This window comes from Solidesulfovibrio alcoholivorans DSM 5433 (assembly GCF_000702665.1).
GTDB classification, from domain to species: Bacteria; Desulfobacterota; Desulfovibrionia; order Desulfovibrionales; family Desulfovibrionaceae; genus Solidesulfovibrio; species Solidesulfovibrio alcoholivorans.
This window is the reverse complement of record NZ_JNJA01000003.1, coordinates 446,819-501,645: the sequence shown is the minus strand read 5'-3', so window position 1 is coordinate 501,645 and position 54,827 is coordinate 446,819. Positions and strand designations below refer to the sequence as shown.

Here is a 54,827-nt window from a genome sequence, read left to right as displayed (position 1 = left end):
CGCCTCGGGCTTCCTGGCCCGGCTGCTGGCCGCCACGGCCCGGCCCTTTACGGGGCTGCGGCTTCGGGTATAAACTCTTAGCTGGGCCGTGGCACTGGGGATTGCCGAGGGCTGCGGGTATCCAGCGAGCTCACGTGACTTGTCTTTATTGTTTAACGGTTCGGATAACGTGATCATTTTTCTAGTATGAAGCATTTCCTGACACACCAGCAGAGACTGTTCTCACTACGAAAGAGAGAATTAAGATAAGTCGGCAGAGTTCTCTCTTCATACGAGACACAATACCGCCTACACATCTTGGCGAGAAAAACATTTCACATTTGCGGAGGCTATTTTGGCACATAAAATCCGTATAGCAATAACAACATACAATAGATTTAACTACTTATCAAAATTGATTTCTTCACTAGACCGACTTGAAAGCGATGTTGAAATATTTGTATTTGACAATGGTTCAACGGACAACACGCTTTGTTACATGGCTTCGATTTGCGCATCCAACAGAAGGATATTCTATCATCGAAACTCGATAGGTCACAGTTTTGACCATAACTTTGAATCCGTAGTAACAACTTTTTCTGAAATGCCAAATGATTACACTATTCTCCTCGCCGACGACGATCGTATTGACACTAATGTCATAAGAAATATCAAAGCAATCATCAATCAGCACGAGCCTGATTTTATCCAATTCAACTTTGCTACGTATAATTATATTGACGAAGTATTCAAAGTAATAACAAGATGCGGTCCTGAAAATGACAAAATAGTTTTTTACTCCTCTCCTGTTGAATACTTTAAAGATAGCTTCAAATCGATTCCTTGGTATTGTGGGCTTGTTGTTAAAAACAATATACTTGACATAAACAACACAAAAAAATTTAGAGGAACATATCATTCTTATATCGGAGGCCCCCTCGAATGGCTCGCAAATAAGTATTGCGAAACCGCATCATGTTCTATCATAAAAGTTTCATTAAAAGATGAAATGTTCTTTCTCAATCATGTAGACAGCATTAGAACCTGGACAAGCGAAGAAGGAAAGGTGTTTTCTTCAATTATTAATTTCTTTGAACACATACACCCGCTTTACAGAACAGCGTTTAAAGAAATGTTTATTGAGAACTATTACAATAAGGGATATTATTCTATGCCAAAAAGACGCATTTACCTCGACGAGGCATCAAGAAACAGAAAACTTTATTTTTTTGACCAAAGCGATACAAGCATCTAGTCTCCATTGAAGAGTATTTTTTTATTTATTATTGCCCTTACACGCTTTTATGAAGTCACTGCGTTATTACCAAACCGTTATCTATTTTGTGTCACTCTCTTGTGTCCACAAGAGAGATAGGCTATGCGCTCATGCTTGTCTTGCCGCGCATCTGTATCGATACCGGCACACTCCTTAATCTATTTATCCACAGAGCATTGGCAGCCGTACTTGCCAACAGTCATATCGTATTGCACTTCTTCAACAATACAATGGTGTCTGGTTTTTTTTCGAGACATACTATATCGAAGGCTCATCATTCCTTCATCAACGCGATCCGTTCCCGGCTGCTGGCCGCCACGACCCGGCCCTTTACGGGGCTGCGGCTTCGGGTATAATGATTCGGATCGGCCTGTGCCGGACCAAGACCGACAGCTCTGGAGCATTCTCGATGGCATACAAGGACTTGCAGGATTTTTTGAAGCTGCTGGAGAAGAAAGGGGAACTGAAACGCATTGCCGCTCCCCTTGCCCCCTACCTGGAGATCGCCGAAGTCACGGACCGGGTCTCCAAGGCCGTGGGGCCGGCGCTTCTCTTCGAAAAGCCCAAGGACGCACGCTTTCCCGTGCTCACCAACATGTACGGCTCCTACCCGCGCATGCACCTCGCGCTCGAGTGCGACGACCTCGACGCGCTCGGCCGGCGCATTGACGCCGTGCTCGAGATGGAAAAGCCGGAAGGCCTCATCGACAAGCTCAAACTGCTGCCCAAGCTCGCCAAGATGGCCGGCATCTTTCCCAAGACCGTATCGACCGGCCGCTGTCAGGACGTGGTGCTGACCGGCGACGCCGTGGACCTCTCCATCCTGCCCGTGTTGACCACCTGGCCCGGCGACGCCGGGCCTTTCATCACCCTGCCCGTAGTCATCACCAAGGACCCGGTCACGGGCAAGCGCAATGTGGGCATGTACCGCATGCAGGTCTACGACAAGAACACCACCGGCATGCACTGGCACCGCCACAAGGGCGGCGCACACCACCATGCGCTGTCGAAAAAATCCGGCGAACGCCTGCCCGTGGCCGTGGCCCTGGGGCCGGACCCGGCCTGCACCTATGCCGCAACCGCCCCCCTGCCCGACGACATCGACGAATTCCTTTTCGCCGGCTTCCTGCGCCAGGCTCCGGTCGAGCTCGTGCGCTGCAAGACCGTGGACCTCGAGGTGCCGGCGTCCAGCCAGTTCGTGCTCGAAGGCTACGTGGAGCCCGGCGAACTGCGCTGGGAAGGCCCCTTCGGCGACCACACGGGCTACTATTCCCTGGCCGACGACTACCCGGTCTTTCACGTGACCGCGCTGACCCACCGCAGCGACGCCATCTATCCGGCCACCCTGGTCGGGCCGCCGCCCATGGAGGACAGCTACATCGGCAAGGCCACCGAGCGCCTGTTCCTGCCGCTGATCAAGAAGCAGCTGCCCGAAGTCGTGGACATGAGCCTGCCGCTCGAAGGCGTCTTCCACAACTTCTGCTTCGTCTCCATCGACAAACGCTATCCCGGACACACGCGCAAGATCATGTACGCCATCTGGGGCCTCGGGCAGATGATGTTCACCAAGTTCATCGTGGTCGTGGACGCGAACGTCAACGTGCACAACACGGCCGAGGTGCTGTGGCGGCTCGGCAACAACGTCGATCCCCGCCGCGACGTGGTCATCGTGGACGGCCCCCTCGACGTGCTCGACCATGCCGCGCCCCTGCCCTGCTACGGCGGCAAGATGGGCATCGACGCCACGAAAAAGGGTCCCGAGGACGGCCACATGCGCGACTGGCCCGACTCCCTGACCATGTCCGCGGACGTCAAGGCCCGCATCGACGCCCTGTGGGGCGAGCTGGGACTGTAAACCATGTCCGCCGAACCCGTGCGCTGTCCCTGGTGCGGGAGCGATCCGCTGTACGTGCACTACCACGACGCGGAATGGGGCGTGCCGCTGCACGACGACCGGGCGCTTTTCGAGCTGCTCCTCCTCGAAGGCGCGCAGGCGGGGCTGTCCTGGTACACCATCCTCAAGCGCCGCGAGGGCTACCGCGCGGCCTACGACGGCTTCGTTCCCGAGGTCGTTGCCGGGTACGGCCCGGACAAGCTGGCCGCCCTGGCCGCGGACGCGCGCATCGTGCGAAACCGCGCCAAGATCGCGGCTTCGGTGGCCAATGCCAAGGCGTTTCTGGCCGTGCGGGAAGCCTTCGGCTCCTTCGACGCCTATCTCTGGCGCTTCGTGGACGGGACCCCCATTGTCGGCAATTTCGCCGCCCTGGGCGAGGTGCCGCCGACCACGCCCCTGGCCGAGACGCTCAGCCGCGACCTGAAATCCCGCGGCTTCGGCTTCGTCGGCCCGACCATCGCCTACGCCTTCATGCAGGCGGCGGGGCTCGTCAACGACCACTTGCAGGGCTGCTTCCGCTTCCGGGAGCTCGCCGGGGCGCGGTAGTGTTCCGCGAACCCCTGGCGCGCGGGCCGATCTACACCATCGGCCACGGCAGTCTCGAGCGCGTGGCGTTCCTGAGCCTGCTCGCCTGCCAGGGCGTCAACATGCTGGTGGACGTACGCAGCCACCCTGTTTCGCGTTACCAGCCGCACTTTTCCAAGGACGCCCTGGCAGGGGCCTTGCGTTCCTGGGGCGTGGGCTACCTTTTCCTCGGCCGGGACCTGGGCGGCCTGACACCGGGACGCGGCATCGAGGACGCGGTTTCCTTCGCCCGGGGCGTGGACCGGATCATGGACGCCTGGCGGCAGGCCCGGCGGCTGGCGCTTTTTTGCGCCGAGGAAGACCCGCGCAACTGCCATCGGGCCAACCGCATCGCCCCGGCGCTGCTCGCCCGGGGCGCGAAAGTGGTCCATATCCGGGGCGACGGCCGACTGGAGCCCCATACCGCGGCCTGGACCGACTTCGTCCAGGCCTGCCTTACCGGCGACAAGGAGCCGCGCTGACGCGGCACGGGCACGACTGCAACGAAAAAGACCGTCGGCCATGCGCTCCTGGGCGCGTGGCGTGCGGAAGGGAGGACGGGAGGCATGGGCCAACCCGAGGAAGCTGACGCGACGTGGGTGGAAGTCTCGAGTTTTTGCCGGCCCTGCCGGCCCGAGCCGGCATTCGAGGAACTCGTGGCCGAGGATGTGGAACGCTGGCGCGGCATCGCCGTCGAGGCGGGCCTTGTCCCGGAAGACAACATCCGGGTGCGGCGCGGGGACGAGGAAGTGGCCGTGGAAGTGAGCCCCGCCCTCGACGCCTACTTCACGCCCGTGCAGACCCTGTGGAAGGCCGAGTGATCACGCCCCGCCCTCGATTTCCCTGACCCGGCCGATCTGCCCGTCGGCCAGGCGCACCTTGATGCCGCGCGAATGGCGCGGCGCCTTGGTCAGGATGTCCTTGACCACGCCATGGGTGAGCGCGCCCGTGCGCTGGTCCTTTTTGAGCACGATGGCCACACGCAGCCCAGGGCGGATGTCGGCGCGCACCGTACCGTCAGGCATGGCTGTGCTCCGGCGTGAAGCGCAGGAATTTGCGCGGCTTCTCGTAGCCTTCGGCCATGGGCGAAAGCGCCTCCATGCGCCAGCGCGGGGCGAAGAAATCGCGCACGTAGTCAAGCAGCAGAAAATCGCCGCCGTCCACGTACCGCGGCGCGTACCTCTCCCGCATCCGCCGCGGCGTCGTGCCGAGCTCCTTCCTGATCCAGTAGATCTTCTGCACCGAAAGAATCAACTCACGGTTCGAGAGGCGTTCCAGAAACGCCAACGCCGAGGCGACGCGATTTTCGGCGACGAACGTCTTGCCGATAAATTCCACGAGCATGGCGATATCGAAGCGCCGCGCCAGCAGAGGGGATGCGGCGTCATCGAGATCGTGGCGTTCGAAGGAGACGTGCGGCAGGCCGAAATGGCGCTTGAGCAGTTCGCAGCCCTCGAGCACCCGGGGTTCGCAGTCCACGCCGAGCACGTGCGCCGCGCCGCGCCGGCTGGCCTGGAAGGCGAAAAAGCCGAAATTGCAGCCGAGATCGACAACGGTGCGCCCGGTGAACGCGATGCGGGAAAAGGCCTCGAGGGTGTCGGCGTCGATGGGCTCCTTGCCGGGCATGAGCACGTGAAGATCCGTGTCGTACACGGTCCGGTAACGGTGTTCCGGCGCGATGGCGGCGGCCAGATCCAGAAACTGCTGCAACGGGGGCATTTGGACTCCGCGGGAATGGGATGGATAAGATTGCCCCAGAACGTCCGCAAGATCAATCCGGCAACTGCGATAACACCGTTGCAATGCTTACGGCACGTTTCGGTCCCAGTCCCGTCCGGGCAGCGATCTCCGCGGCTCCGGCCGCTTTCATTGCGGCCACCGAGCCGAAGGCTTCCCACAACAGCTTCGCCGTCTTTGGCCCCACGCCCGGGCTGGCCAGCACGTCGCTGGCCAGCCCGGCCTTGTTGCGGGCCCGGCGCTGGCGGCCGATGGAAAATTCGTGCACCGCGTCGCGCACGCGTTGCAGGAAAAGGAGCTCCGGCGACCCCGGGCGCAGCGCCAGGGGGTTCTTGCGGCCCGGCACATGCACCACGTCGTGCATCTCGTTCTGGGCGCGCGTGTCGCCCTTGGCAATGGCGGCCAGGGCGAAAGCCCCGCCCGCGCCGGCCGCGTCGAGGGCCCGGGCGACGGCTTCGAGCTGCCCCTTGCCACCATCGATAAGGAGCAGCTCCGGCCAGGGAGGGCCGGTGGCTGCGCGTTTGGCCGCAAAGGACGCCAGCGCCAGATAGTCGTCGGATGTGCCTTCGAGCTCGGGGAAGGCGTAGGCGCGGTAATCGCGCTTTTTCGGCGCGCCGTCCTCGAAGACGACAAGGCCCACGCGCACGCCGCGCCCACCCAGGTGGGAGACGTCCACGGCCTCGATGCGCGAAAGCAGCGGCAGGCCGAACTTGGCCGCAAGCGAAGGCAGCACGTCGCGCTCGGCAGCCTTGGCCGCCTCCTCGGCGGCCCGGCGGGCGTTGACCTCGGCCAGGGCGAGGAGCTTGCGTTCCTCGCGGCCGCGCGGCGCGCCAAAGCGCACGGCCGCGCCCCGGCGCTCCTCCAGGATCTCGGCCAGGGCCTGGGCGTCGCCCTGCCCTTCGCCGCCGCCGTCGTCGGGACTTTCGTCCGCGCCGGCCGCATCGCCGCCGGCCTCCGGAGCCAGGGCTTCGGGCACCACCACGCGGGGCGGGATGAAGCTCTCGGGCCGGTAGAACTGCGTCAGCGCGCTGCCTGCCGCCCAGACGGCCTCGCCGGCCTCCAGACCCGGGAAAAAGAAGGTCTTGCGGTCAAGCAACCGCCCCTGGCGCACGAACAGGATGCAAAGCCCCACACCCTGCGCCGTGGCGGCGAACCCGGCCACGTCCATGTCGACCAGGCGCGTGAGCACGGTCGCCTGGCCCTCGACGGTGCGGCGCATGGCCTTGAGCAGATCGCGCAGCCCGGCCGCCTTCTCGAAGGCGAGCGCCTCGGCCGCCTCGGCCATCTCCTTTTCCACGTTCTTGATGACCTCGGCCGAACGGCCCGTCAGGAACGCCTCCACCCGGCGCACGAGCGCCATGTATGCCTCGGCGTCCACGGCCTTGACGCACGGGGCCAGACACTGGCCGATGAAATGGTACAGGCACGGCCGCACGCGGTTGGCCATGGCCCGGTCGCCGCACTTGCGCAGGGGAAAGACGCGGCCGAGTTCCTTCCAGGTGGCCCTGGCGGCGGCGGCCGAGGTGAAGGGGCCGAAATAGGCCGCGCCGTCGCGCACCACACGCCGGGTGAAGGCGAGCCTGGGAAAGGGCGAGCGCTTGTCGAGCTTGAAAAGAATATAGTTCTTGTCGTCCTTGAGCACCACGTTGTAGCGCGGCCGGTACTTCTTGATCAGGCTCGACTCGAGGAGCAGCGCCTCCTTTTCCGAGGCGGTGAGCAGCACCTCCACGGCCTCCACCCGGGCGACCAGGGCGGCGGTCTTGACCGTATGGCCGGCGTCGCCGCGAAAATAGGAACCGAGGCGGGCGCGCAGGTTCTTCGCCTTGCCGACGTAGAGAATTTTCCCGCGCGGGCCTTTCATGAGATAAACGCCCGGGGAAGTTGGATAATTTTGTGTTTCGAAGACGAACATGGCCCCCCACGATAGCCCGGCGGCGACGCGGACTCAAGCCCAAGCATGACAACCTTTCGCCTTCGGGCTAAGGCTCCCTTGCTCTTGGAGAAAGACGCGTGTAGGAACAGGCGGACATGACAGCGACGCGACCCAGGCGGATTTCGGTCATCGGCGCGGGCTCCTGCGACGCGGCCACGGCCGCGCAGGCCCGACGGCTGGGTGCGCTGCTCGCCGCGCGTGGCTTCGAGGTCGTCTGCGGCGGCGGAGGCGGCGTCATGGAGGCCGTGTGCCTCGGCGCGCGGGAAGCCGGCGGCCGGACCATCGGCATCCTGCCCGGAAACGACCGGGAGGCGGCCAATCCCCACGTCGAAGTGGCCATCGCCACCGGCATGGGTATCGCGCGCAATGTTTTGGTGGTAGTAAACGGCGACGCGGCCGTCGCCGTGGCCGGCGGGGCCGGCACCCTGTCGGAAATCGGCCTGGCGCTCAAGCTCGGCCGGCCCGTGGTTGCCCTTGGCCACTACGGGACCCTGCCCGGGGTCGAAGCGGCCGCAAGCCCGGAAGAGGCGGCGCAGACCGTCGCCGCCCTGCTCGACGGCGCGTAACGGTTGGGAGTTTTATCCGCATGGTTGAAGTGTTGTGGGCGCCCTGGCGCATGGATTACATCCTCGGGCCCAAGCCCGACGCCTGCGTGTTCTGCCTGCCCGAGGACACCCATGACGACAGGGCGCGGCTGGTCCTGGCCCGGGGCCGGTACACGTTCGTCATCATGAACAAGTTTCCCTACAATTCCGGGCACCTGATGGTGACGCCCTTTCGCCACGCCAGCTGCCTCACCGAGCTCACGCCCGGGGAGGCGCTGGAAATGACCCGCGGCCTCACCTATTGCACCAAGGCGATGCAGGAAGCCATGCGGCCCCAGGGCATCAACATCGGGCTCAATCTCGGCGAGGCGGCCGGAGCCGGCATCGCCGCCCATCTGCACTTCCAGATGGTGCCGCGCTGGAACGGCGACTCCTCGTTCATGGCCGTATTCGGAGAAACGCGGGTCGTGCCGCAGCTTCTGCTCTCCACGTATGACCGGCTGTTACCGTTCTTCAAGGGTTACCACGCAACCGTTACGTCGTGACAAGGAGGCCTCCATGCGCGTGATCAAGGTGCTTTTCCTGCTCGTGTTCTTTTTCGTCTGCATGCTCTTTTTCGTGCAGAATACCGCCATTCTGGAAACGCCCCTGCTGCTCAAGCTCGGCGCGTTCGGCTACATGGTGCAAAGCCCGGCCGTGCCCTTCTACGTGGTGCTCCTGATCGCCTTCGTGGCGGGCGGGCTTTTCTGCACCCTGTACTTCCTGGCCGAGAAGGTCCGCCTGGCCACCAGCGTGCGCAGCCTGCAAAACAAGGTCAACGCCATGGAAAAGCAGCTCGCCGCCCAGAAGAAGTCCACGGTCGCCTCGCCCCTCGTGGCCCCGAGCTACGCCGCCGCGGCCCCGGCGACCCCGGCTCCCGCCGCCGCCCCGGCCACGGACAAAAAGGCCGACGCCTAGCCGTCGCCGCGCTTTTCCGCCGTGGGGGAAATCAAGATGACCCCCATGCTGGAGCAGTATCTGCGCTTCAAGGGAGAGCATCCCGGCGCGTTGCTGTTCTACCGCATGGGGGACTTCTATGAAATGTTCTTCGAGGACGCCGTCACGGCGGCCCGGGAACTCCAACTGACGCTCACCTCGCGCAATCCCGACGCCGAGGCGCCCATCCCCATGTGCGGCGTGCCCCACCACGCCATCGAGGGGTATCTGGCCGAACTGCTGGACAAGGGCTTCAAGGTCGCGGTGTGCGACCAGATCGAAGACCCCAAGCAGGCCAAGGGCCTCGTCAAGCGGGCCGTCACCCGCGTGCTCACCCCGGGTACGGCCGTCGAGGAAGGCAACCTGCGCGCCAAGGAGCACAACTTCCTGGCCGCGCTCTACTACGACGCCGACGAACGCGCTGGCGGCCTGGCCTGGGTCGATTTCTCCACCGGCGAATGGTCCGGGCTCTTTTCCCGCGATGCCGCCCGCCTCTGGCAGTGGATGGTCAAGATCGGCCCGCGCGAGCTGTTGCTGCCGGACGGCCTGGAGCCGCCCCGGGACATCCCGCACGAGGGCGTGCACATCAGCCGCTTTCCCGTAAAGCCCCACTTCGATTTCGCCGGCGGCCGGGACAAGGTGCTCAAGGCCCAGTCCGTGGCCGATCTCGACGCCCTGGACGTGGGCGACAAGCCGCAGCTCGTGCGGGCCATGGGCGCGCTTTTGACCTACCTGACCGCCACGCAGATGCGCGACCTCGGGCACCTGCGCCCGTTTAGGCCCGTCAACCTCGGCCGGCACATGCTCCTCGACGAGGTGACCGAGCGCAACCTGGAACTTTTCCGCCGCCTGGACGGACGCAAGGGCAAAGGCACGCTCTGGCACGTGCTCGACCGCACGGTCACGGCCATGGGCGGCCGGTTGCTCGAATCCACGCTGCGCCAACCCTGGCTCGACCTCGCGCCCATAAACGCGACCCAGGAGGCCGTGGCCTGGCTCGTGGAGGACGTGGACCGCCGCGAGGCCCTCGGCGCGGCGCTGGCCGACGTCCACGACCTGGAGCGGCTGACCACGCGCATTTTTTTAAACCGCGCCGCACCGCGCGACTTCACCGCCCTGCGCCAGTCGCTGCGCGTCCTGCCGGCCCTGCGCGAACGGGCCGACGCGGGCGAGGCCGCGCCCGGGGCCGCGCGGGAGCTTTTTTCCGGCTGGGACGACCTGGACGACATCCGCGAGCTGCTTGACCGGGCGCTGGTGGATGCGCCACCGGTCCTCGTCACCGAAGGCGGGCTGTTCCGGCCGGGCTACCATCCCGAACTCGACGAGCTCATGGAGCTCACCGAGCACGGCGAGGCCCGCATCCAGGAACTTTTCGCCAGCGAACGCGAGGCGTGCAGCCTGCCCAAGCTCAAACTCGGCTACAACCGGGTGTTCGGCTACTATTTCGAGCTCTCCAGGGCCGGCGGCTACCCGCCCGAGCATTTCGAGCGCCGCCAGACGCTGGCCAACTGCGAGCGCTACGTGACTCCGGCGCTCAAGGAGCTGGAAGAAAAACTCACCGCCGCCGGGGATAAGCGCAAGAGCCTCGAATACAACCTCTTCACCGAACTGCGCGGCCGCATCGCCGCCGTGCGCGACCGCATCATGGAGACCGCCGCCCGCGTGGCGCGCCTGGACGTCTGGCAAGGGCTGGCCACGGCCGCGGCCGCGGGCGACTGGACCCGGCCCGTGCTGCGCCAGGACATCTCCATCGCCATCAAGGCCGGCCGCCATCCCGTGGTCGAGGCCGTGCAGGGCGTGGGCAACTACGTGCCAAACGACGTGACGCTTGGCGACGCCGCCAAGCTGCTGCTCATCACCGGCCCCAACATGGCCGGCAAATCGACCGTGCTGCGCCAGACGGCGCTCATTGCCATCCTGGCGCAGATCGGCTCCTTCGTACCGGCGGCGCGGGCGGAAATCGGCCTCGTCGACCGCGTGTTCTGCCGCGTCGGCGCTTCGGACAACCTGGCCCAGGGGCAGTCCACGTTCATGGTCGAGATGATGGAGACCGCGCGCATCCTGCGCCAGGCCGGCCGGCGCAGCCTCATCATCCTCGACGAGATCGGCCGGGGCACGGCCACGTTCGACGGACTGGCCCTGGCCTGGGCCGTGGTCGAGGACCTGTGCGGCCGCGACGACGGCCTTGGCGTGCGCACGCTTTTCGCCACGCACTACCACGAGCTGACGGCCCTGGAAGGCCGGCTGCCGGGCCTTCGCAACGCCAACATCGCGGTCAAGGAATGGAAGGGCGACATCGTGTTCCTGCGCCGCCTGCTGCCCGGCCCCGCCGACCGCAGCTACGGCGTGGAAGTGGCCAAGCTCGCCGGCGTGCCGCGAAACGTGGTGAAACGCGCCCGGGAGATACTGACCGAACTCGAGCGCAGCCGCGAACCGGGCAAGGCGGCAAGCAGCGGACGCGAACTGGGCCAGCCCGCCCTGCCCGGCCTCCTCGGCGGCCTTGCAGCACCGGCGGAAACCGCGCCGCCGCACGCGGAAAGCCTGCTTCTTGACGAACTCTCCCGCCTCGAACTAGATCGAATGACGCCGCTCGAGGCCCTGACGAAACTGTGCGACTGGAAAAATCGCTTCGGCGGCCCCGCATCCCAAGGAGACTGACGCATGCATCATTTCGAGTACCGCGGCGGCGAACTCTACGCCGAGGACGTCCCCGTTTCCACCCTGGTCGCCGCCTACGGCACCCCGCTTTACATCTACAGCGCCGCCACCTTGCGCCGCCACTTCACGGCCTTCGACTCGGCCTTCGCCGCCCTGCCCCACCTCACCTGCTTTTCCGTCAAGGCCAATTCCAACCTGTCGGTACTCAAAACCCTGGCCGCACAGGGCGCGGGCGTGGACATCGTCTCGGGCGGGGAGCTTTACCGGGCGCTGGCCGCCGGCGTCGATCCGGCCAAGATCGTCTATTCGGGCGTGGGCAAACGCGCCGTCGAGATCGAGCAGGCGCTCTCCGCCGGCATCCTCATGTTCAACGTCGAGTCCATGGGCGAGCTGGAGCGCATCAGCGCCATCGCCGCGCGCCAGGGCAAAAACGCGAGCGTCAGCCTGCGCATCAACCCCGACGTCGATCCCAAGACCCATCCCTACATTTCCACGGGACTCAAGAAAAACAAGTTCGGCCTGGACATCGAAACGTCGCTTGCCGCCTACGCCCGGGCCAAGGAACTGCCGGGTGTGACGCCCGTCGGCATCGACTGTCACATCGGCTCCCAGCTCACCTCCATCGACCCGTTCCTGGAGGCCCTCAAGAAGATACTGGCTTTCCGCGAGAAGCTTTGCGCCATGGGCATCGAGACGCATTACCTCGACCTCGGCGGCGGACTCGGCATCCAGTACAACGAGGAGGAGCCGCCCCATCCGCGCGAATTCGGCCAGGCGCTGACCCAGGCCCTGGGCAAGCTGCCGCTCACGCTCATCCTCGAGCCCGGCCGCGTCATCGTCGGCAACGCCGGCATCCTGGTCACGGAGGTCGTCTACACCAAGAAGACCCCGAGCAAGGATTTCGTCATCGTGGACGCGGCCATGAACGACCTTATCCGGCCCTCGCTCTACGATTCCTACCATGCCCTCGGCGAAGTCCGCCCGGCCGGGCGCGAAACGCTCAACGTGGACGTGGTCGGCCCCATCTGCGAATCCGGCGATTTCCTGGCCCGGGACCGCGACCTGCCGGCCATGGCCCCCGGAGAACTCCTCGCCGTGTACTCGGCCGGGGCCTACGGCTTCACCATGTCCTCGAACTACAACTCACGGCCGCGCGCGGCCGAGGTGCTCGTGGACGGCGACAAGGTCACCCTGGCCCGCCGCCGCGAGACCTACGAGGATCTCGTCGCCCTGGAACGCTGAAGCCGCCTGCGCGTCCGCACGGCGAAAAAACATGAGACGCCCTCACGGCCGCGTCGCGTTGCAGGCAGTCCTGCGCGCCGCGGCCGTTTTTCCTTGCGCCGTCAAGCGCCTTCCGGCTTGACCGGAGCGGAGCGCATTATTACGTAAGGTATTCGCACAGCCCGCGGCGCGGCGGACTGTGCGGCGCTTTCCCTCAAGAATCCATCCCGGAGGTCGCCGGTCGTGAATGCCGCCCTGCCCGTGCTTCTGGCCATGCAGATCGTCTTTTGCGGCGACAGCATCACCAAGGGTTGGGAAATCTACAACCTGTTCGACCAGCCGCGCAAAGTGTTCATCAATGGCGTCGAATCCTGCACCAGCGCGGACATCTTAAAGCGCATCGAGCCCATCGCCCGCAAGAAGCCGCACAAGCTCTTCCTCATGATCGGCATCAACGAGATCAGCGCGCGAAAGCGCATCATCGACAACTACGACAAGATCATCAAGAAAATCCAGGAGCTTTCACCCTACACGCTCATCTACGTGCAAAGCATCCTGCCTACCCGCACGGATACCATCGACAACGCCGACGTCATCGCCACCAACGACCGCCTCAGGGAACTGGTGGCCCGCCAGAACCATTTCGTCCGCTACCTCGACCTCTACGCCTCCTTTCTCGCCGACGACGGCAAGCTCGGCCCCAATTTCACCGAGGACGGCATCCACCTGACCAAGAATGGCTATTCGCTCTGGAAAAAACTCATCGTCAGCCAGATGTGACGCGCCGCAGGAAACCGCCATGGGAATGGAAGCCCCGCCCCCCTACGCCATCGCCGGCAAGGAACTGCTCCTCGACACGCCCGAGGCGCGCGCAACGATCATGACGCTCTCGCCCGGCCAGCGCATCCCGCCCCACCGCCACACGCACGTGACCGACCACACGTTCTGCCTCGCCGGCACGGCCGTGGTCACGCTCCACGATCCCGAGGAAACCCTGCCCCTTGGGCCCGGGGACGCCTCGCGCGTGCCGCCCGGGCGCGTGCACGAAGTGGCCAATGCCGGCGAGACGCCCGCGCGGCTGCTCTTGCTCCAGGGGCCCGGGGCCTACGATTTCCTGCCGGCCTGAAAGGCACGTCGTCCGGACGCAGCCGTTTTTTCGCGCAGTCGTCATGACAACGGCGGGAAAGATGGTTATGAGAGTCGAATATTCCCCGTGCAACCCAAATGCCATCCTAAAAGGAGCGCATCATGAGCGAAAAATCCGATCTGTTCCACTGCGACGAAAAAATGCTGACCTACGACGCCGCCGTCGTTCTGGAAAAAATCGTGGACGGCCTGCGCCAGCGCAAGCTGGCCGCCACCACCGAGGACGGCCCGGTCTGCATCGACCTGCCGCTTCTGACCCAGTTGGAGATCAGCTTCAAGCAGAAGGTCAAACCCGGCAAGTCCAAGCGCAAGCTCTCCATCGAGCTGGCCTGGAAGGAAGAAGAAACGGCCGGCGAATAACCTGCCGCGCACGACCGCCAATGCAAACGCCCTCCCCGGGCTACCCGGGGAGGGCGTTTGCATTGGCGCCGGTGTGTGTTCAGCGCACGGGCGCGGGGCGCAGGATGCGCGGGGAAACCGCGCGCACCGAGGCCGTGCCTGTCAACAGCATGGCGGACGTCAGTTCGCTTTTGAGCTTTTGCAGCAGCGTCGCCACGCCCTCGGCCCCGCCGCCGAAGGCCCCGACCACCAGGGGACGGCCGATGAGCACAGCATCGGCGCCCAGGGCCAGATATTTGAGCACGTCGGCTCCGGTGCGCACCCCGCCGTCGGCCAGGATCACCCCCCGGCCCCGGACGGCGCTTGCGATCTCGGGCAGCACCTCGGCCGCGCCCGGAGCGTGGTCGAGTACCCGGCCGCCGTGGTTGGAGACCACGATGGCCGCCGCGCCGGCGTCGAAGGCGATGACGGCCTCGTCCGGGGTCATGACGCCCTTGACGATAAAGGGCAGTCTTGTCGCGCCCACGAGCTCGGCCAGTTCGGCAAACGATTTCGGGGAGACCGGCTGGCCCTTGAGCGCCATGACGAGCAGGCCCGCGCCGTCCACGTCCACGCCCACGGCCGCGGCCCCGGCGGCGTCGGCCTTGGCCAGCATTTCCTTGACCGCTTGCTGGGCGCGGGGCTTGACGATGGGGATGCCGCAGCCGCCCTGCGCCTTGATGGCCTCCACGCCGCTGCCGTACATGGCCGGGTCGGCCCCGTCGCCGCACATGCCCATGGTGCCGGCGGCGTCGGCCCCTTCGATGATCATGCGGATGAAGACGTCCTCGGACAGTTTGCCGCCCATGTTGTAGAGAACGCCCGTCATGGGCGCGGCGAGCACGGGCATGGAGAGCGTGCGCCCGAAAAGCGTCACGGACGTGTCCGCGGTCTTCACGTCGTGCAGGGTGCGCATGTTGAGCCGCCAGGCGTCCAGGGCGGCGAGGTTGGCCATGAAGGAAGAGCCCGTGCCCATGCCGCCCATGCCCGGGGCCTCGCCGGCGCAGACCCGGCCGTTGCACACCGGGCAGACCCGGCAAAATCCCTTGAGTTCCTCCCTGGCCTTCGTGCGTAGCGCCTTGATATCCATCGCGTGCCTCCCGTGGCGAAAAGTGAGAACGGTCCCGGGCCGCATCCCGGCAGTCCGGCCATCCGACGTCCTATCCCCGCCGCCCTCCCGGGGCAAGCCCGCCGGCAACGGCCGTCCGGCCGAAACACACTTTTTTTTCACGTGACTTGGCCGTTACCCCCATGGTAAGCGGCTGCTTCGAATGCGGCGTTTGCGTCGTCCTTCCAATGCCCAAACGAGGAGCCTATGCGGCCTATCATCGTCTGCGCGGCGCTTGGCTTATTTGCCGCGCTTTGCGCCTGTTCCGGAGGGGACAAAGATTCCTTCCGCAATGTCGATCACGATAAAAACGGCAAGATTTCCTACGAGGAACTGCTGTTCGTCTTTCCGGACGTGCGTCCGGAGATCTATGCCCAGATGGACACGGACGGCGACGGCAGCCTTTCCGAAACCGAGTACAAGGCCTTTCTCAAAGGCGAAGCCGCCGCGCCGGCCAAGGCAGCTCCCCCGGCGGCCGCGAGGCCGCCTGCGGGCCAGGCCCGGCCGGGTGACCCCGGCCAGCTCGCCGTGCCCTACCGCGGCGAGGAGGTCATCGAGATACCCGCGCCAGGGAGCGAAACCCCGGCCAAGGGCAAACCCGAAAAAGGCAAGAAAGACGCCAAGGAAGCCAAGGGCAAGGCCGAGACGCCCAAAAAGGGCGAAGCCACCCAGTACACGGTGCAGCGCGGCGACCACCTCTCGCGCATCGCCCACAAGTTCGGCATCAGCGTCGAAGACATCACCCGGGCCAATGGCAACATGAACCCGGACACCCTGCGCGACGGGCAGGTGCTCAACATCCCGGCGCGGCAGTAACCCGGCGTTAACCCGGTGCGACAACGCGGCATGCGGTTACGGAAAGGACGAGGCGTCATGCGATGGATTGCTTGCGCGGCTGCGGCCGTGCTGCTTGCGGGCGCGGCCATGCCGGCCCATGCCCTGACCCAGGAGGAGATCCTCAAGCGCCGGCTGGAAAAGATGCAGCAGGCCGAGCCCGCCATGCGCACCGAGGAACAGGAGCGGGACGAGCTCAACCGCCGCAACGCGGCCGATGTGGCCATGCCCGCGCCCAAGCCAGACACCGCGCCCCTGACCATGCCCGATCCGGTGCGGCATCCTCCCGCCACGCCCGAACCCAAGGGCGGCCTGTGGCAACAGCCTGCCCAAGGTCAGGCCAAACAGGCGGCCACGCCCACCGCGCCGCAGCCGGCTCCGGTTGCCGCGCCCGCGCCACAGCCACAGCTTCCGGCGTCCCGGAACGCCGACGCCGGCGCGGCGTCGGCTCCCCAGGGCATTCCGATCAATGTTCCGGCACCCGCAAAAGGCACGCCGATCAACGCCCCGACTGCCGCCGCCGCAACACCGATCAATGCCCCAAGCCCCGCGAAGGGCACGCCCATCAACGCGACGCCTGCCCCGGGCGGAACCCCGATCAACGCGCCGACAGCGTCGCAGAGCACGCCGATCAATGCGCCGGCCGTTGCGAAGAGCACACCGATCGACGCCCCGGCTCCTTCCGCTGCAACGCCGATCAATGCGCCGGCCGCCGCGCAGCGCGATCCGGCCACCGCCGCCGCCCTGTCCGCCCAGGCCGCCAAGGCGGCCAAAGCCGGCGACGAGAAAACCGCGCTGACCCTGCTTGGCGAAGCCCTGGCCGCCGATCCCAACGATTCCGACCTCTACAACAACCGGGGCAATATCTTAAGCAACATGGGCAAGCCCCGCGAAGCCCTGGCCGACTACGACAAGGCCATCGGCCTGCGCGCCGGCGATCCCGCCTCCTACACCAACCGCGGCCTGGCGTATGAACGTCTCGGTAACCAGGACAAGGCTTGCGCCGACTACAAAAAGGCGTGTGACCTGGGCGACTGCGACTTCTACAAGAGCTTCAAGGCCGAGGGACATTGCCGCAAGTAGGCCGGCAGAACTTTCCCTCCTTCGACGCGGACCGCGTCCAACCCGTCGCCATTGCAGACACGGCACGGCATTTGCTTGACGTTATTGCGAGCCCAGCAACGAAAGCACTGCCGCCATGCGACGGTCCGTTTGCGCGCGGCGTGACGGAAAGGAGGTCGCCTTGCCCCAGAGCGTGCTCATACTCTCCCCCCGGGCAAGCGCGCGGGCGTTTCTGACCCGGGCGCTCGGCGGCTCCTTTGCCGTGCTGCCGGCCGCGAACCGGGAAGAAGCGCTCTGCCTGATGCGGGAAAGGCCGGGATGCCGGGTGGCGCTCTGCGAAATGGGGGCGGACGCGGCCGGGGAACTGGCGACCGTGCAGGATCTGAAGACCTTGCGCCCCGGCCTCGCGGTCGTTGCTCTCCTCCGGCAGCCCTGCGGGGACACCTTGCCGCTCCCCGTGCGGCAGGGCCTGTGCAGCGCCGTGTGCACGCTGCCCATGCGCGCGTCCGCCTTGCAGGAGGAAATTCGCCACCTGCTGCGCGACGCGCCCGCGCCCCGGGCCAAACGTCACGTGGGCATCCTGACCCGCGAGGAAATCGATTTTCTGCTCGGCCGCGGCGACGCTTTCGCCGATGCCGCCTGCCAGCCCGCCCAGTGACCGCCAGCCGGGTCAGTCTCTCCCAGTCGGTGTATCGGTCGCCCCGCGCCAGAAGCGAACCACGTCCGCCGGAGTCTCCCGTTCGCGCAGCACCGTGAACCGCCCGCCCCGCGCCGCGATCACCCGGGGCATCTGCCGGCTGTTGTAGCGCGACCACATGGCCAGGGTGTAGGCACCCACGTCTTCCAGAACCACGAGGTCCCCGGGCGCAAGTTCCGGCAGCCGCGCCCGCCAGACCGGAAAATCCCCGGAGAAGCACAGCGGCCCGGCCAGATGCCAACGGTACGCGCGGCCGCCCTTGTCCCGTCCGTCCGGGGTCAGCGCCCGCGTACGGTGGGGCCAGTTTCGGGGATTGTAGCACTCGCGCACGAACATGTCCGCGCCGAGGTGCAGCACGGCCGTCCTGTGTCCGGGCTGGCGCTTGACGTATTCCACCCGGCTTGCGGCCACGGCGCTGGGCGCGTGGAGAAAACGCCCGAATTCCGTGACGAGGCGGAAGCGGCCGGAAAAGAGCTCCGGGCAGCGCGCCGCCAGGGCGGCGGCGTAGGCTTCGGGAGTCGGCGGCGCGTCCGTGTCGCGGTAGGCCACGGGCAGGCCGCCGCCGAAGTCGAAGCAGCGCACCCGCCGCGCTCCCAGCGTGCGGTCGATTTCCCCGGCCAGGTCGTAGACCGCGCCCACGCCCGCAACGAGCAGGTCCAGCGGGCAGCCCTGGGACCCTATGTGCACGTGCAGCCCGTCGAGCCAGGGGAAACGGGCAAAGGCCGCGAGAATGGCCTCGCGCTGCGCCAGGGGCACGCCGAATTTGGAATAGTCCCCTGCCACGCTCGTGGCCCGGATACGGCCGAGGCCGACCTGCGGATTGACGCGAAGCCCGGCCTGCGGCGCGATGCCGAGCGAAGCCGCCAGATCGCCCAGGCGGGCAAGTTCCTCGAAATTGTCGGCATTGACGCGGATGCCGCACGCAAGCGCCAAGCGCAGCTCCTCCACGGTCTTGGCCGGCGAATCGAACACGATGTGCGAGGACTTCACTCCCGCCTCCAGGGCGAGATGGATTTCCGGCAAGCTCGCGGCCTCGGCCCCGGCGCCGAGCCCGGCGAGAAAGGCCAGGACCGGTGGCAGCGGGTTGGCCTTGACCGCGGCCGCGGCCAGCGCGTGCGGCCCGAAAGCCGCGACCACCTCCGCGAGCCGGCGTTCCAGCAGGTCCAGGTCGTAGAGCACGAAGGCCGTGTCGTCTTCCCGGACCATGCCGGCAGCAAGCGCCTTGCGCACGAGTTCCATAGATCCGTCCTTCCTCGGGGCAGCGCCCAGTGTCATCCCCGGAACAACCAAAACCCCGACACCACGAGGGTGGCGAGCGTCACGGGCACGCCGACCCGGGCGTGTTCGCGAAAACCCAGGCGCACGCCGAGCGCCGCCGCCTGGTCGGCCACGATCAGGTTGGCGAGGCTGCCGGGGAGCAGCAGGTTGCCGGCCAGGGTGCTCGAAACGGCCAGAAGCGTCGCCTGCTGCGGGCTTTCGTGTCCGGGCAGCAGCAGCATCACGGCCGGCACGTTGGAGACGATGTTGGAAATGGCGGCCGTGGCCGCAAAAAGCCAGCCGGGGCGGGCGAGGTCGATGCCGGCGCGGCCCAGGCCGTCGTGGAGATCGGTCAGGAACCCTGCCGCAGCCACCTCGCGGTTGACCACGAAAAGCCCCAGAAAAAGAAGCAACAACTGCCAGTCCACAAGCGATAGCGTCTCGCGCGAGGTCATGCGCCGGCTGAGGAGCAGCGCTCCGGCGCAGCCAAGGGCCACGTTCTCGCGCGGCGCGCCGCCAAAGCAGAAAAAGGCCATGCACACGCCAAGAGCCGCCAGCCCCTTGGCCGACTGCCAGGCGTGAAACGGCGGCGCGGCAACGGAGAGCGTCAGGCGCGGGCCGGCGAAACGCCCCCGGTAGGCCACGACCACGCCCGCGAAGGCCAGCGCCAGGGACGCGGCCACACAGGGCCAGACTGCCGCGAGGTAGCCGAGGAAGGGAAGCCCGGCAACCTGGCCGATGAGCATGTTCTGCGGGTTGCCGATCAGGGTCGCGGCCGAGCCGATGTTGGCGGCGAGCGCCAGCCCGACGAGGTACGGCAGCGGGGAAAGGCCCCGGGCGAGGGTCGCCTCGACCAGGATCGGGGCCATGGCCAGGCAGACGATGTCGTTGGCGAGAACGGCCGAAAGCAGCGCGGCGGCGAGCATGACGCGGGCTAAGAGTCCCGCGGGTGAGGCCGTGGCGGCGATGATGCGGCGGCTGACGGCGGTGTAGAACCCGCCCAGGCGCAACTGCGCCGAAACGACCATGAGCCCGAAGAGCAAGGCCAGCGTGGGGGCGTCGGCCGCGCCCAAAGCCTCAGGCACGGTCAGAAGGCCCGAAGCGACGAGGACGATGGCCCCGAGCAGCGCCGCCCCGGCCCGGTCCAAGGCCAGTCCCGGCAGCCGCCCCAGGGCCATGGCCGCGTACACGAACACGAAGACTACCAGGACGATGGCGCGCACGCCCCGGGCCTATCAGTTTTGCCGGCAAAGGCCAAAACAAAAAGCGGCCCCCGCGGGGACCGCTTTTTGGAACAAGCGAAACGAAAACGCTATTTGCCGAGCAGGCTGGCGTTGCTCGGATGCTCGCCGAACCACTGCACCTTGCCGGAATCGATGTCGTAGAGCGCGCCGACGACCTTGACCTTGCCGGCGGCGGCCATCTTCTTGAGGAGCGGGCTCTTGGCATAGATGTCGCTGACGGCCTGCCAGACGTTGGCCTCGATGGACTTGTTGATGAGCTCGTCGAGGCTTGCGGAGGCGAAGCGGGACTTGACGGACTTGACCGCCGGCACGATGGGCGCGACCAGCTGGCCGATGTTTTCGGTCACGGGCTCGTTTTTGACCACGGCCGTCACCGCGCCGCATTTGGTGTGCCCGAGCACCACGATGAGCGGCACGCCCAGGTGTTCGGCCCCGTATTCCATGGTGCCGATCTCGTCCACGGCGGCCACGTTGCCGGCCACGCGCACGGCGAAGATGTCGCCCACGCCCTGGTCGAAGATGATCTCCAGGGGCACGCGGGAATCGGCACAGGACAGAATAGTGGCAAAGGGATGCTGCCCGTCGGTCGCGGTTTCATGGCGGCGGGCGGCGTCCTGGTGCGGCGCGACGCTGGCCTGGGCCACGTAGCGCATGTTGCCTTCCTTGAGCTTGGCCAGGGCCTCGTCCGCGGTCAGCCCCGGGCCGCCGGAAGAGGCCAGGGCCAGGGCGCAACATGCCAAAAGCAGCGCCAGCATGGTCGTTGCCGTGAAAAGCCTTTTCATCGCAGTTCCTCCCTCCAGCTGGTTATGAGCAATGAGCCTACAATAAAATGGAAGCGGCGGTCAAAGAAATCTTGGAAGGCCACGATTATCCACTCTGCGTACCGGGTATGCCCGCAAGGCTACAGCCCGCGACACAAGCCGATTCGCAGTCGGCAAGGGTTGGAAATGCGTCACGAAGCGTCGAGTTCGAGCCCCACCGGGCAGTGGTCCGACCCCATGACCGCGGTATCGATCCAGGCCCGGCGCACCTTGGACTTGAGTTCCTCGGACACGAAGAAATAGTCGATACGCCAGCCCACGTTGCGGTCGCGCGCCTTGAACCGGTAGTCCCACCACGTGTAATGCCCGCCTTCCTGCGTAAACAGGCGAAACGTGTCCACGTAGCCGGCGGCAACGAACTTGTCGAGCCAGGCCCGCTCCTCGGGCAGGAAACCGGAGGTCTTCTCGTTGGCCTTGGCGTTTTTGATATCCAGGGCGGTGTGGGCGGTGTTGAAGTCGCCGCAGACCACGATGGGCTTTTCGCGGCGCAGCGCCTCGGCGTGGGCGAGGAAGGCGTCGTAATAGCCGAGCTTGTAGGCCAGACGCTCGGGCCCACGACCGCCGTTGGGAAAATAGACGTTGAAGAAATAGAAGTCGTCGAATTCCATCTGGACGAGCCGCCCTTCGCCGCCGTAAGCGGGATCGGGCAGTTCCAGGGCGATGCTGCGCGGCTCCATGCGGTAGAAGCAGCCCACGCCGGAATAGCCTTTCTTCACCACGGAACTGGCCCACAGCGTCTTGTAGGACTCCGTATGGCCGAAATCGGCTTCGTGGCCGGGCTGGATCTTGGACTCCTGAACGCCGACCACGTCCGCGCCGCTGCCGGCAAGCCACTGCCAGAAGCCTTTCTGCACCACGGCCCGCAGGCCGTTGACGTTCCAACTCATCAAAATCATGGTATGCTTTCAGCCTCTTCTGTCGCCTGGCCGCATGTCTCCCCGCGCAGCATGCGCAGAAAGGCCGCGGCGCAGGTCGGGCAAAACTGCCGTCCGGCTTCTTCTTCGATGATGGAAAGCGCCGCATCAAGCGGCATGCCCCGCCGGTAGGGACGGTCCGTGGTCATGGCGTCGAAGGCGTCGGCAATGGCGATCATGCGCGCGCCAAGCGGGATGTCCTCGCCCATGATGGCCGTGGGATAGCCCCGGCCGTCCCAGCGTTCGTGATGGAGCAGGATCAGGGGCAGGATCGGGACCAGGGAGACGATGGGGCGCAGGATCTCCGCGCCGATGACGGCGTGCTCCTGGATCTTGGCGTATTCCTCGGGCGTGAGCCGGCCGGGTTTGAGCAGCACGGCGTCGCGCACGCCGATCTTGCCGATGTCGTGCAGGTTCGCGCCGATCTCGATCTCGCGCAGCGCCTTGTCGTCCAGGCCCATGGCCCGGCCCAGGCGCATGACCATGCGCGAGACACGGGCCGTATGGCCCTTGGTGTATTCGTCGCGCGCCTCCAGGGCGGTAATGAGCGCGGACATGCTGGCCAGGACGTGCTCGTGCTCCTTTTTGACGTGGCGGTAGCTTTCGGCAAGGAGCTGCTCCACCACGAGCTGCATCTTCTCCACGTCGAAGGGCTTGACGAAATAGCGCGACACGCCCAGGCGTTCGCCGCGCAGGATATCGCTTTGCCTCCCCCGCGCGCTCATGATCACGACCAGGGTGTGGCGCAGTTCCGGCTCGTCGCGCAATTTCTCGCACAGGGCGTAGCCGTCCATCTCCGGCATCTCGATGTCCGTGACCACCACGTCGGGCTTGTGCTCCCGGGCCAGCTCCAGGGCCTCGCGCCCGTTCTGGGCCGTGAGCACGAACAGGCCGCTTTTGATGAAGCTGTGGCGCAACAGCTCCCGGATGAGCTTGGCGTCGTCGACGACGAGAATCTTGTTGTGGCGCTTGCGCTCGACGAGGTCCAGGTGTTCGGAAACCTTGGACGCCAGCATCTCCGGGGTGAAGGACTTGAGCAGGTAGTCGTCCGCGCCGCAGGAAAACGCCGTCTCCATGTCGAGCGGATCGTCGCTGCTCGAGAGGATGACGACGGGCAGGTAGCGGCCCGGGTTTTCCTCCTTGAGCCGCCGGCACAAGTCCAGGCCCGAAAGCCCGGGCAGAAAAACGCTCGTGAGCACAAGCTCGAAATCCCTGCGGCCGCACAGGCCCAAGGCCTGCTCGGCATTGCGCGCCGCGACCACGCGGAAGCCCGACGGCGACAGGGCCGCGCGCACCACGTGCAGCAGGGTCCTGCCCGCGTCCACGAAAAGGATTTCCCGCGCCGCCGGACGGTTGGCGCGGGACTGCGCCAGTTCCTTGAGTTCCTGCAACACGGCGGCCAGGTTGCGGCGGTTGACGGGATGGATGTCCCGGCCATCCGGCACGGCGGCCATGCCCTGGCTGCCGCATTCCTCGAACGGCAGCAGGTAGAGGATGGGAATGGTCCGTCCCGCCTCCTGGGCCGCGGCGCGAACGCGCGCGACAAGCTGCGCGCATTCCAGGCCCATGTACGAGTCCTGGAGCAGTACGGCGTCCGGCACGGGTTCCCCGAGAGGAACGTCCACCTGCCCTTCCTCCGGGAACGCGAAAGCGTACTCCACCCCGGCCGTCAGGTAGACCTTGGACAGGAAAGCCCGGTAGAAGACGATGTCGATGATATTGACGACGAACATCAACACCTCCCGGACGCAGGCCCCGCGCCGCGCCCGGACTTACGCGAAGGACAACAGAGAGGCCAACAGCTTGCCGTCCGTGAAGGACACCCGCGCGTAGCCCCCGCCGGAAAGCGCGCCGGGATTGACCACCGTGGTCGCGCCGAGAACCTCCACGGCCCTGGCCTCGTGGATATGCCCGGTCAGGCACACGGCCGGCCGGACCCGCTCGATGAAGACACGTACCGCCTTGCTCCCCACATGCGCGCCGCCGCCGACCACGTCCGTCGCCGTCCCGTAGGGCGGCGTATGGCAGACCATGACCAGGTGCGGGCAATGGGCCACGGTGGCGTACGCGGCATCGAGCCAGGCCGCGATGCGCTCCTCGCCGGCCTCGCTCGGCGTGCCGAAGGGTGTGGGCGTGGAATAGCCGCAGCCGAAAAAGCCCACGCCCTGCGGTGTCACCCGGCCGCTGGCGTGGATGTTGATGCCCTCGCGCGTGAGGTAGGCGTCCACATCGATTTTATCCATATTGCCGATCTGCGCCAGGATGACGGCGTTTTGCCGCCGTACGGCGTCAACAACGGCCTTGGCCGCGCCCGCGCCGCCCCTTACGGTCAGATCGCCGGTGATGACGACGCCCGCCGCAGCAGCGAGGCCGGGCACGCGCGCCACAGCCGCCGCATCATCATGGATGTCGCCGATGGCGATCCAGTACGGCCCCTCGCTCATGCATCCTCCTTGGGTCGCGCCGCCGGGAAGAGGCTTCCCCATACGGTAATGCCCTGCTACCATGCGGCCATTGTGAATACAATGCAACCGGATGCCATCTCCGCTACGGACAAACCGACGCTCAGGCGGGCCATGCTCGCCCGGCGCGCCGCCGTGTCGCCACAGGACGCGGCCCGGGCCAGCGCCGCCGTGGCCGCGCGCGTCTGGGAACTGCCGGCGGCGGCAGGGGCCGGGGAAATCCTCGCCTACCTGCCCGTCAAAAACGAGATCGACGCCTCGCTCGTCGCCCGGGAGGCGCTGGCCCGGGGCATACGGCTCCTGTTGCCGCGCTGCCGCGCGGGCGCGCAGGGCATCCTGGACATCGGCTGTGTGACGTGCTTAAGCGACGTGGTCGCAGGGCGCTTCGGCATCCTGGAGCCCCGCGAGGACGCCTGCCGCAGCGCGGACGCGTTCGCCCCGGACCTCATTCTCGTGCCCGCCGTGGCCTTCGACGCGGCGGGAAACCGGCTGGGTTTCGGCGGCGGTTATTACGACAGGCTGCTTGCCCTGCCCATGGCCGCCGGCGCCTTCACAGCCGGCCTGGCCTACGCCTTCCAAGTGCTGCCGCGCCTGCCGGCCCAGGCATGGGACATTCCGGTCGATGCGGTCGTCACCGAACACCAAACCCTCTTCACTCACCCATGAACTACATTCCTTTCGCCTTTCCGGGGCTGCCGCGCGTCGGCTGCGCCTTCGGCTGCGGTCCGGACACCATGGCCCTGACCGGCGCGGCCGACCCTGCCGCCGTCATCGCCACGCGGCGCGCCCTGCGGGCCGACTTGGGCTTTTCGACCTGGCATTCGCTGAAGCAGGTGCACGGCGTGCATATGATCTTCGAACCGGAATTCGATACGCTCGAGCGCCCGAGCGTCGAGGCCGGCGACGGCATGGCCGAAAGCCGGCCCGGCCATGCGCTGGCCATCAAGACGGCCGACTGCCAGCCGATTCTCATCGCCCATGAATCCGGGGAATGCGTCGCGGCCCTGCACGTGGGCTGGCGCGGCAACGTGGCGGATTTCTGCGCGCGGGGGGTACGCTCGTTTTGCGTGCGCTACGGCTTCGGTCCGCGCGAGCTCCTGGCCGTGCGCGGCCCGAGCCTCGGACCGGGGGAAGCGGAATTCACCGCGTTCGAGACGGAGTTCGGCGAGGCGTTCCGACCGTATTTCGACTACCGGACCCGCCGCATGGACCTGTGGCGGCTCACGCGCGACCAGCTCGTCGCGGCCGGCCTTGACCGCGACCGCATCTTCAGCCTGGACCTATGCACCAAAAGCCTGCCGCTTTTTTTCTCCTACCGCCGCGACAGGACCACCGCCCGCCAGGCAAGCCTCATCTGGATCAAGGAAGCCTAGCCATGGCTGCTAGAACTGGAAGGTCCCGTCGGTGAGCACCTCCAGGCAGGCGTCCACCACGGCGGCGTCGTAGCGCACGCCGCGGCCGTCGCGCAGTTCGTCCAGCATCGCCTCCAAGGGAAAGGCCGCCCGGTAGGGACGGTGGGAGGTCATGGCCTCGGCCACGTCGGCCACGGCCAGGATGCGCGAGCCTTGCAGCTGCGCCTCGCCGGAAAGTCCGTGCGGGTAGCCCGAACCGTCCATGCGTTCGTGGTGCTCGAGCACCATGCGGGCCACGGGCCAGGGGAAGGGAATGTCCTTGAGGATATCGTAGCCGACGCGGCTGTGGTCGCGCACGATGCCGATCTCGAGGGGAGTGAGGCTCTGCGGCTTGGCCAGAATTTCCGAGGGCACGTGAATCTTGCCGATGTCGTGGATGAGCCCGGCCACGCGGATGCCCTCGCAGGTGTCGGCGTCGCACCCGAGCCGCGCGGCCAGGGCGGACGCCAAATGGGAAACCCGCTCCTGATGGCCGGCCGTGAAGGGATCGCGCGTCTCCGAGGTCACGGTCAGGGCATTGACCGTCTCCTTGAGGGTGCGCCGCAGGCCGACGACGGATTCGCGCAGGGCCTGTTCCACCTCGCGGCGCCGGCTGATGTCGCGAAAAACGACCACCGACCCAAGCCTCTGCCCCCTGTCGTCGAGGATGTCCGAAAAACGCTGCTCGACGGGGAGGGAGGCGCCGTCGGCGCGGCACAGCAGCAGGCTGTCGCCGTCGTCCGACTCCATATCTTCGTCGGCGCGCGTTTGGTAGACCTCCGCAAGCGTCCGGCCGAGCACCTCGTCCCCTGGCCGGGCGAGGAGCTTTTCGGCCATGGGGTTGACGAAGCGGACCAGGCCGTCGGGACCCGTGGTCACGACGCCCTCGCCGAGATGCGCGAGCGTCATGGCCATCCAGCGTTCGTTTTCGGCCAGCCGACGCTCCATGCGCGACCTGTACAGGGCGATTTCCAGGGCCGTGCCGAGTTCGCGATCCTCGAACGGCTTAATGACGTAGCCGTGCGGCACGGCCTCGCCGGCCCGGCGCAGGGTTTCCGGATCGGTGTGGGCGGAAAGGAAGACCACCGGCACGGAAAAGCGCTCGCGGATGCGCGCGGCCGCGGCGATGCCGTCCATGGGCCCGGCCAGCATGATGTCCATGAGCGCGAGGTCCGGTGCGACCACGCCGGCCAGACGCACGGCCTCCTCGCCCGTGTCCGCCACGGCCGCGAGTTCGTAGCCCAGCCGTTCGAGACGGCGGCGGAGGTCCATGACGACGATGGCCTCGTCTTCGACGACCAGCACCCGGGGACGGGGCGACGCCTCAGCCATGGGACCGCCCTCCCGCGCGCAGAATGTCCGCCAGGGCCGTGCCGATGTCCGGGAAGCGGAAAACGAAGCCGAGCTGCGCCAGTTTCGCGGGCACGGCGCGCACGCCGTTGAGGAAGAGTTCCTGGGCCATTTCGCCCAGGGCGAGGCGCAGGAGCAACGTCGGCGCGCGCAGGACCGCCGGCCGGCCAAGAGCCCGGCCGAGGGCGCGGGCGAGGCTGTCCTGGGTGATCGCGCCCGGCGCGGCCAGGTTGAAGGGGCCACTCGCCTGGGGATGCTCCATGAGCAAGCGGATGGCCGCCACCTCGTCGGCAAGGTGAATCCAGGGGAAATACTGCGTGCCCGGGCCGAGCGGCCCGCCGAGGAAAAAACGGTACGGCGCGAGCATGCGCGGCAGCGCGCCGCCGCCCGCGCCAAGGACCACGGCCGTGCGCGCCACGGCCCGGCGCAGGCCCAGGGCTTCGGCCCCGGCGGTGGACGCCTCCCAGTTCCGGGCGAGCTCGGCGAGAAAACCCGTGCCCGCGGGCGCGGCTTCGTCCACAAGGGCCTCGCCCCGGTCGCCGTAAAACCCCGTGGCCGAGCCCTGGACGAGCACCGGCGGCGGGTCGGCGGCGCGCCTCAGGGCGTCCATGACGGCCGCGCCGGCATCCAGGCGGCTTTGGCGCAGTCGCGCCTTGCGGGCCGCAGTCCAGTAGCCTGCGGCGATGTTCTCCCCGACCAGGTTGACCAGGACCGCCGCGCCGTCGAGATGGCGCAGCCAGCCGTCGCCGGTCGCGCCGTCGAAGGGGGCGTAGGTCACGCCGGGCGCGGGAGGATTCCCGGAGGGCCTGCGCGAGAGCACCACGACCTCATGGCCGTCGCCCGTCAGGGAACGGACCAGGGCGCGACCGATAAATCCCGTACCACCGGCGATGACCGCCTTCATGGCCGCCTCCTTGCCAAACTCCGTTGAAATATTGGAACTCTTATACGGAAAGTGGCGGCAAAGGCAACGGGCTGCGCGCTAGTAGGTAAAATCGAGCTGGTAGGAAACAGGCGTGGCCGCATCGAACGGCCAGAAAAAAAAGCTTTTTTTGAGCCAGGGTGAAACGTCCGGCCGCGTGAGGGCAAGTTCCAGGGTCAACGAATAGTTCTGCCCCCGCTCCAGACGGTCCCAGGAACCGAGGTCGATGAGGATCTCGCCCCAGGCCTTGCGGAAAAGCGCGTGCAGTTCCTTGTCGGCCACGGCCCCCTGGCCCGGGACGTCGATGGCGTATTCGCCGCCCTTGAGCCGCCGCAAGCGGCTTTCCCAGCGCGCGTGGGACACTTCGTGGTTCCAGACGTAATCGCGTTTGAGGGATAATCTGGCCTTGCACACGAGGGCCAGCTGCTCGCCGGCCAGAAGCGCCTGGCGGATGGGTTCGATGCCGGTGGGTTCGACCCCGAAGCGTACCCAGATCTTGCCCTCGAAATTATTAAGCACGAGGTTGTTGAGCAGCAGCTCCTGGGCACGACACGGCCTCGCCGCCAAAAGAAGCACAGTCGCGGCGAAAGCCAGCGCCCAAAGGCTGCGGCGCTTGAACGAAAGAGGGAAAAGCATGCCGCTCCTGTCGTTTGCAAAACCGATCATGCGGTATTGGGCCTAATCCAAGCCGCCCGCTTTGACAACCGCAAGGCCCCTCGGCTAACACCCGACACGGCGCTTCGCCGCCGGACGCACCGCTTATGAAACCCATCCGCCTCTACGTCATCGGCGCGGCCAAGACGCCGTTTTTCAAGGACGCCGCCGCGCATTACCTGGTGGCATTGCGCCGCCACCTGCCGGCCGAGGAGATCGTGGTTCGCGACGGCAAGGCCGCTGACGCCGCCCGGCGCAAGGACGAGGAAGGCAAGGCCCTGCTCGCCCGGCTCTCGCCGCGCGATACCGTCATCGTCCTCGACGAACATGGCCGGGGGCTCACGTCACGGGAACTCGCGGCCAAGGTGTCCGCGTGCATCGAAGACCCCGGGCGCGTCCCCTGTTTCGTCATCGGCGGCGCGTACGGCCTTTCCCAGGCGGTGCTCGATCGCGCGGACCTGACCCTGTCCCTTTGCCCCGGCACCCTGCCCCACGAACTGGCGCGGGTGGTACTCTACGAACAGCTTTACCGCGCAGCGGCCATTCTTGCCGGTGCGCCCTATCATCACTAAAATTGTTGCAAAAGGCGGTCCGTATGCCCCTGCCCCTGCTCGACGCCGCGTATCTCGCCAAGCTGCGCGCCTATTTCGAATCCGGCGACCTCGCCTTCGACTTCGAAAACGCCTCCGAGGAAGCCAAGGGGGACATCCTCGACTTCCTGGAATCCCTGATGGACCTGGCCGAGCTGGCCGATGCCACGGCCACGCGGCTCATCTTCAAGGATTCCTATATGGAAGCCGTCACGGGCGAAAAAAGCGACAAATAGCGCGTCTTCCCCCCGCAGGCGTAGGAGCCCGCGGCGCTCAAGCCAAAACCCGCAACGTCGCCCCCCGCGCAGGCCTCGCCCGTCATGGTCAGCACGGCCATGGGCGGCGGCGCGAGCTCGCCGCACAGGGCCAGGAACTGCCGCCAGGGGGCGAAGGCGCGGCTGAGGCACAAGACGAACGCGCCCCGCTCCCGGGCGAGGATGTCCGGCACGGTGCGCCGCACGTCGCCCTCGGCCACGTGCATGCCGGATAGCCCGAGCCGCGCCACGACCTCGGCGAGAAACACGCAGCGCTTTTGCCGCGCTTCCAGCAGGTAATACGGCCCCCGTTCGAAAAACGCCCGCAGCGGCACGCCGGGCAGTCCCGCCCCGGCCCCGAAGTCCAGGCAGACCATGGGCTCGCCGGCCGGCGGCAGCACGGACGCTCCCGGCCCGTCGGCCAGGAAATCGGCCAGATGCCAGGAATCGGCGACCAGCGTCTCCAGCACGCCTGGCCAATCCGCCGGCCCGACCAGATTGACCTTGGAGCGAAACCGCTCCACCAGCCCGAGATAGCCGGCCAAAAGCGCGGCCTGGGACGGGGCGAGCCGCCGCCCGAGAGCGAGTGCTTTTTCGGAAACCGCGTCGGCGTCAGGCGCGGGCGCATGTAAGGCCATGGCCATTTTCCTCCATCAAATTGACCGTTGCACATTTCGGCCCGTTGCTCTACCAATCGCGGCCGAAAAGACATGCAAAGCTAAGGAGAGGCGAACGTGAGCGCAACCCCCAAACACCAGGCCGTGCTCTTTCCGGGCCAGGGTTCCCAGGAACGCGGCATGGGCCGGGCCCTGGCCGAGGTTTCGACCGAGGCGGCCGAACTCTGGACCATGGCCGAAAAGGCCTCGGGGCTCCCGCTGCGGGAGATCTACTGGGAGGGCGACGAGGCGGCCATGGCCGACACCCGCGCCCTGCAACCGGCCATGACCGCCGCCACCCTGGGCCTGTGGTTCTTCCTGCGCCGAAAGCTCGCCGGCGTCGTCGGCTTCGCCGGCCACAGCCTCGGCGAATACGCCGCCCTGGCCGCTTCCGGCATGCTCGAGGCCGAAGCGACCCTTGCGCTGACAAGCCTGCGCGGCCGGCTCATGGCCGAGGCCGCCGGCGGCGAAGGGGCCATGGCCGCCGTGCTGAAGCTTTCCCTGGACGCCATCGAGGAAGTCGTGCGCGAGGCGGGCGAAGCCGCCGGCCGGCTGCTCGTGGTCGCCAACTACAATTCCCCGGGCCAGTTCGTGCTTTCCGGCGACAAGGCGGCCATCGAAGCCGCCGCCGTCCTGGCCAAGGAGCGCAAGGGCCGTGCCGTGCCCCTGGCCGTCAGCGGCGCGTTCCACAGCCCGCTCATGGCCGCGCCCGCGGCGGAACTGGAGAAGGCCCTGCGCAAGGCGGGCCTGCGCAGCCCTGCCGCGGCCCCGGTATTTTTCAACGTCACCGGCGCGGCCGAGCCCGACGCCGACAAGGCGCTGGCCTTCATGTGCCGCCAGATGACCTCCCAGGTGCGCTGGATCGACACCATGGCCAACCTGCACGCCGCGGGCGCGCGGACCTTCGTCGAACTCGGGCCCAAGGGCGTGCTGGCCAAGCTCGCCACGGCCAACCTCAAGGGCGTGTGCGACGACTGCACGGCCGTAAACATTGCCGATCCGGCCGGCGCGGCCGTCCTGGAGGCGTAAGCGGCATGCGCGCAACGACCCATTTGCGGGAGCTTCTGGAAAAGGCCCTGGCCGCGCGGGATCTCGCCTGGCCGGAAAAAACCACCATCGAACCGCCCCGCGACAAGGCCCACGGCGACCTGGCCACCAACGTCGCCCTGGTCGCGTCCAAACAGGCCAAGATGCCGCCGCGCCAGCTGGCCGAAGCCCTCCGCGAGGAACTGCTCGCCGCCGCCGGCGACATCGCCGCCGTGGACGTGGCCGGCCCCGGCTTTTTGAACGTCACCTTCGCGCCGGCCTTCTGGCAGCGCACCGTGCTCGAGGTCGCCGCCGCCGGGGACGACTACGGCAGGCTCTCCATCGGCGCGGGCACGCGCATCCAGGTGGAATTCGTCTCGGCCAACCCGACCGGTCCCCTGCACATCGGCCACGGTCGCGGCGCGGCCGTGGGCGACACCCTGGCCCGGGTGCTGCGCGCGGCCGGTTTCGACGTCGAAACCGAATACTATATCAACGACGCCGGCCGGCAGATGCGCATCCTCGGCATGTCCATCCTCTACCGCTACCGCGAGCTGCTCGGGGAGCCCGTGACCGAGCCCGAGGACTACTACCGGGGCGAATACGTCAAGGAACTGGCCCAGGAGCTCATCGACCGCGAGGGCATGGCACTCCTCGACCTGCCCGAGGGCAAGGCCACGGACGTGTGCCGGTTGCACGGCGAACAGCGCATCCTCGACGGCATCAAGAAGGATTTGCAGGATTTCCGGGTCCGCCACGACGTCTGGTTCCCGGAATCCACGCTCTTCGCCGCCGGCGCGGTGGACCGCACCTTCGCGGAGCTCAAGGCGAAAAACCTCGCCTACGACAAGGACGGAGCCCTGTGGTTCGCCACGACCAATTTCGGCGACGACAAGGACCGCGTGCTGGTCAAGTCCGGAGGCGAGCTCACCTATTTCGCTTCCGACATCGCCTACCACGACGACAAGTTCCGCCGGGGCTTCGACATCGTGGTGGACATCTTGGGCGCGGACCATCACGGCTACGTGCCGCGCATGAAGGCCTGCGTGGCCGCGCTCGGGCGCGATCCCGAAGCGAGCCTCAAGGTCATCCTGGTCCAGCTCGTCAATTTGCTTAAAGGGGGCGAACAGATCGCCATGTCCACCCGGGCCGGCAAGTTCGAGACGCTCGCCGACGTGGTCGCGGAAGTCGGGGCCGACGCGGCGCGGTTCATGTTCCTGTCGCGCAAGTCCGACAGCCACCTGGACTTCGACCTGGACGCGGTCAAGCAACAGTCCATGGACAACCCGGTCTACTACGTCCAGTACGCCCACGCCCGGGTCAAGTCGCTTTTCGCCAAGGCCGCCGAACGCGGCTTTTCCCCGGCTCCGGCCACGCCGGAACTGCTTGCGCGTTGCGACACCTCCGAGGACCTCGAGCTGCTCAAGCTCCTGGAGCAGTACCCGGACACCATCGCCGCGGCCGCGCGCTCCTTCTCGCCCCATCTGGTGAGCTTCTACCTGCGCGACCTCGCCGGCAAACTGCACCGCTATTATACCGCCAACCCGGTGCTCACGGCCGGGGACGACGCCCTGGTCGCGGCGCGGCTGCACCTGCTGAACGCCGTGGCCGCGGTGGTCAAAAACGGCTTGCGCCTGCTTGGCGTTTCCGCGCCGGATAAAATGTAGGCGGCTTGACATTCGCGCGCCTTTGGCACTTATGCTCGGGCCAAGGAACCGAGCCGCATGAAGCTTCTCAGCCGATTCAACGTATCCCAGGACAAGGGAGGACCGAAAAAGTTCTCCATTGAAATCAGCATGTCCGGCGTCATTTCCGTCGGCATCGTGGTCGTGCTCGGCATGTGCTGGGTTTTCATCCTCGGCATCCTGGTCGGTCGCGGCTACAAGCCGGAAACCGCCGTGCCGCAGATCGCCCAGATGATGCCGACCACCGAGCCCAAGCAGCCCGAGGGCTCGGCCCCGGCCGCGCCGCCCACCGTGCTCAAGCCCGAGGAACTCCAGTTCATGGAGGACCTGCACGACAACAAGGGCGGTGAGGTGGTGACCGATTCCACCCAGAAGTCCTCGGCCGACGGCAAAAAGCCTGCGGAAACGCGCGCCACGCCCATGGGCTCCGCCCAGGCCCCCATGGCGATCCCTGCCCGGCCCGCGCCCGTGCCCGCGGCGGCGAACGCCGTTGCGCCCGCGCCGGCGAAACAAGCTGCCCCGGCGCCCAAAGCGAAAGCCGCGGTCGAGCCCAAGACGCCGTTTGAAAAGAAGGAGACCGGCACGTTCGCGGCCACTTATCAGGTCGCCTCGTTCCCGTCCAAGGAGCAGGCCGACACGATGGTGAAGAACCTGTCGCGCAAGGGGTTCTCCGCCTCCATCCAGGAGGCCAGCGCCGGCAGCCGCAAGGTCTTCCGCGTCAAGGTGCAGTTCAAGGGCACCGAGGCGGAAATCGCCGACGGGCTGCGGCGGACAGGCGAAAAAGGCCCTATACTTCTCGGCAAAAAACCTTTATAAGGATCGCCCGCTTTCGCGGCAAAATCGATGCATAAAGAGGACCGCCAATGATCCCAGGCTCTTTCGTCCCCACCAAGGCGTTTTTCACCAAAGGTGTCGGCCGCCACAAAAATAAGCTCCAATCCTTCGAGCTGGCCCTGCGCGAAGCCGGCATCGAAAAGCTCAACCTCGTTTACGTGTCGAGCATCTTTCCGCCGCATTGCCAGCTGATCACCATCCCCGAGGGCGTGAGCCTCTTGAGCCCCGGCCAGATCACCTTCTGCGTCATGGCCAGAAACGCCACCGACGAAAAGAACCGCCTCGTGGGCTCGGCCGTGGGCATGGCCTTCCCGGCCGACAAGTCCAACTACGGCTACATTTCCGAGCACACGGCCTTCGGCGCCGAGGAGCAGGAGATCGGCGACTTCGCCGAGGACCTCGCTTCCACCATGCTCGCCACCACCCTCGGCATCGATTTCGATCCCGAGACGGCCTACGACGAGCGCCGCCAGACCTACCTCATGAGCGGCAAGATCATCGATTCCGCCTCCATGCCCTGCGTGACCACGGGCGAATCGGGCATGTGGACCACGACCATCTCCGCGGTGGTGTTCATTCCCTAAGCCCATGTCCCAGGCGGCACTCTTCGCCCCCGGGTCGGCGGCCGCGTCCATGCCGGAGCACGGCTGATGGACGCGGCCGCCCGGGCCAGGGAAATCGTCAAGCGGCTGCGGCCGCTCTACCCTGTCCTTACGCCGGCGCTCGACTATCATAGCGCCTATGAGTTGCTTGTGGCCACGGTCCTGGCCGCCCAGTGCACCGACGCCCGCGTCAACACCGTCACACCCGAATTCTTCCGCCGCTGGCCGGATCCCGCCGCCCTGGCGCATGCCGCCGTCGGCGACGTGGAGGACGTCGTCCATTCCACGGGCTTTTTCCGGCAAAAGGCAAAAAACCTCGTGGCCGCGGCCCGGCGCATGGTCTCCCTGCACGGCGGGACCGTACCCGACACCATGGAAGCGCTCACGGCGCTGCCGGGCGTCGCGCGCAAGACGGCCAACATCGTACTGTCCAACGCTCTCGGCAAAAACGAGGGCATCGCCGTGGACACCCACGTGCGCCGGCTGTCCTTCCGCCTGGGCTTGACGTCCTCGGACAACCCGATCATCATAGAAAAGGATATGATGCCGCTTTTTGCACGCAAGGACTGGGGGGCAATCAACCACCTGCTGGTCCTGCACGGCCGGGCCGTGTGCAAGGCCCGCTCCCCCCGTTGCGACGCCTGCGCGCTCGGCGACATCTGTCCGAGGCGCGGGCTCTGACCGCGCCCATGGCCGCCGCGGCGCGCCATCAGGCAACAACCCGTTTTCCGGTTTGCAACCGTAGCGCCGCCGTGTGACGTTCCGGGCCGGCCCTGCCGGCCCCCGAGACGGCGGCACCCGAGGGTCTCATGACCGCCGTGCCCATCTCCGCTTCTTCCACCCGACGCGACCGCTTGGTCCTTGGCTTCGTCTTCCTGCTTTCCGGCGCTTCGGCCCTGCTGTTTGAAACCCTGTGGCTGCATCTGGCCGGGCTGGTCTTCGGCGTCGGCGTCTACGCAAGCGCCTTGGTCCTTTCGAGCTTCATGGGCGGGCTCGCCCTCGGCAACGCGCTGATCTCCCGCTTCGGCCGCGACGTGACCGATCCGGTGCGTTTCTACGCCGCCATGGAATTGCTCGTCGGGGCCTGGGGCCTGTTGCTGGTCCTGTGCTTTCCCCTGCTCACGGTATGGCTCGGGGCCATGCTGCACCCGGCCCTGGACAAGCCTGTCCTGCTCAATTCCCTGCGGTTTTCGTTTTCGTTTTTGCTTTTTCTGCTGCCGGCCACGGCCATGGGCGTGACCTTGCCGCTGCTGGTCAAGGCCCTCGCCCGCCGGCCAGGGGAATTCGGCCTCGCTCTCGGCCGGCTTTACGGCGTCAATACGCTCGGGGCCTGCCTCGGCGCGCTGCTCGGCGAAACGGTGCTCATCGCGCCGCTCGGGCTTTCGGGAACGGGCTGGTTCGCCGCCGGACTCAACGTGCTGGCCGCCGTCGGCGCGCTGGCCGTTGCCGCGAAATTCCGCGAGGCGCCCGTGCGCGCGGACGACGCGACCAAGGCCGCCCCGCCGCCGCTGTCCTCCCGCGCCAGACGGCTGCTCGCCGCCGGCTTCCTCTCCGGCGCGGCCTTTCTGGGCCTCGAAGTCGTCTGGACCCGGTTTCTCCAGCTTTTCGTGCGCTCCACGAGCCTGGCCTTCGCCGTGATGCTCGCCGTGATCCTGGCCGGCATCGGCCTCGGCGGAGCGTTCGCGGGCTGGTGGCTGCGCCGCGAGGCCGACGGCCGCCGCGTCACCGCGCCCCTGGTCCTTTGCATCGGGGCCGCCGCCCTGGCCTCCTACCGCCTGTTCGAAGCCGCGGCCGGGGTGTCGCTTGGCGTCTACCAGAGTGTGGACTGGCGCTATGTGACCGTGTTGTCCCTGGCCCTGATGTTCCCTGCCGCCTTCGTTTCGGGCCTGGTCTTCACGACGCTCGGCGAAGCCTTCCACCGCGAAGTGGGCGACCGGGCGCGCTCGGCCGGCCTCGTGGCCATGGCCAACACCCTGGGGGCCATGCTCGGGCCGCTTGCGGCCGGTTTCGTCCTCCTGCCGCTTTTCGGCATGGAGTGGAGCCTTTTCGCGCTCTGCGCCGCCTACGTCCTGCCGACCATACTCTGCCTGGGCAAGGCCGCGCCCTGGCCGTCGCCGCGCGCAAGCCGCCCGCTCCAGGCCGCCGGCGTCGCCTTCACCCTGTGCCTGGCGATCTTCCCCTTCGGTTCCATGGACGGCTATTTCAAGCGCGCCTGCGCCGACTTCCTCAAGGACGGCGAAAAGCTCATCGCCACCATCGAAGGCGTTACCGGCACCCTGCAATACCTCCGCCAGGACTACCTCGGCCACCCCTACGCCTACCGCCTCGTCACCGACGGCTACTCCATGTCCTCAACGGACCGCAGCGCCAAACGCTACATGAAGCTCTTCGCCTATTTCCCCGAGGCCGTGCTGCAAAATCCCAAGTCCGCCCTGCTCATCTGCTTCGGCACCGGCTCCACGGCCACGGCCCTGACCGAGGACAAGCGGCTGACGTCCATCGACGTGGTGGACATCTCCCGGGACGTTTTAAGCGGCGCATCCATTGTCTACCCCAAGCCCGAAAAAAATCCCCTGGAGGACCCCCGCGTCCGCACGCACGTGGAGGACGGCCGGTTCTTCCTGCTGGCTTCCAGCAAGAAATACGACATCATCACGGCCGAGCCGCCGCCGCCCATGATGGCCGGCGTGGCCAACCTCTATTCCCGGGAATACTTCCGGCTCATCCGCGACCGCCTGGCCGACGGCGGCATGGTCACCTACTGGCTGCCGGTGTTCGAGATTTCCTCGCAGGACGCCAAGGCCATCCTCAAGGCCTTCTCGGAAGCCTTCGAACACGCCTCGTTGTGGATGGGAGACAATTTCAACTGGATGATGGTCGGGGTGAAAAAGCCCAAAGGCCCCAAGCCGGACGCGGATTTTTCCCAGCCCTGGGATGCGCCGGACACCGGGGAGGGTCTGCGCCGCATCGCCGTGGAGAAACCGGCCCAACTCGGCGCGCTTTTTATGCTCGACGGCAAGTCCCTGGCCGGCTACCTCGGCGACGCCAAGCCGCTCACCGACAACTATCCCAAGCGCCTGCGCGGCTATCCGGACAGCCCCGAGGTCCAGAAACAGTTTCTGGCCGCACACAACGAGCTCATGGACGCCATGGCCGCCAAGACGCGTTTCGGCGAGTCGGCCGAAGCGGCCCTGCTGCTGCCGCCCGCCGTGCGGGCCGAGGCCGACGCCTGGTTCGAGACGCAGCAGATCATGAACACCTACCTTAACAACATGCTCACGCCGCCGCCTTCCCTGCCGGCGGTCAACTACGTCCTCTCGGGCACGGACCTGCGCGTGTTGCCGCTTTGGCTCATGAAGTCCGACGCCAAGAAGCAGGCTATCGTGACCAAGGCACTGGCCGCGGGCATGGCCCCCACGGCGGAGACGGAGTTCCAGCTCGGCATCCGCGCCCTGGCCGACCGCGATTACCTGCTGGCCGAAGCCAAGCTCCGGCGCGCCCAGGACCTGGGCTACCCAAGCAACCTCGCCCCGGCGCGCGTGTTCGTGCTGTGCCTCGCCGGCCGGCTGGCCGAGGCCGAAGACCTCGCGGCCGTGGCCTTCAAGGGCGGCCAGGCCAGCGTCGCGGCCAAGTCATACATGGACTGGCTGGCCCGGACCTTCGGCTTCAAGAGCCCGTTTTAATCCCTGCGCCGGTTGCGGCCCCTGCGCCGCAACCGGCAGCCCGCACGGCCACGCCGCAATCGACACTGTCTATCGTTAGCGCCCGAGCGCATCGAATCAATCGATTTGACCTCCCCCGCGTCCCTGGGACTATGTTCCGGCAAAAGGAGTACCCATGGACACGACGCTGGATTGCCGGGGACTTGCCTGCCCCGGGCCTGTGCTGCGCTGCAAGGATTGCGTGGAAAAAGAGGCCCCCAAGACCCTCACCGTCACCGTGGACAACCAGGCGGCCAAGGAAAACGTCACCCGGTTCCTCGGCATGCGCGGCTACGCCGTCGCGGCGCAAGAAGCCGACGGGCTTTTCACGCTGACGGCCACCGCCTCCGGCGACGCCCCGCAACCGGTCCCGGCCCCCGCGTCCCCCGCGCCGCGCCAGGCAGCGGAAAATCCCAGGACGGCCGTGTTCATCACCGCCGATACCGTGGGCCGGGGCGATCCCGAACTCGGGGCCAAGCTCATGGTCAACTTCGTGAACACCCTCCCCGAACTTGGCGAAGGCCTGTGGCGCATCATCCTGGTCAACGGCGGCGTGAAGCTGGCCGTGACCGGCAGCCCGGTCCTGGCCAAACTCAAGGAACTGGCCGCCTCGGGCGTCTCCATTCTCGTCTGCGGCACCTGTCTGGACTTTTTCGGCATTCTGGACAAGAAAGAGGTCGGCGAGACGACCAACATGCTCGATGTGGTCACCAGCCTCGCTCTCGCGGACAAGGTCATCCAGATTTGAACCGAACGGCCGGTGCCCGGCGGCCGTTTCCCTTTTGCACGACGCCCGCTGTGCGCCGCCCGTTCATGGTACGCGGACGCTGCCGGGCGACGTCCGGACGCAGGAGCCGTGGAAAGCCGCATGCAGGATGAAAGCCCGACCACAGAGTATCTGCCGGCCCGACGGCTCAGCCGGGAACGCATCCTGGAAATCGCCCGGGAAATTGCGCAGTCTCCGGCCGCGTGGTCCCTCGGCGTCGTGCCCCTGGCCATAGCCATCGTCAATGATACGCGGCAAATCGTTTACGCCAACGCCCGCTTCGCGGCATTGGCCAACGCCGACAGCCCGGAAGCGGTCCTCGGCAAACGCCCGGGCGAGGCACTGGGCTGCCTGCATGCCTTCGAGAGCAAAGGCGGGTGCGGCACCACGCGCTTTTGCCAGTACTGCGGCGCGGCCAACGCCATCGTCAAAAGCCTCGGCGGCCAGCGCGCCACCCAGGAATGCGCCATCAACCGCAAAAACGTCACCGAACTCGATGCGCTGAACCTGCAGGTCTGGGCCTGTCCCATGGACCGGGGCGACCAGCGGCTCGTACTCAATTCCATCCTCGACATCGCCCACGAAAAAGCCCTGCGCACCTTTGAACGCATCTTCTTCCACGACGTCATGAACGCCGTCTCCGGCATCAAGGGCATCCACGAAATCATCGCCCCGGAGCTGCCGGACCGGTTCACGCCCGACATGGACCTGCTGCGCCGCGCCATCGAGGACATCCAGAACATCATCGAGACGCAACAGGACTTCCTCTCCGTCGAAACGAAGGAATACACGCCGGCTTTTTCTTCCTGCGACACCCGCGAGGTCCTTTCCTACCTGGCCTCCTACTGCCAGTCATTCACCTTCGACGCCTCCCGGACCATCCGCGTCGACCCTGCGTCGCCGGCGCTGCGCTTTTCGACCGACCTGCGCATCCTGCAGCGCGTGATGGTCAACATGATCAAAAACGCCCTGGAAGCCTCGCGCCCCGGGGAAGCCGTCACCCTCGGCTGCGAGCGGCAAGGAGACGGCAGCGTGGCCCTGTGGGTCCACAACGACGCCGTGCTGCCCCGGGAAACGGCAATGCGCCTGTTCCAGAAAGGCTATTCCACCAAGGGCTCGGGCCGGGGCTTCGGCACCTACAGCATGCGGCTGTTCGCCCGCCAGTGCCTGGGCGGCGACGTGGATTTCGAAAGCGCCCCCGAATCCGGCACCCGTTTTTTTATCACGCTGCCGGCGTAAGCGCCGCCCCTCTTCCTTCCCATGGACGAAGCAGCCTCCATCCGCCTCAACAAGGCCCTGGCCGACGCCGGCGTGACCTCGCGGCGACAGGCCGACGCGTTGATCGCCGCCGGGCGGGTGACGGTCAACGGGACCGTGGTCACGGAACTGGGCCGCAAGGTCGATCCCGGCCGCGACGCCCTGGCCGTGGACGGCAAGTCCGTGTCTCTGCGCCGCGACGCCGGAAACCTGACGCTCATGCTGCACAAGCGCCCGGGCTGCGTGACCACGGCCCGCGACCCCGAAGGCCGGCCCACCGTGTTCGACGCCCTGCCCGCGCGCTTTCGCAAGCGGCGGCTTTTCTCCGTGGGGCGGCTCGACTACTTCTCCGAGGGGCTGCTCCTGCTCACCACCGACGGCGAACTGGCCTTCCGGCTGGCGCATCCGCGCTGGCACGTGGCCAAACGCTACCGGGTCACGGTGCGCGGCGCGGTCGGTCAGAACACCCTCGACGCCATGGCGCGGGGCATGACCCTGGCCGAAGGCGAGGCGCTCGCGCCGGTGCCGGCCCGCATCGTCAAGCGTCTCGGCCCGGACCGCTTCGTGCTGGAAATGGAACTCTCCCAGGGCGTCAACCGCCAGGTCCGGCGCATGTGCCGCGACTTGCAGCTCACGGTGCTGCAGCTCGTACGCGTCGCCCAGGGGCCGCTCGCCTTGGGCGAACTGCCGCCCGGGGAATGCCGGGAACTCACGGCCGGCGAATTGACCGCCCTGCGCCGCGCCGTGGGGCTCGATGGAGAAAGGTCGGAGACGCGCCCGCAGACTGTCCGCGAAATCACCGCGCGCCCTGCGGAGCGGCCGCAACAAAAACACCGCGCCGCACCCCAGTCCCGGGTGCGGCGCGGCAGGTAAGGCAGGACGTCTCTTGCGCTATTTGGGCAGGTCGTGTCCCTTGACCGGAACGTTGTCGTGGACTTTGGCGTCCCTGGGCGGGGTGAAGGCGAAGAGCGTATCCGCTAGCTTGGGATTGACCACCACGCCTTCGAGGGTCAGGTCGTTGGTGTTGGCGTAGAAATCCTGGATGAAGATGCGGGCGATCATGTCCGTGGACAAATCCACCCAGACCTTGGCCAGCACGAGCCCGGGCTCGGGTTCGCGCGGGGCGAGTTGGAGCACGGCCTGTCCCGGCCCGGCCTCCCCGGGCTTGCCGGCGGCGACCAGGAAATCCTCGGTCAGGTTGGCCTTGCCCGTGAGGAAGCGCAACATGGTCTTGGAGCCGATGATCTCCTGCACCGCGTAGCGGTAGGCCTCCTTGTCCTCCTCGAAATAGTCCCAGACGGCATCCTTGCCGACGATGAGCAGTTCCTTTTCGGGTTTGAGCGTCTCCCAGCGCACGAGCACGGGCTTCTTGAATAGAAAGGAGCCGGAACGCTTTTCCGTGTCGCCGCTGGCCGCGTTGCGGATGGACTGGCTGAAATTGGCGGAAAAGGCATTGATCGTGGCGTACTTCTTCTGGATGCGCCCGGCGAGCTCCGTCGCGTCCACGGCCATGGCCGGCGCGGCCCAGAGGGCGAGCAGGCACAGGGCCATAAAAAGCGGCAGGAGGGATGCCTTCGGCGACCAAAGGGCTCCGCCCTTTGGAATCCCTTCTCGGGGGGCGTCACCCTGCGCGCGGCATGCAGTCTCCATCACTCGTCTCGTCTCCGATAAACTATCCATAGTTCCTTTATCCACTATTGTTACGCTCCCCCCTTTCGGGGTGGTCCAGGAGGGGCCCTCGGCCCCTCCTGGCCGCCGGAGGCATTGGTCTAAACTCTTTACTCTTTGTTCCGAATAACCGACCGGGGCTTGCTGCCTTCCTGGGGGCCGAGGAGGCCGTCGCGCTCCATTTGTTCGATAAAGCGGGCGGCCCGGTTGAAGCCGATGCGGAAGCGCCGCTGGATGAGCGAAATGGAGGCCTTGCCCTGCTCCATGACGAATTCCACGGCCTGCGGGTAGACCGCGTCGGAAGCGGTGTCGTCGCCGCCTTCGCCGCCGAGTTCCCCTCCGCCGCCGTTGCCGTCCTTCTGCCATTCGCTGAAATCGAGGCGGTAGCTCGGCGCGGCGTGGCTCTTCCAGTGTTCGACCACAGCGGCGGTTTCCTCGTCGGAGACAAAGGCCCCGTGCATGCGCACGGTCTTGCCACCGCTGGGTTTAAAGAGCATGTCGCCGCGCCCCAGCAGGTATTCCGCGCCCACGGCATCGAGGATGGTGCGCGAATCGTGCTTGCTCGTCACCTGGAAGGCGATGCGCGTGGGGAAGTTGGCCTTGATCAGCCCCGTGACCACGTCCACGCTCGGGCGCTGGGTGGCCAGGATCAGGTGGATGCCGGCGGCGCGGGCCAGCTGGGCCAGGCGCACGATGCTGACTTCCACTTCCTTGGCCGCGGTCATCATGAGGTCGGCCAGCTCGTCGATGACGATGACGAGGTAGGGCAAGGGCTCGAGCCCGGCCAGTTCGTCGGGCCGCTTGTCGCCCATTTTCTCGAGCTTTTCGTTGTAGCCGGCGATGTTGCGCACGCCGAGGAGCGCCATGGCCTCGTAGCGCCTGTCCATCTCGGCCACGGCCCAGTCCAGGGCGGATTTGGCCATGGCCGTCTCGGTCACGACCGGGTGCACGAGGTGGGGCAGGTCGTTGTAGACGGAAAGCTCGATGCGCTTAGGATCGACGAGCAGGAGCTTCACCTCGTCGGGTGTGGCCTTGTAGAGGATCGAGAGCAGGATGCCGTTGATGCACACGCTCTTGCCCGAACCCGTGGCGCCGGCCACGAGCAGGTGCGGCATGCGTGCGAGGTCCGCCACCTGCGGCCGGCCCTGGATGTCCTTGCCGATGGCGAGCGTCAGTTTGGACGGCGAAGCGCGGAAGGCCTCGGTGTCGAGCACCTCGCGGAAATAGACGGTCTGGCGCTTGGCGTTGGGGATCTCGACGCCCACCGTGTCCTTGCCCGGGATGGGACCTTCGATGCGCACGGCCAAAGCCTTCATGGCCAGGGCCAGGTCCACGGAAAGCCCGACGATGCGGCTGATCTTGACACCGGGCGCGGGCTTGACCTCGAACATGGTGACGACCGGCCCGGGCACCACGCGCATGACCTCGCCCTGGATGCCGAAGTCATTGAGGCAGGTGATGAGGCTCTCGGCCTGCCGGCGGCAGACCTCGGGATCGACGGGCGCGTTGCCGGTCGCGGGCGGCACGCTGAGCAGGTCAAGCGTCGGTATCATGTCGCCGGATTTGGCTGCGGGCCTGGGCGCGGGTCTGGCCGGTTTCGGCGCGGCCGGTTTTGCGGGGGCCGGGGCCACGTTCTGCATGGGCGAGGGGTCCTCGTGCGCGGGTTTCGCGCCGGCCTTTGGCGCGGGCCCGTCCGTGCGCACCTGGTGCACGATGGCATCGAGGAAGCGGTCCACGGCCTCGGTCGGTTCCTTGGCCGGGGCCGCGACAGGCACGGGCTTGGCCGCCGGCGCGACGGTCGTCTCCGGGTCCTTGGCCGCCTTGGCCTTTTCGCGCGCGGGGCGCGCCTTGGGCTTGGCCGCCGGCGCAATCTCCTCACCGTCGAGCTCGAATTCGGGCTCGGGTTCCGGCTCGGGGGCGCGGGGCTTGGCCGGACGCTGCGCTTCCCGCTCCGCCCTGGCCTCGGCGCGGCGTTCGCGCCAGGCGCTCCAGGCGTCGAGACAGCGCCAGCACTGCTCGTTGAGGACGGCCATGACCGGCTGCCAGAAATTGCTCCAGGTCAGGCCGAAGGTCAGCTGCACCGCGGCCACCATGGCGCAGCCCAGGAAAAAGTAGGCCCCGAAAGCGCTCAAGTAATGGTTGAAGAATTCAAAAAGCGCCCTGCCGACCCCGCCCCCGCCCCGGACATTGCCGAGACCCAGGCCGAAAAGGCCCCAGGACGATCCGAGAAAGGCGAGCAGGACCAGGGACAGGAAAAAGGCCCCGGCCCCGCGCCAGAACGGCAATTTCAGGCACGGCGCGAACAGGCGCAGGCTGCGCCAGACGATCCAGCAGGGGATGAGGTAGGCCCAGACGCCGAAGGATTCGGCGAGCAGGCCGCCGAGGTAGGCCCCGACCAGCCCGGCCTTGTTGGCCACGCCGTGGCGGGCCGAAACGGATTGGTTGAATCCCGGGTCGCCCGCATTGTACGTGTACAGGGCGACGCAGAGAAAAACGGCCAGGAAAAAGGCGGCCAGTCCCACGATCTCCCGGGTGACCCGGAAGCCCGGCTGTCCGCCCTTTCCGGCGTCCTTGCCATTAGTGCGTGCGGCAGTTCCCATTATTGCGCTTCAGGGAGCAGGCTTTCGCGTGGCGCTCGGCAAAAAACACGGTCGTTTCTTGCGGGCGCGACGCTATTCCCTGCCGATGTAGCCGCCCGTGCGGGTGTCCACCTTGATCTTGTCACCGGTGTTGATGAAAAGCGGCACAAGGACCGTGATGCCCGTTTCGACCACGGCCGGCTTGGTCGCGCCGCTGACCGTGTCGCCCTTGACCCCGGGCTCGGTGTCCTTGATTTCGAGCACGACCGAGGCCGGCAGGTCCACGTCCAGGGGCGCGCCCTTGTAGAGCAGCATCTTGAGCTCCATGCCGTCCTTGAGGTAGCCGCCTTTCTCGCCGAGCGGCCCCGCGCCCACATGCAGCTGCTCGTAGCTCTCCATGTCCATGAAGACGTATTCCTCGCCCTCGCGGTAGAGGTACTGCATCTCCTTGCTCTCGAGGTCGGGCTTGACCATCTTTTCGCCGGACCGGAACGTGTTTTCCACGACCCGGCCGTTGATCATGTTCTTGAGCTTGGTGCGGATGAACGCCCCGCCCTTGCCCGGCTTGACGTGCAGGAAATCGACGATTTCATAGGGCACGCCGTCCATTTCGATTTTCAGTCCCCGGCGGAAGTCGGTGGTCGAAAGCATTGTCGCTCCTTCACATGAAGTTTGGATTGTCGGTGATGTGCCGCCACAGGGCCAGGACGGCCAGGGCGTATCCGGTGAGTCCGAAACCGGCGATGCAGCCGATGCAGTTTCTGCCGATGATGCTTTTTTGCCTAAGCGGCTCGTCGGTGCGGGCGAAGATATTGGAGATGTGGACCTCGACGCAGGGGATGCCGATCCAGGCCAGGCAGTCGGCCAGGGCCAGGCTCGTATGGGTGTAGGCCCCGGCGTTGAGCACGACGCCGTCGAGGCCGTCCTTCCAGGCCTGTTCCAGCCGGTCGATGCAGTGCCCTTCGCTGTTGGCCTGGTGGAATTGCAGTTCGAGGCTCGCGGCGTCCGGGCCGAGCATCTCGGCCACCATGTCCGGGAGGTCCTCTATGGTGCGGCGCCCGTAGATCTCGGGCTGGCGCACGCCGATGAAGCCGAGGTTGGGGCCGTTTAACACAAGCAGTCTGACCTTGCGCATACTGTCTTCCTTGAAGTCAGGCCCCGGAAGCGCCGGCCTTGACGGCGCGCGCGGAGCCGGTCACAACGCCGCAATGGATACCACGGCGCAACAGAGAACGGAACTGGACCTGGAGCTTCTCACCACGGCCTTTCTGTCGGAGCAACTGCCGGCGCCCGCTGCGCCGCAGATCGCCCTGGCCGGCCGTTCCAATGTCGGCAAATCGACGCTGGTCAACTGCCTGGCCGGCCGCAAGGGCCTGGCCAAGATCAGCGCCACGCCCGGCAAGACCCGCAGCCTCAACTTCTACCAGTCCCGGACCACCGGTTATTGCCTGGTCGATCTGCCGGGCTACGGCTACGCCCGCTGTTCCATGGAGGAGCGGGAGAAATGGGCCAAGCTCATCGAGGCCTACCTGCGCAAGACCGACCGGTTGCGGGCCGTGGCCGCCCTGGTCGATTGCCGCCTGCCGCCCCAGCGCCTGGATTTGGAGCTGGTCGACTGGCTGCGCGACCGGCGCATCCCCCTGATCCTGGTGTTGACCAAGGCCGACAAGTGCAAGCAGCGCGACCGGGAAGCCCGGAAAAAAGAGTGGCGGGAGCTGGCGCGACCCGCCTTCCCGCCGATCCTATTTTCCGGCAAGACCGGCCTTGGCCGGGAAGCGCTGTGCCGGGTCCTGGCCGAAGCCGCCTTCAGTTCCGGGGAGTCTCCTCCCGTTCCTTGAAAAAACCGACGAGGAACTCCGCATCCTTGGGGCCCAAGTTGAAATTCATGGCCGCCTTGTTGATCAGCGCGGGCACGGACTCCCCCGTCAACTCGCGCTGGCTGTCGATCCATTTGACAGCGCGGCGCAACAACTCGCCCTGGGGCATGATGGTGGTCATCGGGCCTCCTTGCTCAAGCGCAAAGCATACACGAGGCCGCGCCCGCTTGCAACTTGCCCGCCTGTGGGATAGCACCGCCGGGACAAACCGTCCCCGGAGAACGCGCCCGTCATGACCGAATCCATCGCCGCCACCGTCCTCGGCCTCGTCGAGGGAGCCACGGAATTCCTGCCCGTTTCCTCCACCGGCCACCTCATCCTGGTCGGCCACCTCATCGGGTTCACCGGCGACAAGGCCGACAGCTTCGACGTCATCATCCAGCTCGGGGCCATCCTGGCTGTGCTCGTCCTGTATTGGAAACGTTTCTGGTGGCTCGTCTCGCCCAAGGCGCTGCACGCCTTTTCGGGATTGCGCGGCATCTGGCTGCTGTTTCTCACCTCGCTGCCGGCGGGGCTGGTCGGCTTTGCCGCGCGCAAGACGATCAAGGCGCACCTGTTCGGCCCGGTGACGGTCGCCCTGGCGCTGGCCATCGGTGCCCTCATGATCTTCTGGGTGGAGTCGCGCAAGAAACGCGACCGTTTCTACACCCTCGACGAAATGACGCCGGGACTGGCGTTCGGCATCGGCTGCTTCCAGTGCCTGGCCCTGTGGCCGGGTTTTTCGCGCTCGGCCGCGACGATCATGGGCGGCATGCTGCTCGGGGCCAAGCGGAGCCTGGCCGCCGAATATTCGTTCATCGCCGCCGTGCCGCTGATGTTTGCGGCCACGCTCTACGACTTCTACAAGAGCGCGGCGCTTTTTTCCGCCGACGACATGGGCATCCTCGGCATCGGTTTCGTGGTCTCGTTCCTCTCGGCCCTGGTCGCGGTCAAGACGTTCATCGTCCTGGTCAAGCGGGTGTCCTTGCGGCCCTTCGCCTGGTACCGGCTGGCGCTGGCCGCGGCGGTTTTCCTGCTCTGGCCCAAGGGGCAACTCTAGACGCACAAAAAAATGCTTGCCAAGAACCCAAGAAACGTCTAAATACGCGTTTCTCCGCCGACGGGGACATCTGGCGAGGTAGCTCAGACGGTTAGAGCATGCGGCTCATATCCGCAGTGTCGGGGGTTCAATTCCCTCCCTCGCTACCAAGAATTCCATGGAAACCGGACGTCAAGTCCGGTTTCTTTTTTTATTTCCGGACGGTTGCAACGTACCTCCCCCCTTCGTCCATCCTGGACAAACCGGCCTGACACGACTATGGTCGCTTGGATGCGACATGTTCCGCTGCCGCTCCGGCGCGCTTTCCCCTGCACGATTTCCGCCCTCGCCCTCGTGGCGGCGCTGGCCTTCGTCCTGGTCGCGGCCACGCCCGGCCTAGCCAGGAAGACCAAGGCCGCGCAGGCGGTCTCCGCTGCCGCCCCGGCCGAATCCGCCGCCGACCTCCTGGTGCGCTCGGGCAAGCAGCCGCACAAGATCCTGCTTGTTGGCGACTCGTTCGCCCAGGGCCTGGGCCTGACCATGCCGCAGTCGCTGGGGCAGAAGTCCCAGGCCGCCCTGGCCAACCGCGGCAAGGTCTCGAGCGGGCTCAATTCGCCGCAGTTCTACGACTGGGAAAAGGCACTGGCGACGTTTCTCGACGCGGAAAAGCCCGACGTCCTGCTGGTCATGCTCGGCGGCAACGACGCCAAAAACGGTCGGGGCACACCGCAGTGGGCCCAGGACTTCTCGGCCAAGGCCAAACGGTTTCTGGACATCGCCGCCGGACACGGCGTGACGGTCTACTGGGTGGGCCTGCCGCCCATGCGCGAAAAGGCTTACAGCCAGCGCGCCTGGACCGCCAACGAGGCCATGCGCACGGCATGCGGCGCGGCCGGGTCCTGCCGTTTCATCGATTCCTGGGACCTGTTCGCCGACGCCTCGGGCCGGTTTTGTCCCAAGAAAACCCTGGCCGGCAAGGCCGTCTCCCTGCGCGGCAAGGACGGCGTCCATTTCACGACCGCCGGCTGCCGCCTGCTGACGGACCGCATCGTCATGGCCATGGCCGATCCCCGCTGATCCCGTCACGACCCGATCCGCATCCACAACCCGCGAGCAAAGCCACGGCCCATGAGCTGGAAAAAAGCCTGTTTCGTATACGTCATCGCCCTGGCCGTCGCCGCCATGGTCAACATCGAAAAAGTTTCGGTGTGGGTGGACGACCATCTGGCCGACGGCCCGGCTCCGGGACTGGCCCGGCAGGTGCGCCTGGCGCGCAACCTCTGGCGCGAATCCGGGCTTGGCCCGGCGTCGCGGTCCCTCGACTGCGCCCTCGCCCCGTATTTCGACGAAACCTACAAGAACTCCCTGGCCTGTCGCGACGAGCCCAATACCGAGGCCGAGATCCAGGCGCTCAAAAACCGCCTGGACCCCAACCAGCCGGTGCTCAAGCCCGACATCCCCGTGGACACCGACGACCTGCTCGCCGCCCTGGCCCCGCCCAAGCCGTCCCAGGCTGCGGAAGACGTGCTCCCGACACCCGACCAGACGCACGCGGCCGCGATTCCCGCCGCTGACCAGGCCGGTCCGGCCCTGGGCCAGGCGAAGCTCACCGGGTCGCGCAAGCTCCTGGTTGTCGGCGATTCGCTGGCTATCGGCCTGTCGCTGTCGCTGCGCCGCAGCATGGCCGAATTCGAAAACGTCCAGCTCATCGAGGAAGGCAAGGTCTCGAGCGGCCTGGCCAATCCCAAGTACTACGACTGGGGCAAGGCCCTGCGCGTGTTCCTGGACAAATACAAGCCCGACGTCGTGGTCATCATGATGGGCGCCAATGACGCCAAGTACATCAACGTCAACGAAAAGCCGCGCCCGCCCGGAAGCACGAACAAGACCTGGCCCGAGGTCTTTTCCATGCGCGTCGAGGATTTCCTGGAGGCGTTGCAGCAACGCGGCATCCGCAACTACTGGATCGGGCTGCCGATCATGGGCGATCCGTCCTATGCCAAGCAGGCCGAGGTCATGAACGACATCGTCAAGACCGAATGCGGGCGGTTTGCCACGAGCCGGTTCCTGGACACCTGGTCGCTGCTGACCGATGCGCAGGGCAACTATTCGACGTTTCTGCCCAACGACAAGGGCGTCAAGATCAAGGTCCGCGCCAACGACAAGGTCCACTTCACGGTCGCCGGCGGCGACATCCTGGCCCAGTCCTTCCTGGCCACCCTGGCCAAGGAAATGGAACTGCGGCCCAAAACCCCGGATACGTCCCATGCCTCTTCCCTGCGCGCCCCGTAACGGGCGCGCCATGCTTGCCGGCCGCTTCCGCCGGGACGGTCCGTCCCGCTCCCGAACAGGCCGTTTCGTCCTGGCCTGCGCGCTGTGCGGCCTGTGCCTGCTCGGGGCCGCCTGCAACGGCGACGGCAACGAAACGCCCCCCCCGCAGCACGCCGACCTCGCGCCCACAGACGTCTTTTCCCGCCGCGCCCCCAAACCGCACCGCACCGCCACGGCGCGAAAGCTCCTGGTTGTCGGCGATTCGTTGTCCATCAGCCTCGGCGAACAGCTCGAACGGGCGCTTACCGGCACACCCGGCCTCGACTTCAGCCGCGACGGCACCAAGTCCACGGGCCTGACCCGCCCCGAACTCCTCGACTGGCCGGCACGCCTGCGCGAGCACATGGCCCGGGAAACCCCGGACATCGTGGTCATCATGCTCGGGGCCAACGACGTCATGCCCGTGGAAGGCCCGGACGGATCACGCATCTATTTCGACAACCCGGCCTGGGTCGAGGCGTATGCGGCCAAGGCCAGGGAACTGGTGGAGATCTGCCGCGCGGCCAACCCGGCCGTGCGCATCTACTGGATCGGCGTGCCGTCCATGGGCGAAGCGTCGCTGGCGGTCGGGGCCAAACAGGTCAACGCGGCCCTGTCCGGCATGTGCGCCGCCACGGGCGGCTGCCGCTTCGTGGACACGCAGGCCCCCTTTTCCGACCCTTCGGGCCGCTTCACCCGCCACGGCCGCGACGCGGCCACCGGCGACGCCGTGCTGTTGCGCACGCCGGACGGCGTGCACATGACCGAAAGCGGCGCGAAGTTGCTTGCCGGCGTGACCCTGGCCGCCGTGGCCGCCGGCGAGAAACTGCCCCCGAGCGCCGGCGCGGACGAACTGCGCGCTTACGCCCGGGACCTGCGCCCCCTGGCCGAGGCAACGCCGGAACCGGCCCGGGAACCGCCCGTCTCCAAGGCCAAACCCAGCCGGAAGACCTATGCGGTAAAAAAAGGCGACACCATCCTCGGCATCGCCCGGAAACTCGGCGTGCCCGCGGCCGACCTGACCGCGGTCAATCCCAGCGTGGACTCGACCCGCCTGTCCCTCGGGCAGGAGCTGCGCATCCCAATCAAGCGAAAACGCTAGCGCGCCTGGGACATCGCGGCCGCCTGCTCCGCGGCGACGGCCCCGGCGAAATGCGTCCGTACGGCGGCGAGCAGCGCTTCATGTTCCACGGGTTTGGCGAGATAGCCGTCCATACCCGCGGCAAGCAGCGCCTCGCGGTCCCCGGCCATGGCATGGGCCGTGAGCGCGATGATGGGAATGCGCGGCCGTCCCTCCCGGGCCGCGGCCTCGCGGATGGTGCGCGCCGCTTCCACGCCGTCGAGCACCGGCATGCCCACATCCATCAGGATGAGGTCCGGCCGGTAGGCCTTGGCCAGCTCCACGGCCTCCCCGCCATCCTTGGCCACGAGCACGCTGTGGCCGTCTTTTTCCAGGATGCGCCGCACGGCCAGGGCGCTGATCGCGTCGTCCTCGGCCACGAGCAGCCGTCGCCCGGCCACGATGGGCACCCCGGACGCCGTGACCTGTGCCGGCCTCGCTTGCTGGCTCTTGCCGTGTACGAGCGGCAGGGCGCACATGCAGTACGTTCCCGCGCCGACCTCGCTCTCCATGGTCACGACCCCGCCCATGAGCCCCACGAGCCGGCGCACGATGGCAAGCCCCAGCCCCGCGCCCTGAAAACGCCGTGAAAAGGAGCGCTCCACCTGGTGGAAGGCCTCGAACACGGCCTCCAATTCCTCGGCCGGGATGCCGACCCCGGTGTCGGCTACGGTGAACAGCACGCTCCCCGCGCCCGAGGCGTCCGTGGGCGCGGCCCAGACCGTAAGGCGCACCCCGCCCTGGCGCGTGAATTTCACGGCGTTGCCGACGAGATTGTAGAGGATCTGCCGCACACGGCCCTCGTCGCCGCAAAGCATTTCCGGAACGCCGGCATCGCCGGCGACATCCCAGGACAGCCCCGCTTCCAGGCAGGCCGGCTCAAAGGCGGCCGTGACCGCGGCCAGCAGGTCGGCGAGCCGAAACGGCTCGTTCTCGAGGTCGAGTTTGCCCGACTCCACCCGCGACAGGTCCAGGATGTCGCTTAAAAGATGCGTCAGGCGGCGACAGGAGACCAGCGAGGCGTCCACGTATTGGCGCTGCTCCGCCGTCAGCGCCGTGGCGACCAGCAGTTGCGTCATGCCGTGAATGCCGTTTAACGGGGTACGCAGTTCGTGGCTCATGTTGGCCAGAAACTCGCTTTTCACCCGGCTGGCCTTTTCCGCCGCCTCCTTGGCCGCAAGCAGCGCGGCCGCGTCGCGACGCCTGGCGACCATGCGCCAGACCGTGTCCATGAGCAGCGCGGCGAAATGAATGTCCGATTCGCCGTACGGCTCGGGCTTGCCGACCAGGACCAACAGCGCGGCCACCGCATCCCCGGCCACGGCAGGCACGCACAAGGCCTGGCCGGCTGTTCCGCCCTCACCTGCTCCCGGCACGATCACGGGACGGCGCAGGCGCACCGCTTCCAGCCATTGCCCCAGCGCTTCCAGATCCTGGGGCCCGCCTTCCCAAAGTCCCCGGCAGGCCGCCTCGCCGCACGAGGCGGCGAGCTGCAGCCCGCCGTCCGTCTCGCCGCGCACGAACAGGCAGCCGTAACGGCTTTCGGTCAAAAGCCCGGCTTGCGCCGCGACATGGGCGAACAGGGCATCGAGGGAAGCCGCCTCCATCTGCGTCACCGCGAAAAGGCTCTTCATCCGGGCTTCGCTGGCGCGCACCTGCTCCTCTTTGCGCCTGCGGTCCGTGACGTCGCGGAAAAACACCAGAGCGCCATCGTCTCCGTCCCAATCCACCGGCACGGCCGCCACATCGGCGATGAATTGCCCCCCGTCCAGGCGCAGCATGGTATGCTCGCTCATGGGCACCGCAAGCCGGTCCTCGTTGAGACGACGGATGCGGGCCAGGACCTTGTCGCGGTACGCCGGCGCGACCCGTTCCAGCACGGGCGTGCCGAGCAACCCGCCAGGAACCGGCACGCCGAAGAGTTCTCGCGCCCCGGGATTAACGTAGGCGAAGACGCCCCGCGTCTGCACGAAGATGCCGAACGGGGCGTTTTCCACCAACAGGCGGAAACGCTTTTCGCTTGCGACCAAGCGACGGAGCGCCTCCTGGCGGTCGGTGACGTCCATGACGATGGAATAGAGCAGGATGCGGTCGTCAAGCCGGATCGGGCCGGAATAGACGTTCACGTCGCGCATGCGGCCGTCGGCGAGCCTGTGCCGGAACTCGAAGGTGCGTTTGCGGCCACTTTGGGCTTCCGCCATGGCCGCGCGGACCTCATGGGCCGGCCTCGTGTTGATGTCCGCCATGCGCCGTTGCCTGATCTCCTCGCGCGTCCAGCCGTAGTAGGCGCAGGCCGAAGGGTTGGCGTCAGCGATGGCTCCCGTTTCGGGATCGATCAACAGCATGGCGGCATGGTTGTTCTCGAAAAGGCTCTGATAGCGCGATTCGCTCTCGACAAGGCGGGAAAGCAGGCGGTTGCGCGTCAGGCGGCGTACCAGCAACAGTCCCAACGCGACCGTAAGCGGCGGATACAGGGCGAGCATCGGCAGGGCCACCATTTCCAGCGTTTCGCGGGCGACGGGAAACGGCAACAGGAAGGTGCAGGCCAGCACGAAGACGTGGAGCACGACGCCGAACGCCAGGAGATTCCACGGGGTAAGCCCGGCCAGCTCCCTGACGCCCCAACGCCTCCAGGCCAGGCCGCAACAACCGGAAACGACCGTCGTGGCCAGGCCCATGTACACCCCGAGGCCGCCCTGGACCAGGCGCAGCGACGCGGCCATGACCATGGCCACGACCGTGGGCAGGACACCGAAGAAAAGGCCGGCCACGCCGAGGAGAATGGATCGGGTATCGAAGAACAGGCCCGCCCGCAGCTCCCAGGGGTTGAGCATCACGGCCATGGCCATGCCGCCGAGGCACAGTCCGGCCAGGACGCGCTTTCGCCAGGAAGGGTGACCGATTTCCGCCCGCGTGAAGGAATCGTAGAGAAACGCCAGAGCGAGGAGCAGGGCGGCGTTGTTGACCAGTCCTAAAAACACGGTTTTGGAAATCGGCTCCATGACGCTGTCCGTCCTCTGTCGCCGCCCGAGACAATCCGGGAGAAAGGGTTGCTCTACGCAAGGCCACACCGCCAGTCTGACAGAATCTACCAGCGTATCCCGAAAAACAAAAGCCGAAGTCCGTTTTTTTGCCGCTGGCAAAAAAAACGCGGACGCGGCCACGCCCGGGGACGCACGGCGCGACAGCCGTTGCTGCCTCAGTCCTCTCCGTACTTCTTGAGCTTTTTATGGAGGGTCGCCCGTGTGATGCCAAGCACCCGGGCGGCCTCGCTCTTGTTGCCGCCGCAGGAATCGAGCGTTGCCAGGATGACCTCGCGCTCGACGTCGTCGAGCGGCCGCCCGGTCAGCCCCCCGCTGCCCCCTTCCACCTGGGTCGCCAGGGCCGGAGTCGCAGGCCGCGGGTCGCACAGGGGCAGTTCGCGCTCGGTGACGTATTCGCCGACGGAGAGGATCACGGCACGTTCCACGGCGTTTTCCAGCTCGCGGACGTTGCCCGGCCAGGCGCAACGGACCAGATGGTCCATGGCCGCCGGCGTGAACCCCTTGATGCGCTTACGGTTTTTCTCGGCGAAACGGCCGAGGAAAAACTGGGCCAGAAGCGGGATGTCCTCGGCGCGCTCGCGAAGGGGCGGCACCGGCACGGAAACGACGTTGAGCCGGTAATAGAGATCCTCGCGAAAGCGCCCGGCCGCGACCTCTTTTTTGAGGTCGCGGTTGGTGGCGGCCAGGATGCGCACGTCCACACCGATGGGCTTGTCGCCGCCCACACGCTGGATCTCGCGCTCCTGGATGACGCGCAGGAGCTTGGCCTGGATGGGCTGGGCGATCTCGCCGATCTCGTCAAGGAAGATGGAACCTTT

The 54,827-nt window shown here is 66.5% G+C and carries 56 protein-coding genes and 1 tRNA gene (2 of these 57 running past the window's edge); 36 read left to right on the top strand and 21 right to left on the bottom strand.

Translation table 11 applies throughout. The features are described from left to right. The 6 genes from Q368_RS0108390 to Q368_RS0108370 form a co-directional block, all read left to right on the top strand. Nucleotides 1-73, top strand: the 3' end of a protein-coding gene (locus Q368_RS0108390) for a hypothetical protein (RefSeq protein WP_029458355.1). 803 nt of this gene lie to the left of the window's left edge; the window shows 73 of its 876 coding nt (coding positions 804-876); its start codon lies off the left edge, out of view; its stop codon occupies nt 71-73. 261 nt (nt 74-334) lie between these two features. Next, nucleotides 335-1,234: a glycosyltransferase family 2 protein gene (locus Q368_RS24450; protein ID WP_162179632.1), complete on the top strand. Its 900-nt coding sequence runs from the start codon at nt 335-337 to the stop codon at nt 1,232-1,234. A gap of 430 nt (nt 1,235-1,664) precedes the next feature. Next, nucleotides 1,665-3,110 (top strand): menaquinone biosynthesis decarboxylase, encoded by a 1,446-nt coding sequence (locus Q368_RS0108385; protein WP_029458356.1) that lies wholly within the window; start codon nt 1,665-1,667, stop codon nt 3,108-3,110. Nucleotides 3,111-3,113: 3 nt separating this feature from the next. After that, nucleotides 3,114-3,695 carry a DNA-3-methyladenine glycosylase I gene (locus tag Q368_RS0108380; protein ID WP_029458357.1) on the top strand — a complete coding sequence of 194 codons (582 nt, stop codon included), beginning with the start codon at nt 3,114-3,116 and terminating at the stop codon, nt 3,693-3,695. Next, a complete protein-coding gene (locus tag Q368_RS0108375) occupies nt 3,695-4,195 on the top strand; it encodes a DUF488 domain-containing protein (RefSeq protein ID WP_029458358.1) in 501 nt (166 codons plus the stop codon). The genes Q368_RS0108380 and Q368_RS0108375 overlap by 1 nt, the downstream gene beginning before the upstream one ends. An 84-nt stretch (nt 4,196-4,279) precedes the next feature. After that, nucleotides 4,280-4,534 (top strand): hypothetical protein, encoded by a 255-nt coding sequence (locus Q368_RS0108370; protein WP_029458360.1) that lies wholly within the window; start codon nt 4,280-4,282, stop codon nt 4,532-4,534. Here the strand turns inward: Q368_RS0108370 and Q368_RS0108365 are convergent, their stop codons facing one another. The 3 genes from Q368_RS0108365 to uvrC are packed head-to-tail and all read right to left on the bottom strand — an operon-like array spanning nt 4,535 to nt 7,362. Then, nucleotides 4,535-4,738 (bottom strand): YwbE family protein, encoded by a 204-nt coding sequence (locus tag Q368_RS0108365; RefSeq protein WP_029458361.1) that lies wholly within the window; start codon nt 4,736-4,738, stop codon nt 4,535-4,537. After that, on the bottom strand, nt 4,731-5,432 hold the full coding sequence (locus tag Q368_RS0108360) for a class I SAM-dependent methyltransferase (RefSeq protein ID WP_029458363.1): 702 nt from the start codon (nt 5,430-5,432) through the stop codon (nt 4,731-4,733). The genes Q368_RS0108365 and Q368_RS0108360 overlap by 8 nt, the downstream gene beginning before the upstream one ends. A gap of 52 nt (nt 5,433-5,484) precedes the next feature. Next, entirely contained in the window at nt 5,485-7,362 is a 1,878-nt protein-coding gene (gene uvrC / locus Q368_RS0108355) for an excinuclease ABC subunit UvrC (RefSeq protein WP_029458365.1), read from the bottom strand. 116 nt (nt 7,363-7,478) lie between these two features. On the opposite strand from uvrC, the gene Q368_RS0108350 reads away from it, so the two are divergent. The 8 genes from Q368_RS0108350 to Q368_RS0108315 all read left to right on the top strand — a co-directional run bounded on the left by Q368_RS0108350 (nt 7,479) and on the right by Q368_RS0108315 (nt 14,288). Further along, complete coding sequence (locus Q368_RS0108350) at nt 7,479-7,949, top strand: TIGR00725 family protein (protein WP_029458366.1); 471 nt, start codon at nt 7,479-7,481, stop codon at nt 7,947-7,949. Between the two features lie 20 nt (nt 7,950-7,969). After that, nucleotides 7,970-8,473, top strand: coding sequence for an HIT family protein (locus tag Q368_RS0108345; protein ID WP_029458368.1), 504 nt, complete (start codon nt 7,970-7,972; stop codon nt 8,471-8,473). Nucleotides 8,474-8,486: 13 nt separating this feature from the next. Further along, a complete protein-coding gene (locus tag Q368_RS0108340) occupies nt 8,487-8,885 on the top strand; it encodes a lipopolysaccharide assembly protein LapA domain-containing protein (RefSeq protein WP_029458370.1) in 399 nt (132 codons plus the stop codon). Nucleotides 8,886-8,921: 36 nt separating this feature from the next. Next, nucleotides 8,922-11,561 carry a DNA mismatch repair protein MutS gene (gene mutS / locus Q368_RS0108335; protein ID WP_029458372.1) on the top strand — a complete coding sequence of 880 codons (2,640 nt, stop codon included), beginning with the start codon at nt 8,922-8,924 and terminating at the stop codon, nt 11,559-11,561. Nucleotides 11,562-11,564: 3 nt separating this feature from the next. Beyond that, the gene (gene lysA / locus Q368_RS0108330) at nt 11,565-12,803 is read left to right on the top strand and encodes a diaminopimelate decarboxylase (protein ID WP_029458374.1); all 1,239 of its coding nucleotides are present in this window, start codon (nt 11,565-11,567) and stop codon (nt 12,801-12,803) included. A gap of 222 nt (nt 12,804-13,025) precedes the next feature. Then, nucleotides 13,026-13,562 (top strand): GDSL-type esterase/lipase family protein, encoded by a 537-nt coding sequence (locus Q368_RS0108325; protein WP_029458376.1) that lies wholly within the window; start codon nt 13,026-13,028, stop codon nt 13,560-13,562. A 19-nt stretch (nt 13,563-13,581) separates the two neighbouring features. Next, entirely contained in the window at nt 13,582-13,908 is a 327-nt protein-coding gene (locus Q368_RS23830) for a cupin domain-containing protein (protein ID WP_052360066.1), read from the top strand. 122 nt (nt 13,909-14,030) lie between these two features. Next, complete coding sequence (locus Q368_RS0108315) at nt 14,031-14,288, top strand: amphi-Trp domain-containing protein (protein WP_029458380.1); 258 nt, start codon at nt 14,031-14,033, stop codon at nt 14,286-14,288. A gap of 79 nt (nt 14,289-14,367) precedes the next feature. Here the strand turns inward: Q368_RS0108315 and Q368_RS0108310 are convergent, their stop codons facing one another. Next, complete coding sequence (locus tag Q368_RS0108310) at nt 14,368-15,396, bottom strand: alpha-hydroxy-acid oxidizing protein (RefSeq protein WP_029458386.1); 1,029 nt, start codon at nt 15,394-15,396, stop codon at nt 14,368-14,370. 225 nt (nt 15,397-15,621) lie between these two features. Here Q368_RS0108310 and Q368_RS0108305 point away from each other — a divergent pair, with 225 nt between their 5' ends. From Q368_RS0108305 to Q368_RS0108295, 3 genes are all read left to right on the top strand, one after another. Further along, nucleotides 15,622-16,230, top strand: coding sequence for a LysM peptidoglycan-binding domain-containing protein (locus Q368_RS0108305; protein WP_029458388.1), 609 nt, complete (start codon nt 15,622-15,624; stop codon nt 16,228-16,230). Nucleotides 16,231-16,287: 57 nt separating this feature from the next. Beyond that, nucleotides 16,288-17,331 carry a tetratricopeptide repeat protein gene (locus Q368_RS0108300; protein ID WP_029458395.1) on the top strand — a complete coding sequence of 348 codons (1,044 nt, stop codon included), beginning with the start codon at nt 16,288-16,290 and terminating at the stop codon, nt 17,329-17,331. Nucleotides 17,332-17,491: 160 nt separating this feature from the next. Then, nucleotides 17,492-17,968: a hypothetical protein gene (locus Q368_RS0108295; RefSeq protein ID WP_052360067.1), complete on the top strand. Its 477-nt coding sequence runs from the start codon at nt 17,492-17,494 to the stop codon at nt 17,966-17,968. Between the two features lie 12 nt (nt 17,969-17,980). Here the strand turns inward: Q368_RS0108295 and Q368_RS0108290 are convergent, their stop codons facing one another. From Q368_RS0108290 to Q368_RS0108265, 6 genes are all read right to left on the bottom strand, one after another. After that, entirely contained in the window at nt 17,981-19,246 is a 1,266-nt protein-coding gene (locus Q368_RS0108290) for a type III PLP-dependent enzyme domain-containing protein (protein WP_029458399.1), read from the bottom strand. 32 nt (nt 19,247-19,278) lie between these two features. Next, nucleotides 19,279-20,487 (bottom strand): SLC13 family permease, encoded by a 1,209-nt coding sequence (locus Q368_RS0108285; protein ID WP_029458401.1) that lies wholly within the window; start codon nt 20,485-20,487, stop codon nt 19,279-19,281. 89 nt (nt 20,488-20,576) lie between these two features. After that, nucleotides 20,577-21,290, bottom strand: a complete 714-nt coding sequence (locus tag Q368_RS0108280; RefSeq protein ID WP_029458402.1) for a carbonic anhydrase — start codon at nt 21,288-21,290, stop codon at nt 20,577-20,579. Nucleotides 21,291-21,460: 170 nt separating this feature from the next. Continuing rightward, nucleotides 21,461-22,225: an exodeoxyribonuclease III gene (locus Q368_RS0108275; RefSeq protein WP_029458403.1), complete on the bottom strand. Its 765-nt coding sequence runs from the start codon at nt 22,223-22,225 to the stop codon at nt 21,461-21,463. Continuing rightward, nucleotides 22,222-23,976, bottom strand: a complete 1,755-nt coding sequence (locus Q368_RS0108270; protein WP_029458404.1) for a response regulator — start codon at nt 23,974-23,976, stop codon at nt 22,222-22,224. The genes Q368_RS0108275 and Q368_RS0108270 overlap by 4 nt, the downstream gene beginning before the upstream one ends. 39 nt (nt 23,977-24,015) lie before the next feature. Continuing rightward, nucleotides 24,016-24,687 carry a metallophosphoesterase family protein gene (locus Q368_RS0108265; protein ID WP_029458406.1) on the bottom strand — a complete coding sequence of 224 codons (672 nt, stop codon included), beginning with the start codon at nt 24,685-24,687 and terminating at the stop codon, nt 24,016-24,018. Between the two features lie 81 nt (nt 24,688-24,768). Here Q368_RS0108265 and Q368_RS0108260 point away from each other — a divergent pair, with 81 nt between their 5' ends. Together Q368_RS0108260 and Q368_RS0108255 are read left to right on the top strand one after the other, a co-directional pair. Further along, entirely contained in the window at nt 24,769-25,371 is a 603-nt protein-coding gene (locus Q368_RS0108260; protein ID WP_029458407.1) for a 5-formyltetrahydrofolate cyclo-ligase, read from the top strand. Next, the gene (locus tag Q368_RS0108255; RefSeq protein ID WP_029458408.1) at nt 25,368-26,078 is read left to right on the top strand and encodes a purine nucleoside phosphorylase YfiH/LACC1 family protein; all 711 of its coding nucleotides are present in this window, start codon (nt 25,368-25,370) and stop codon (nt 26,076-26,078) included. The genes Q368_RS0108260 and Q368_RS0108255 overlap by 4 nt, the downstream gene beginning before the upstream one ends. A 9-nt stretch (nt 26,079-26,087) precedes the next feature. Here Q368_RS0108255 and Q368_RS0108250 read toward each other — a convergent pair whose 3' ends face one another. The 3 genes from Q368_RS0108250 to Q368_RS0108240 form a co-directional block, all read right to left on the bottom strand. Then, nucleotides 26,088-27,428 carry an HD domain-containing phosphohydrolase gene (locus Q368_RS0108250; protein WP_029458410.1) on the bottom strand — a complete coding sequence of 447 codons (1,341 nt, stop codon included), beginning with the start codon at nt 27,426-27,428 and terminating at the stop codon, nt 26,088-26,090. Beyond that, complete coding sequence (locus Q368_RS0108245) at nt 27,421-28,350, bottom strand: TIGR01777 family oxidoreductase (protein ID WP_029458412.1); 930 nt, start codon at nt 28,348-28,350, stop codon at nt 27,421-27,423. Before Q368_RS0108245 ends, Q368_RS0108250 begins: the two co-directional genes overlap by 8 nt. 78 nt (nt 28,351-28,428) lie before the next feature. Beyond that, the gene (locus Q368_RS0108240) at nt 28,429-29,004 is read right to left on the bottom strand and encodes a DUF4390 domain-containing protein (protein WP_029458414.1); all 576 of its coding nucleotides are present in this window, start codon (nt 29,002-29,004) and stop codon (nt 28,429-28,431) included. A gap of 125 nt (nt 29,005-29,129) precedes the next feature. Between Q368_RS0108240 and Q368_RS0108235 the strand changes: the two genes are divergently transcribed. Continuing rightward, nucleotides 29,130-29,594: a 23S rRNA (pseudouridine(1915)-N(3))-methyltransferase RlmH gene (locus tag Q368_RS0108235; protein ID WP_029458416.1), complete on the top strand. Its 465-nt coding sequence runs from the start codon at nt 29,130-29,132 to the stop codon at nt 29,592-29,594. A gap of 23 nt (nt 29,595-29,617) precedes the next feature. After that, the gene (locus Q368_RS0108230) at nt 29,618-29,848 is read left to right on the top strand and encodes a hypothetical protein (RefSeq protein WP_029458419.1); all 231 of its coding nucleotides are present in this window, start codon (nt 29,618-29,620) and stop codon (nt 29,846-29,848) included. Here Q368_RS0108230 and Q368_RS23045 read toward each other — a convergent pair. After that, nucleotides 29,809-30,504, bottom strand: coding sequence for a 16S rRNA (guanine(527)-N(7))-methyltransferase RsmG (locus Q368_RS23045; protein WP_052360075.1), 696 nt, complete (start codon nt 30,502-30,504; stop codon nt 29,809-29,811). The two genes, Q368_RS0108230 and Q368_RS23045, sit on opposite strands and share 40 nt — an antisense overlap. A 96-nt stretch (nt 30,505-30,600) precedes the next feature. Here Q368_RS23045 and Q368_RS0108220 point away from each other — a divergent pair, with 96 nt between their 5' ends. The 9 genes from Q368_RS0108220 to Q368_RS0108180 all read left to right on the top strand — a co-directional run bounded on the left by Q368_RS0108220 (nt 30,601) and on the right by Q368_RS0108180 (nt 41,266). Beyond that, nucleotides 30,601-31,551 (top strand): ACP S-malonyltransferase, encoded by a 951-nt coding sequence (locus tag Q368_RS0108220; RefSeq protein ID WP_029458422.1) that lies wholly within the window; start codon nt 30,601-30,603, stop codon nt 31,549-31,551. Between the two features lie 5 nt (nt 31,552-31,556). Then, a complete protein-coding gene (gene argS, locus Q368_RS0108215; protein WP_029458424.1) occupies nt 31,557-33,215 on the top strand; it encodes an arginine--tRNA ligase in 1,659 nt (552 codons plus the stop codon). 57 nt (nt 33,216-33,272) lie between these two features. Further along, nucleotides 33,273-34,049, top strand: a complete 777-nt coding sequence (locus tag Q368_RS0108210; RefSeq protein ID WP_029458426.1) for an SPOR domain-containing protein — start codon at nt 33,273-33,275, stop codon at nt 34,047-34,049. A 47-nt stretch (nt 34,050-34,096) separates the two neighbouring features. After that, nucleotides 34,097-34,651 (top strand): pyruvoyl-dependent arginine decarboxylase, encoded by a 555-nt coding sequence (locus tag Q368_RS0108205; RefSeq protein WP_029458427.1) that lies wholly within the window; start codon nt 34,097-34,099, stop codon nt 34,649-34,651. Nucleotides 34,652-34,717: 66 nt separating this feature from the next. Beyond that, on the top strand, nt 34,718-35,350 hold the full coding sequence (gene nth, locus Q368_RS0108200; protein ID WP_029458429.1) for an endonuclease III: 633 nt from the start codon (nt 34,718-34,720) through the stop codon (nt 35,348-35,350). A 128-nt stretch (nt 35,351-35,478) separates the two neighbouring features. Then, entirely contained in the window at nt 35,479-38,352 is a 2,874-nt protein-coding gene (locus Q368_RS0108195; RefSeq protein WP_029458431.1) for a fused MFS/spermidine synthase, read from the top strand. 154 nt (nt 38,353-38,506) lie between these two features. Beyond that, nucleotides 38,507-39,118: a sulfurtransferase-like selenium metabolism protein YedF gene (gene yedF, locus Q368_RS0108190; RefSeq protein WP_029458432.1), complete on the top strand. Its 612-nt coding sequence runs from the start codon at nt 38,507-38,509 to the stop codon at nt 39,116-39,118. A gap of 120 nt (nt 39,119-39,238) precedes the next feature. Beyond that, nucleotides 39,239-40,375: a sensor histidine kinase gene (locus Q368_RS0108185; RefSeq protein WP_029458433.1), complete on the top strand. Its 1,137-nt coding sequence runs from the start codon at nt 39,239-39,241 to the stop codon at nt 40,373-40,375. A 21-nt stretch (nt 40,376-40,396) separates the two neighbouring features. Beyond that, nucleotides 40,397-41,266, top strand: coding sequence for a pseudouridine synthase (locus Q368_RS0108180; RefSeq protein WP_052360068.1), 870 nt, complete (start codon nt 40,397-40,399; stop codon nt 41,264-41,266). 18 nt (nt 41,267-41,284) lie between these two features. Here the strand turns inward: Q368_RS0108180 and lolA are convergent, their stop codons facing one another. The 4 genes from lolA to Q368_RS0108160 form a co-directional block, all read right to left on the bottom strand. Beyond that, a complete protein-coding gene (lolA, locus tag Q368_RS0108175; protein WP_029458435.1) occupies nt 41,285-41,944 on the bottom strand; it encodes an outer membrane lipoprotein periplasmic chaperone LolA in 660 nt (219 codons plus the stop codon). 227 nt (nt 41,945-42,171) lie between these two features. Further along, on the bottom strand, nt 42,172-44,661 hold the full coding sequence (locus tag Q368_RS0108170; RefSeq protein WP_029458436.1) for a DNA translocase FtsK: 2,490 nt from the start codon (nt 44,659-44,661) through the stop codon (nt 42,172-42,174). 72 nt (nt 44,662-44,733) lie between these two features. Continuing rightward, the gene (efp, locus tag Q368_RS0108165) at nt 44,734-45,291 is read right to left on the bottom strand and encodes an elongation factor P (protein ID WP_029458437.1); all 558 of its coding nucleotides are present in this window, start codon (nt 45,289-45,291) and stop codon (nt 44,734-44,736) included. A gap of 10 nt (nt 45,292-45,301) precedes the next feature. Next, nucleotides 45,302-45,775, bottom strand: coding sequence for a type II 3-dehydroquinate dehydratase (locus Q368_RS0108160; protein ID WP_029458438.1), 474 nt, complete (start codon nt 45,773-45,775; stop codon nt 45,302-45,304). A gap of 73 nt (nt 45,776-45,848) precedes the next feature. On the opposite strand from Q368_RS0108160, the gene yihA reads away from it, so the two are divergent. Beyond that, nucleotides 45,849-46,478, top strand: coding sequence for a ribosome biogenesis GTP-binding protein YihA/YsxC (gene yihA / locus Q368_RS0108155; RefSeq protein WP_029458439.1), 630 nt, complete (start codon nt 45,849-45,851; stop codon nt 46,476-46,478). Here yihA and Q368_RS0108150 read toward each other — a convergent pair. Further along, complete coding sequence (locus Q368_RS0108150) at nt 46,447-46,638, bottom strand: hypothetical protein (RefSeq protein WP_029458440.1); 192 nt, start codon at nt 46,636-46,638, stop codon at nt 46,447-46,449. The genes yihA and Q368_RS0108150 overlap by 32 nt on opposite strands. A 111-nt stretch (nt 46,639-46,749) precedes the next feature. Here Q368_RS0108150 and Q368_RS0108145 point away from each other — a divergent pair, with 111 nt between their 5' ends. From Q368_RS0108145 to Q368_RS0108125, 5 genes are all read left to right on the top strand, one after another. After that, nucleotides 46,750-47,556, top strand: coding sequence for an undecaprenyl-diphosphate phosphatase (locus Q368_RS0108145; protein ID WP_029458441.1), 807 nt, complete (start codon nt 46,750-46,752; stop codon nt 47,554-47,556). A 72-nt stretch (nt 47,557-47,628) separates the two neighbouring features. Further along, a tRNA-Met gene (locus tag Q368_RS0108140) sits at nt 47,629-47,705 on the top strand. A 121-nt stretch (nt 47,706-47,826) separates the two neighbouring features. After that, nucleotides 47,827-48,612, top strand: coding sequence for an SGNH/GDSL hydrolase family protein (locus Q368_RS0108135; RefSeq protein WP_043785319.1), 786 nt, complete (start codon nt 47,827-47,829; stop codon nt 48,610-48,612). Nucleotides 48,613-48,663: 51 nt separating this feature from the next. After that, the gene (locus Q368_RS0108130; protein ID WP_029458443.1) at nt 48,664-49,827 is read left to right on the top strand and encodes an SGNH/GDSL hydrolase family protein; all 1,164 of its coding nucleotides are present in this window, start codon (nt 48,664-48,666) and stop codon (nt 49,825-49,827) included. Then, the gene (locus Q368_RS0108125; protein WP_029458444.1) at nt 49,802-50,947 is read left to right on the top strand and encodes a DUF459 domain-containing protein; all 1,146 of its coding nucleotides are present in this window, start codon (nt 49,802-49,804) and stop codon (nt 50,945-50,947) included. Before Q368_RS0108130 ends, Q368_RS0108125 begins: the two co-directional genes overlap by 26 nt. Here Q368_RS0108125 and Q368_RS0108120 read toward each other — a convergent pair. Both Q368_RS0108120 and Q368_RS0108115 read right to left on the bottom strand, forming a co-directional pair. Next, the gene (locus Q368_RS0108120) at nt 50,944-53,967 is read right to left on the bottom strand and encodes a PAS domain S-box protein (protein ID WP_084158705.1); all 3,024 of its coding nucleotides are present in this window, start codon (nt 53,965-53,967) and stop codon (nt 50,944-50,946) included. The genes Q368_RS0108125 and Q368_RS0108120 overlap by 4 nt on opposite strands. A 197-nt stretch (nt 53,968-54,164) precedes the next feature. Further along, nucleotides 54,165-54,827, bottom strand: the final stretch of a protein-coding gene (locus Q368_RS0108115; RefSeq protein ID WP_029458447.1) for a sigma-54-dependent transcriptional regulator. It continues 705 nt past the right edge of the window; the window shows 663 of its 1,368 coding nt (coding positions 706-1,368); its start codon lies beyond the right edge, outside the window; it ends in the stop codon at nt 54,165-54,167.

Excerpts from the sequence above, each read along its gene's own strand:
- Q368_RS0108385 (WP_029458356.1), top strand. The coding sequence starts at position 1,665 with ATGGCATACAAGGACTTGCAGGATTTTTTGAAGCTGCTGGAGAAGAAA.
- Q368_RS0108380 (WP_029458357.1), top strand. The coding sequence starts at position 3,114 with ATGTCCGCCGAACCCGTGCGCTGTCCCTGGTGCGGGAGCGATCCGCTG.
- Q368_RS0108370 (WP_029458360.1), top strand. The coding sequence starts at position 4,280 with ATGGGCCAACCCGAGGAAGCTGACGCGACGTGGGTGGAAGTCTCGAGT.
- Q368_RS0108365 (WP_029458361.1), bottom strand. The coding sequence starts at position 4,738 with ATGCCTGACGGTACGGTGCGCGCCGACATCCGCCCTGGGCTGCGTGTG.
- Q368_RS0108360 (WP_029458363.1), bottom strand. The coding sequence starts at position 5,432 with ATGCCCCCGTTGCAGCAGTTTCTGGATCTGGCCGCCGCCATCGCGCCG.
- uvrC (WP_029458365.1), bottom strand. The coding sequence starts at position 7,362 with ATGTTCGTCTTCGAAACACAAAATTATCCAACTTCCCCGGGCGTTTAT.
- Q368_RS0108350 (WP_029458366.1), top strand. The coding sequence starts at position 7,479 with ATGACAGCGACGCGACCCAGGCGGATTTCGGTCATCGGCGCGGGCTCC.
- Q368_RS0108345 (WP_029458368.1), top strand. The coding sequence starts at position 7,970 with ATGGTTGAAGTGTTGTGGGCGCCCTGGCGCATGGATTACATCCTCGGG.
- Q368_RS0108340 (WP_029458370.1), top strand. The coding sequence starts at position 8,487 with ATGCGCGTGATCAAGGTGCTTTTCCTGCTCGTGTTCTTTTTCGTCTGC.
- mutS (WP_029458372.1), top strand. The coding sequence starts at position 8,922 with ATGACCCCCATGCTGGAGCAGTATCTGCGCTTCAAGGGAGAGCATCCC.
- lysA (WP_029458374.1), top strand. The coding sequence starts at position 11,565 with ATGCATCATTTCGAGTACCGCGGCGGCGAACTCTACGCCGAGGACGTC.
- Q368_RS23830 (WP_052360066.1), top strand. The coding sequence starts at position 13,582 with ATGGGAATGGAAGCCCCGCCCCCCTACGCCATCGCCGGCAAGGAACTG.
- Q368_RS0108315 (WP_029458380.1), top strand. The coding sequence starts at position 14,031 with ATGAGCGAAAAATCCGATCTGTTCCACTGCGACGAAAAAATGCTGACC.
- Q368_RS0108310 (WP_029458386.1), bottom strand. The coding sequence starts at position 15,396 with ATGGATATCAAGGCGCTACGCACGAAGGCCAGGGAGGAACTCAAGGGA.
- Q368_RS0108305 (WP_029458388.1), top strand. The coding sequence starts at position 15,622 with ATGCGGCCTATCATCGTCTGCGCGGCGCTTGGCTTATTTGCCGCGCTT.
- Q368_RS0108300 (WP_029458395.1), top strand. The coding sequence starts at position 16,288 with ATGCGATGGATTGCTTGCGCGGCTGCGGCCGTGCTGCTTGCGGGCGCG.
- Q368_RS0108290 (WP_029458399.1), bottom strand. The coding sequence starts at position 19,246 with ATGGAACTCGTGCGCAAGGCGCTTGCTGCCGGCATGGTCCGGGAAGAC.
- Q368_RS0108280 (WP_029458402.1), bottom strand. The coding sequence starts at position 21,290 with ATGAAAAGGCTTTTCACGGCAACGACCATGCTGGCGCTGCTTTTGGCA.
- Q368_RS0108275 (WP_029458403.1), bottom strand. The coding sequence starts at position 22,225 with ATGATTTTGATGAGTTGGAACGTCAACGGCCTGCGGGCCGTGGTGCAG.
- Q368_RS0108270 (WP_029458404.1), bottom strand. The coding sequence starts at position 23,976 with ATGTTCGTCGTCAATATCATCGACATCGTCTTCTACCGGGCTTTCCTG.
- Q368_RS0108265 (WP_029458406.1), bottom strand. The coding sequence starts at position 24,687 with ATGAGCGAGGGGCCGTACTGGATCGCCATCGGCGACATCCATGATGAT.
- Q368_RS0108260 (WP_029458407.1), top strand. The coding sequence starts at position 24,769 with ATGCAACCGGATGCCATCTCCGCTACGGACAAACCGACGCTCAGGCGG.
- Q368_RS0108255 (WP_029458408.1), top strand. The coding sequence starts at position 25,368 with ATGAACTACATTCCTTTCGCCTTTCCGGGGCTGCCGCGCGTCGGCTGC.
- Q368_RS0108250 (WP_029458410.1), bottom strand. The coding sequence starts at position 27,428 with ATGGCTGAGGCGTCGCCCCGTCCCCGGGTGCTGGTCGTCGAAGACGAG.
- Q368_RS0108245 (WP_029458412.1), bottom strand. The coding sequence starts at position 28,350 with ATGAAGGCGGTCATCGCCGGTGGTACGGGATTTATCGGTCGCGCCCTG.
- Q368_RS0108240 (WP_029458414.1), bottom strand. The coding sequence starts at position 29,004 with ATGCTTTTCCCTCTTTCGTTCAAGCGCCGCAGCCTTTGGGCGCTGGCT.
- Q368_RS0108235 (WP_029458416.1), top strand. The coding sequence starts at position 29,130 with ATGAAACCCATCCGCCTCTACGTCATCGGCGCGGCCAAGACGCCGTTT.
- Q368_RS0108230 (WP_029458419.1), top strand. The coding sequence starts at position 29,618 with ATGCCCCTGCCCCTGCTCGACGCCGCGTATCTCGCCAAGCTGCGCGCC.
- Q368_RS23045 (WP_052360075.1), bottom strand. The coding sequence starts at position 30,504 with ATGGCCTTACATGCGCCCGCGCCTGACGCCGACGCGGTTTCCGAAAAA.
- argS (WP_029458424.1), top strand. The coding sequence starts at position 31,557 with ATGCGCGCAACGACCCATTTGCGGGAGCTTCTGGAAAAGGCCCTGGCC.
- Q368_RS0108210 (WP_029458426.1), top strand. The coding sequence starts at position 33,273 with ATGAAGCTTCTCAGCCGATTCAACGTATCCCAGGACAAGGGAGGACCG.
- Q368_RS0108205 (WP_029458427.1), top strand. The coding sequence starts at position 34,097 with ATGATCCCAGGCTCTTTCGTCCCCACCAAGGCGTTTTTCACCAAAGGT.
- nth (WP_029458429.1), top strand. The coding sequence starts at position 34,718 with ATGGACGCGGCCGCCCGGGCCAGGGAAATCGTCAAGCGGCTGCGGCCG.
- Q368_RS0108195 (WP_029458431.1), top strand. The coding sequence starts at position 35,479 with ATGACCGCCGTGCCCATCTCCGCTTCTTCCACCCGACGCGACCGCTTG.
- yedF (WP_029458432.1), top strand. The coding sequence starts at position 38,507 with ATGGACACGACGCTGGATTGCCGGGGACTTGCCTGCCCCGGGCCTGTG.
- Q368_RS0108185 (WP_029458433.1), top strand. The coding sequence starts at position 39,239 with ATGCAGGATGAAAGCCCGACCACAGAGTATCTGCCGGCCCGACGGCTC.
- Q368_RS0108180 (WP_052360068.1), top strand. The coding sequence starts at position 40,397 with ATGGACGAAGCAGCCTCCATCCGCCTCAACAAGGCCCTGGCCGACGCC.
- lolA (WP_029458435.1), bottom strand. The coding sequence starts at position 41,944 with ATGGCCCTGTGCCTGCTCGCCCTCTGGGCCGCGCCGGCCATGGCCGTG.
- Q368_RS0108170 (WP_029458436.1), bottom strand. The coding sequence starts at position 44,661 with ATGGGAACTGCCGCACGCACTAATGGCAAGGACGCCGGAAAGGGCGGA.
- efp (WP_029458437.1), bottom strand. The coding sequence starts at position 45,291 with ATGCTTTCGACCACCGACTTCCGCCGGGGACTGAAAATCGAAATGGAC.
- Q368_RS0108160 (WP_029458438.1), bottom strand. The coding sequence starts at position 45,775 with ATGCGCAAGGTCAGACTGCTTGTGTTAAACGGCCCCAACCTCGGCTTC.
- yihA (WP_029458439.1), top strand. The coding sequence starts at position 45,849 with ATGGATACCACGGCGCAACAGAGAACGGAACTGGACCTGGAGCTTCTC.
- Q368_RS0108150 (WP_029458440.1), bottom strand. The coding sequence starts at position 46,638 with ATGACCACCATCATGCCCCAGGGCGAGTTGTTGCGCCGCGCTGTCAAA.
- Q368_RS0108145 (WP_029458441.1), top strand. The coding sequence starts at position 46,750 with ATGACCGAATCCATCGCCGCCACCGTCCTCGGCCTCGTCGAGGGAGCC.
- Q368_RS0108135 (WP_043785319.1), top strand. The coding sequence starts at position 47,827 with ATGCGACATGTTCCGCTGCCGCTCCGGCGCGCTTTCCCCTGCACGATT.
- Q368_RS0108130 (WP_029458443.1), top strand. The coding sequence starts at position 48,664 with ATGAGCTGGAAAAAAGCCTGTTTCGTATACGTCATCGCCCTGGCCGTC.
- Q368_RS0108125 (WP_029458444.1), top strand. The coding sequence starts at position 49,802 with ATGCCTCTTCCCTGCGCGCCCCGTAACGGGCGCGCCATGCTTGCCGGC.
- Q368_RS0108120 (WP_084158705.1), bottom strand. The coding sequence starts at position 53,967 with ATGGAGCCGATTTCCAAAACCGTGTTTTTAGGACTGGTCAACAACGCC.